Origin of the sequence: Pontibacter ramchanderi, from assembly GCF_002846395.1 — a bacterium.
Classification (GTDB): domain Bacteria; phylum Bacteroidota; class Bacteroidia; order Cytophagales; family Hymenobacteraceae; genus Pontibacter; species Pontibacter ramchanderi.
On sequence record NZ_PJMU01000003.1, the window covers coordinates 288,358 to 346,028 of the forward strand.

54 protein-coding genes, 4 tRNA genes and 1 riboswitch (2 of these 59 only partly in view) are annotated in these 57,671 nt (G+C 51.9%); of the genes, 36 read left to right on the top strand and 22 right to left on the bottom strand.

Annotated features, from left to right (window positions below; all coding sequences use genetic code 11):
• On the bottom strand, positions 1-130 hold the start of the coding sequence (locus BD749_RS13820; RefSeq protein ID WP_101446623.1) for an O-acetylhomoserine aminocarboxypropyltransferase/cysteine synthase family protein. The gene continues 1,205 nt to the left of window position 1, outside the view; the window shows 130 of its 1,335 coding nt (coding positions 1-130); its start codon is at positions 128-130; its stop codon lies off the left edge, out of view.
• A 294-nt stretch (positions 131-424) separates the two neighbouring features.
• A riboswitch (SAM riboswitch) is annotated at positions 425-528 on the bottom strand.
• A gap of 256 nt (positions 529-784) precedes the next feature.
• Here BD749_RS13820 and BD749_RS13825 point away from each other — a divergent pair.
• The 8 genes from BD749_RS13825 (at position 785) to trpS (ending at position 8,766) form a co-directional block, all read left to right on the top strand.
• Positions 785-2,269, top strand: coding sequence for an SDR family oxidoreductase (locus BD749_RS13825; RefSeq protein ID WP_101445282.1), 1,485 nt, complete (start codon positions 785-787; stop codon positions 2,267-2,269).
• Between the two features lie 176 nt (positions 2,270-2,445).
• Positions 2,446-3,393, top strand: a complete 948-nt coding sequence (locus tag BD749_RS13830) for a phosphoribosylaminoimidazolesuccinocarboxamide synthase (RefSeq protein ID WP_101445285.1) — start codon at positions 2,446-2,448, stop codon at positions 3,391-3,393.
• A 55-nt stretch (positions 3,394-3,448) separates the two neighbouring features.
• Complete coding sequence (locus tag BD749_RS13835) at positions 3,449-3,826, top strand: STAS domain-containing protein (RefSeq protein WP_007657896.1); 378 nt, start codon at positions 3,449-3,451, stop codon at positions 3,824-3,826.
• A 13-nt stretch (positions 3,827-3,839) separates the two neighbouring features.
• A complete protein-coding gene (locus BD749_RS13840; protein WP_101445287.1) occupies positions 3,840-4,757 on the top strand; it encodes a ribonuclease Z in 918 nt (305 codons plus the stop codon).
• A 71-nt stretch (positions 4,758-4,828) separates the two neighbouring features.
• Positions 4,829-5,620, top strand: a complete 792-nt coding sequence (locus tag BD749_RS13845; RefSeq protein WP_101445289.1) for a queuosine precursor transporter — start codon at positions 4,829-4,831, stop codon at positions 5,618-5,620.
• 208 nt (positions 5,621-5,828) lie between these two features.
• Positions 5,829-6,740: an EamA family transporter gene (locus tag BD749_RS13850; protein ID WP_101445291.1), complete on the top strand. Its 912-nt coding sequence runs from the start codon at positions 5,829-5,831 to the stop codon at positions 6,738-6,740.
• A gap of 397 nt (positions 6,741-7,137) precedes the next feature.
• The gene (locus BD749_RS13855; RefSeq protein ID WP_101445294.1) at positions 7,138-7,704 is read left to right on the top strand and encodes a copper resistance protein NlpE N-terminal domain-containing protein; all 567 of its coding nucleotides are present in this window, start codon (positions 7,138-7,140) and stop codon (positions 7,702-7,704) included.
• A gap of 87 nt (positions 7,705-7,791) precedes the next feature.
• The gene (gene trpS / locus BD749_RS13860) at positions 7,792-8,766 is read left to right on the top strand and encodes a tryptophan--tRNA ligase (RefSeq protein WP_101445297.1); all 975 of its coding nucleotides are present in this window, start codon (positions 7,792-7,794) and stop codon (positions 8,764-8,766) included.
• A 93-nt stretch (positions 8,767-8,859) separates the two neighbouring features.
• On the opposite strand, the gene BD749_RS13865 is transcribed toward trpS, so the two are convergent.
• Entirely contained in the window at positions 8,860-9,699 is an 840-nt protein-coding gene (locus tag BD749_RS13865; RefSeq protein WP_245869221.1) for a sulfurtransferase, read from the bottom strand.
• Positions 9,700-9,836: 137 nt separating this feature from the next.
• On the opposite strand from BD749_RS13865, the gene BD749_RS13870 reads away from it, so the two are divergent.
• The gene (locus tag BD749_RS13870) at positions 9,837-11,462 is read left to right on the top strand and encodes a T9SS type A sorting domain-containing protein (protein ID WP_101445302.1); all 1,626 of its coding nucleotides are present in this window, start codon (positions 9,837-9,839) and stop codon (positions 11,460-11,462) included.
• 191 nt (positions 11,463-11,653) lie between these two features.
• Here BD749_RS13870 and BD749_RS13875 read toward each other — a convergent pair whose 3' ends face one another.
• The gene (locus BD749_RS13875) at positions 11,654-12,052 is read right to left on the bottom strand and encodes a hypothetical protein (RefSeq protein WP_101445305.1); all 399 of its coding nucleotides are present in this window, start codon (positions 12,050-12,052) and stop codon (positions 11,654-11,656) included.
• A gap of 150 nt (positions 12,053-12,202) precedes the next feature.
• Between BD749_RS13875 and hppD the strand changes: the two genes are divergently transcribed.
• Together hppD and BD749_RS13885 are read left to right on the top strand one after the other, a co-directional pair.
• Entirely contained in the window at positions 12,203-13,297 is a 1,095-nt protein-coding gene (gene hppD / locus BD749_RS13880) for a 4-hydroxyphenylpyruvate dioxygenase (protein WP_101445308.1), read from the top strand.
• Positions 13,298-13,573: 276 nt separating this feature from the next.
• Positions 13,574-15,307, top strand: coding sequence for a phospho-sugar mutase (locus tag BD749_RS13885; protein WP_101445311.1), 1,734 nt, complete (start codon positions 13,574-13,576; stop codon positions 15,305-15,307).
• Between the two features lie 87 nt (positions 15,308-15,394).
• Here BD749_RS13885 and BD749_RS13890 read toward each other — a convergent pair whose 3' ends face one another.
• Positions 15,395-15,748, bottom strand: coding sequence for a CZB domain-containing protein (locus BD749_RS13890; RefSeq protein WP_101445314.1), 354 nt, complete (start codon positions 15,746-15,748; stop codon positions 15,395-15,397).
• Between the two features lie 46 nt (positions 15,749-15,794).
• Complete coding sequence (locus BD749_RS13895) at positions 15,795-17,042, bottom strand: PAS domain-containing protein (RefSeq protein ID WP_101445316.1); 1,248 nt, start codon at positions 17,040-17,042, stop codon at positions 15,795-15,797.
• A 214-nt stretch (positions 17,043-17,256) separates the two neighbouring features.
• Here BD749_RS13895 and BD749_RS13900 point away from each other — a divergent pair, with 214 nt between their 5' ends.
• Positions 17,257-17,841: a nitroreductase family protein gene (locus BD749_RS13900; RefSeq protein WP_101445319.1), complete on the top strand. Its 585-nt coding sequence runs from the start codon at positions 17,257-17,259 to the stop codon at positions 17,839-17,841.
• Between the two features lie 164 nt (positions 17,842-18,005).
• On the opposite strand, the gene dnaB is transcribed toward BD749_RS13900, so the two are convergent.
• A complete protein-coding gene (gene dnaB / locus BD749_RS13905) occupies positions 18,006-19,580 on the bottom strand; it encodes a replicative DNA helicase (RefSeq protein ID WP_101445322.1) in 1,575 nt (524 codons plus the stop codon).
• 133 nt (positions 19,581-19,713) lie between these two features.
• Between dnaB and BD749_RS13910 the strand changes: the two genes are divergently transcribed.
• Together BD749_RS13910 and BD749_RS13915 are read left to right on the top strand one after the other, a co-directional pair.
• Complete coding sequence (locus tag BD749_RS13910; RefSeq protein WP_101445325.1) at positions 19,714-21,093, top strand: UDP-N-acetylmuramate--L-alanine ligase; 1,380 nt, start codon at positions 19,714-19,716, stop codon at positions 21,091-21,093.
• Positions 21,094-21,106: 13 nt separating this feature from the next.
• Positions 21,107-21,919, top strand: a complete 813-nt coding sequence (locus BD749_RS13915) for a 3'-5' exonuclease (RefSeq protein ID WP_101445328.1) — start codon at positions 21,107-21,109, stop codon at positions 21,917-21,919.
• Between the two features lie 93 nt (positions 21,920-22,012).
• Here BD749_RS13915 and BD749_RS13920 read toward each other — a convergent pair whose 3' ends face one another.
• Entirely contained in the window at positions 22,013-22,621 is a 609-nt protein-coding gene (locus BD749_RS13920; protein ID WP_101445331.1) for a hypothetical protein, read from the bottom strand.
• Between the two features lie 20 nt (positions 22,622-22,641).
• Positions 22,642-23,436, bottom strand: a complete 795-nt coding sequence (locus tag BD749_RS13925; protein ID WP_101445333.1) for a M48 family metallopeptidase — start codon at positions 23,434-23,436, stop codon at positions 22,642-22,644.
• 391 nt (positions 23,437-23,827) lie between these two features.
• On the opposite strand from BD749_RS13925, the gene BD749_RS13930 reads away from it, so the two are divergent.
• The 8 genes from BD749_RS13930 to BD749_RS13965 all read left to right on the top strand — a co-directional run bounded on the left by BD749_RS13930 (position 23,828) and on the right by BD749_RS13965 (position 30,402).
• Positions 23,828-24,439 carry a fumarylacetoacetate hydrolase family protein gene (locus BD749_RS13930; RefSeq protein ID WP_101445336.1) on the top strand — a complete coding sequence of 204 codons (612 nt, stop codon included), beginning with the start codon at positions 23,828-23,830 and terminating at the stop codon, positions 24,437-24,439.
• A complete protein-coding gene (locus BD749_RS13935) occupies positions 24,426-26,318 on the top strand; it encodes a M23 family metallopeptidase (RefSeq protein ID WP_101445338.1) in 1,893 nt (630 codons plus the stop codon). The genes BD749_RS13930 and BD749_RS13935 overlap by 14 nt, the downstream gene beginning before the upstream one ends.
• 99 nt (positions 26,319-26,417) lie before the next feature.
• Positions 26,418-26,870: a thioredoxin-dependent thiol peroxidase gene (gene bcp, locus BD749_RS13940; protein WP_101445340.1), complete on the top strand. Its 453-nt coding sequence runs from the start codon at positions 26,418-26,420 to the stop codon at positions 26,868-26,870.
• A gap of 86 nt (positions 26,871-26,956) precedes the next feature.
• A complete protein-coding gene (locus BD749_RS13945) occupies positions 26,957-27,817 on the top strand; it encodes a transketolase (RefSeq protein WP_101445342.1) in 861 nt (286 codons plus the stop codon).
• A gap of 14 nt (positions 27,818-27,831) precedes the next feature.
• Complete coding sequence (locus BD749_RS13950; protein WP_101445345.1) at positions 27,832-28,785, top strand: transketolase family protein; 954 nt, start codon at positions 27,832-27,834, stop codon at positions 28,783-28,785.
• Positions 28,786-28,930: 145 nt separating this feature from the next.
• A complete protein-coding gene (locus BD749_RS13955) occupies positions 28,931-29,470 on the top strand; it encodes an RNA polymerase sigma factor (RefSeq protein WP_101445347.1) in 540 nt (179 codons plus the stop codon).
• Positions 29,471-29,513: 43 nt separating this feature from the next.
• Positions 29,514-29,948: a hypothetical protein gene (locus BD749_RS13960; protein ID WP_101445350.1), complete on the top strand. Its 435-nt coding sequence runs from the start codon at positions 29,514-29,516 to the stop codon at positions 29,946-29,948.
• Positions 29,949-29,955: 7 nt separating this feature from the next.
• A complete protein-coding gene (locus tag BD749_RS13965; RefSeq protein ID WP_245869222.1) occupies positions 29,956-30,402 on the top strand; it encodes a hypothetical protein in 447 nt (148 codons plus the stop codon).
• Between the two features lie 133 nt (positions 30,403-30,535).
• On the opposite strand, the gene pepE is transcribed toward BD749_RS13965, so the two are convergent.
• From pepE to BD749_RS13980, 3 genes are all read right to left on the bottom strand, one after another.
• Positions 30,536-31,270 carry a dipeptidase PepE gene (gene pepE / locus BD749_RS13970; RefSeq protein WP_101445353.1) on the bottom strand — a complete coding sequence of 245 codons (735 nt, stop codon included), beginning with the start codon at positions 31,268-31,270 and terminating at the stop codon, positions 30,536-30,538.
• Positions 31,271-31,421: 151 nt separating this feature from the next.
• A complete protein-coding gene (locus tag BD749_RS13975) occupies positions 31,422-31,670 on the bottom strand; it encodes a hypothetical protein (RefSeq protein WP_101445355.1) in 249 nt (82 codons plus the stop codon).
• Positions 31,671-31,753: 83 nt separating this feature from the next.
• The gene (locus BD749_RS13980) at positions 31,754-31,951 is read right to left on the bottom strand and encodes a hypothetical protein (protein WP_245869226.1); all 198 of its coding nucleotides are present in this window, start codon (positions 31,949-31,951) and stop codon (positions 31,754-31,756) included.
• Between the two features lie 368 nt (positions 31,952-32,319).
• Between BD749_RS13980 and BD749_RS13985 the strand changes: the two genes are divergently transcribed.
• Positions 32,320-33,411, top strand: coding sequence for an MBL fold metallo-hydrolase (locus BD749_RS13985; protein WP_101445359.1), 1,092 nt, complete (start codon positions 32,320-32,322; stop codon positions 33,409-33,411).
• 65 nt (positions 33,412-33,476) lie between these two features.
• On the opposite strand, the gene BD749_RS19455 is transcribed toward BD749_RS13985, so the two are convergent.
• Positions 33,477-33,653 (bottom strand): hypothetical protein, encoded by a 177-nt coding sequence (locus tag BD749_RS19455; RefSeq protein ID WP_180336411.1) that lies wholly within the window; start codon positions 33,651-33,653, stop codon positions 33,477-33,479.
• 175 nt (positions 33,654-33,828) lie between these two features.
• Between BD749_RS19455 and BD749_RS13990 the strand changes: the two genes are divergently transcribed.
• Both BD749_RS13990 and BD749_RS13995 read left to right on the top strand, forming a co-directional pair.
• A complete protein-coding gene (locus BD749_RS13990; RefSeq protein WP_101445362.1) occupies positions 33,829-35,019 on the top strand; it encodes an aspartate aminotransferase family protein in 1,191 nt (396 codons plus the stop codon).
• Between the two features lie 156 nt (positions 35,020-35,175).
• Positions 35,176-36,936, top strand: a complete 1,761-nt coding sequence (locus BD749_RS13995; protein WP_101445364.1) for an SLC13 family permease — start codon at positions 35,176-35,178, stop codon at positions 36,934-36,936.
• 6 nt (positions 36,937-36,942) lie between these two features.
• Here BD749_RS13995 and BD749_RS14000 read toward each other — a convergent pair whose 3' ends face one another.
• Both BD749_RS14000 and BD749_RS14005 read right to left on the bottom strand, forming a co-directional pair.
• The gene (locus tag BD749_RS14000) at positions 36,943-37,278 is read right to left on the bottom strand and encodes a hypothetical protein (protein ID WP_101445366.1); all 336 of its coding nucleotides are present in this window, start codon (positions 37,276-37,278) and stop codon (positions 36,943-36,945) included.
• Positions 37,279-37,287: 9 nt separating this feature from the next.
• Positions 37,288-37,716, bottom strand: a complete 429-nt coding sequence (locus BD749_RS14005; RefSeq protein ID WP_101445369.1) for a tellurite resistance TerB family protein — start codon at positions 37,714-37,716, stop codon at positions 37,288-37,290.
• A 318-nt stretch (positions 37,717-38,034) separates the two neighbouring features.
• Between BD749_RS14005 and pfkA the strand changes: the two genes are divergently transcribed.
• The gene (gene pfkA / locus BD749_RS14010) at positions 38,035-39,006 is read left to right on the top strand and encodes a 6-phosphofructokinase (protein WP_101445371.1); all 972 of its coding nucleotides are present in this window, start codon (positions 38,035-38,037) and stop codon (positions 39,004-39,006) included.
• 72 nt (positions 39,007-39,078) lie between these two features.
• On the opposite strand, the gene miaA is transcribed toward pfkA, so the two are convergent.
• Positions 39,079-40,005 carry a tRNA (adenosine(37)-N6)-dimethylallyltransferase MiaA gene (gene miaA / locus BD749_RS14015; protein WP_101445373.1) on the bottom strand — a complete coding sequence of 309 codons (927 nt, stop codon included), beginning with the start codon at positions 40,003-40,005 and terminating at the stop codon, positions 39,079-39,081.
• A 178-nt stretch (positions 40,006-40,183) separates the two neighbouring features.
• Here miaA and BD749_RS14020 point away from each other — a divergent pair, with 178 nt between their 5' ends.
• The 5 genes from BD749_RS14020 to BD749_RS14040 all read left to right on the top strand — a co-directional run bounded on the left by BD749_RS14020 (position 40,184) and on the right by BD749_RS14040 (position 48,530).
• A complete protein-coding gene (locus BD749_RS14020) occupies positions 40,184-45,349 on the top strand; it encodes a PAS domain S-box protein (protein WP_245869229.1) in 5,166 nt (1,721 codons plus the stop codon).
• Positions 45,350-45,361: 12 nt separating this feature from the next.
• Positions 45,362-45,745 carry a response regulator gene (locus BD749_RS14025; protein WP_101445378.1) on the top strand — a complete coding sequence of 128 codons (384 nt, stop codon included), beginning with the start codon at positions 45,362-45,364 and terminating at the stop codon, positions 45,743-45,745.
• Entirely contained in the window at positions 45,746-46,021 is a 276-nt protein-coding gene (locus BD749_RS14030; RefSeq protein WP_101445380.1) for a hypothetical protein, read from the top strand.
• Complete coding sequence (locus BD749_RS14035) at positions 46,018-46,779, top strand: MBL fold metallo-hydrolase (protein WP_101445382.1); 762 nt, start codon at positions 46,018-46,020, stop codon at positions 46,777-46,779. Before BD749_RS14030 ends, BD749_RS14035 begins: the two co-directional genes overlap by 4 nt.
• A gap of 179 nt (positions 46,780-46,958) precedes the next feature.
• Positions 46,959-48,530 (top strand): NFACT RNA binding domain-containing protein, encoded by a 1,572-nt coding sequence (locus BD749_RS14040; RefSeq protein ID WP_101445385.1) that lies wholly within the window; start codon positions 46,959-46,961, stop codon positions 48,528-48,530.
• A 256-nt stretch (positions 48,531-48,786) separates the two neighbouring features.
• Here BD749_RS14040 and BD749_RS14045 read toward each other — a convergent pair.
• Both BD749_RS14045 and BD749_RS14050 read right to left on the bottom strand, forming a co-directional pair.
• Positions 48,787-48,868 (bottom strand) — tRNA-Leu (locus BD749_RS14045).
• Positions 48,869-49,018: 150 nt separating this feature from the next.
• On the bottom strand, positions 49,019-51,271 hold the full coding sequence (locus BD749_RS14050) for a TonB-dependent receptor (protein ID WP_101445387.1): 2,253 nt from the start codon (positions 51,269-51,271) through the stop codon (positions 49,019-49,021).
• 370 nt (positions 51,272-51,641) lie between these two features.
• On the opposite strand from BD749_RS14050, the gene BD749_RS14055 reads away from it, so the two are divergent.
• Positions 51,642-52,403: an ABC transporter ATP-binding protein gene (locus BD749_RS14055; protein WP_101445389.1), complete on the top strand. Its 762-nt coding sequence runs from the start codon at positions 51,642-51,644 to the stop codon at positions 52,401-52,403.
• Between the two features lie 93 nt (positions 52,404-52,496).
• Positions 52,497-53,855 (top strand): hypothetical protein, encoded by a 1,359-nt coding sequence (locus tag BD749_RS14060; RefSeq protein WP_101445391.1) that lies wholly within the window; start codon positions 52,497-52,499, stop codon positions 53,853-53,855.
• 67 nt (positions 53,856-53,922) lie between these two features.
• Here the strand turns inward: BD749_RS14060 and BD749_RS14065 are convergent.
• From BD749_RS14065 to BD749_RS14080, 4 genes are all read right to left on the bottom strand, one after another.
• A tRNA-Lys gene (locus BD749_RS14065) sits at positions 53,923-53,995 on the bottom strand.
• Between the two features lie 231 nt (positions 53,996-54,226).
• Entirely contained in the window at positions 54,227-54,841 is a 615-nt protein-coding gene (locus tag BD749_RS14070; RefSeq protein ID WP_101445393.1) for a DUF4403 family protein, read from the bottom strand.
• A 115-nt stretch (positions 54,842-54,956) separates the two neighbouring features.
• A tRNA-Lys gene (locus BD749_RS14075) sits at positions 54,957-55,029 on the bottom strand.
• 58 nt (positions 55,030-55,087) lie between these two features.
• A tRNA-Lys gene (locus tag BD749_RS14080) sits at positions 55,088-55,160 on the bottom strand.
• Positions 55,161-55,230: 70 nt separating this feature from the next.
• On the opposite strand from BD749_RS14080, the gene BD749_RS14085 reads away from it, so the two are divergent.
• Positions 55,231-55,968 carry an SH3 domain-containing protein gene (locus tag BD749_RS14085; RefSeq protein WP_101445395.1) on the top strand — a complete coding sequence of 246 codons (738 nt, stop codon included), beginning with the start codon at positions 55,231-55,233 and terminating at the stop codon, positions 55,966-55,968.
• Positions 55,969-56,255: 287 nt separating this feature from the next.
• Here BD749_RS14085 and BD749_RS14090 read toward each other — a convergent pair whose 3' ends face one another.
• Positions 56,256-57,065: an SDR family oxidoreductase gene (locus BD749_RS14090; protein ID WP_101445398.1), complete on the bottom strand. Its 810-nt coding sequence runs from the start codon at positions 57,063-57,065 to the stop codon at positions 56,256-56,258.
• Here BD749_RS14090 and BD749_RS14095 point away from each other — a divergent pair.
• Complete coding sequence (locus tag BD749_RS14095) at positions 57,043-57,249, top strand: hypothetical protein (RefSeq protein WP_101445400.1); 207 nt, start codon at positions 57,043-57,045, stop codon at positions 57,247-57,249. The two genes, BD749_RS14090 and BD749_RS14095, sit on opposite strands and share 23 nt — an antisense overlap.
• A 7-nt stretch (positions 57,250-57,256) precedes the next feature.
• On the top strand, positions 57,257-57,671 hold the 5' portion of the coding sequence (thiL, locus tag BD749_RS14100; protein WP_101445402.1) for a thiamine-phosphate kinase. Its footprint extends 611 nt past the window's final position; the window shows 415 of its 1,026 coding nt (coding positions 1-415); the start codon lies at positions 57,257-57,259; the stop codon falls past the right edge of the window.

Below are 57,671 nucleotides of genomic sequence, written 5' to 3' on the forward strand. Positions count from 1 at the left end.
CACCGTGCTCCGCGTCCTTGAATGCGTAAGAGGAAGTCTGGTAAATGGGCACGGCGCGGGAACGGGTGGTTGGGTCTATTTCCTGGCCGGCGTGTAATTGAAGCGTTTCGAAATGAAGTGTATTAGACATAGTCGTTTCCTTTAAGATTTTGAAAAGTATAAAATAGATTAGCTTGCTCTGAGACAAGAAAAGAAGAGGTGCAGCAATAGCTGTGATTACAGGTATAGCCTGTAAAAAGCGCGCAATGCAGCAGGTATTTAGTGGGAGATTAAATCACTGCTAGCAACAGCAGCTACACATGCACATTCGGCTACAGCAGGTGGTAGCGAAAACAGAGGCATGCAAATAAACCAGGCATTGGGTTGCCGGGGTTGATCGTAAAAAAAGCGGTGTTGGTGTTGTTCCCTTTTCCATAACGTTATCAATTTATATACATCCGGACATCCGGAATCAGGAATTAGCACCATGCACTGCGGCTGGTTGCTAGCGTTTCACAGAGCCTGTCTCTCCACGCTTCTTTATAAATCGATACCCACAAAGGGATATCAGACTTGATGATGCAAAGCTAGAGCAGCATTTCAAAAAATCCAAATTATAATTTCAAATATTTTCAAGTTCATCAAAAAATCAATTTTACAAAACTGCTTTTCAAGCCTTTACACACACTATAATAGCAACACGTTCTGCCTATTGGTTTAGAATCTTCGAATAAGTATAATTGCTTACACATAACAATCACCAGCTATACCTGTTGTGCAGGTATAAACTACACGGCGAACACGCATGAAAATACTCCTGACCGGCGCAAACGGCTACATTGGCAAACGAATTTTACCTGTGCTGGTAGAAGCAAAGCATGAGGTGGTCTGCCTGGTGCGCGACCCGCGCCGCTTTGAGGTGCCGGAGAGCTTGCAGGGCAAAATCCAGGTAGTACAAGGGGATTTACTCAAACCGGAAAGTTTACAAAACCTGCCACGTGACATAGAGGCTGCCTATTACCTCGTGCATTCCATGGGCTCCGGCTCAGCTGACTTTGAGGAGGCCGAGAAAGCATCCGCCGCCAACTTCGTAAATTACCTGAACTCAACCAACGCCCGGCAACTGATTTACCTCAGCGGCATCGCCAACGACGCGCATTTGTCGCGCCACCTGTCTTCGCGGCGGCAGGTAGAGGATGTGCTGGCGCAGGCCAGGGCTTCGCTTACGGTGCTGCGGGCCGCCATCATCATCGGGTCTGGCAGTGCCTCGTTCGAGATCATCCGCGACCTGGTAGAAAAACTGCCTGTGATGGTGACACCGCGTTGGCTCAACTCCCGCTGCCAACCCATCGCCATACGCGACGTTATCTTTTACCTAACTGCCGTGCTCGCCCATGAAGGCTGCTATGGCAAACGCTTCGAAATTGGCGGGCCCGACGTGCTGACCTATAAGCAAATGCTGCTGCAACTGGCCAAAGTCCGGAACCTGAAACGCCGCATCTATACCTTGCCGGTGCTCACGCCAAAGCTCTCATCCTACTGGCTATACTTTGTCACGAGCACCAACTACGCCCTGGCCCGCAGCCTGGTGGAGAGTTTGCGCAACGATGCCGTAGTGAAAGACTGCAGCATACAACAGATAATCCCGCACAAGTGCCTTAGCTACGAGAGCGCTCTGAATCTGGCTTTTACCAAGATGGAGCAGAACATGGTGGTGTCGAGTTGGAAGGATGCACTGGTGAGCGGCAACATGCAAATCGACTTCATGGATTTTGTACAAATTCCAGAGCATGGCGTCCTCACCGACCGGCAGCGCATGCGCTTTGACAGAGCCCCGGAAGAAGTGATGGAGAACATCTTGCGCATCGGGGGTGAGCGTGGCTGGTACAAAACAGACTTTTTGTGGGAGATTCGCGGCCTGCTCGACAAACTGGTGGGCGGTGTCGGGCTGCAGCGCGGCAGAAGGCACCCGATTGATGTCAGAGTTGGTGATTCGATTGATTTCTGGCGTGTACTAGCCGTTGATCGTAAAACAGAGCGCCTGTTGCTCTATGCCGAAATGAAGCTACCGGGTGAGGCCTGGCTCCAGTTCCGGATCTGCCGCGAGCAGGATGGCAATTACCTCGAGCAGTTGGCCGCGTTCCGCCCGGATGGTTTGGCGGGCAGGCTGTACTGGTACGCCATGCTTCCTTTCCATTTTATAATTTTTAAAGGAATGGCGCATAATATCATCCATTACCAGGAGCCATTGGCGGATAAAATTTTGCCACCAACGCAACATTCTCCATAATGTACAAACAATAGATTTCAAAATATAAAACTATCACTATACTTAAGAGTATACAGCAGTGTCAGAACTCAGAGGAAAGTCCTTTCTGCCGTGGCATTTTACATTTATAGCTGTACCTTTTCACTCGCACCGACAAAAATATTTTAACTTTGCCCCTCTCTAACCTAACAGACCTAATGGAGGCCATAAAAGAAACTAACTTCTCCTTCGCCGGACAAACCGGTTTTTATAGAGGCAAGGTACGCGATGTATATTATTTCGAGGACCGTCTGGCGGTTATAGCCACCGACCGCATTTCTGCCTTTGACGTGGTTTTGCCGCGGGCTATACCTTATAAAGGACAGGTATTGAACCAAATAGCCAGCATAAACCTTAAAGCTACTTCGGACTTGGTGCCGAACTGGGTGCTCTTGACGCCGGACCCGAACGTAACCATTGGCTACCGCTGTGAGCCCTACAAAGTGGAAATGGTGATCAGAGGTTACCTGGCTGGGCATGCCTGGCGCGAGTATAAGGCTGGCAAACGCAGCGTGTGCGGTGTGGCGCTTCCGGAAGGGCTGCGCGAAAACGACAAACTGCCGGAGCCGATCATCACCCCGACTACCAAGGCAGACGAAGGGCACGATGAGGATATTTCGCGTGAAGAAATTCTGGCAAAAGGCATTGTATCTGAGCAAGAATATATTAAATTAGAAGCTTATACCCGGGCGCTCTTCGCAAGAGGCACCGAACTGGCCGCACAGCGCGGACTGATACTGGTAGACACCAAGTATGAGTTCGGCAACTACAACGGCGAGGTATACCTGATCGACGAGATCCACACGCCGGACTCTTCACGCTACTTTTACCTGGAAGGGTACCAGGAGCGTCAGCAGAACGGCGAGTCGCAGAAACAGCTGTCAAAAGAGTTTGTGCGCCAGTGGCTGATCGAGAACGGGTTTCAGGGAAAGGAAGGACAGGTTATACCTGAAATGACTGATGAAGTGGTGAACAGTATTTCGGATCGCTACATCGAGTTGTACGAGGTTTTCACGGGACAGCCTTTTCACAAGGAAAGTTACGACAATGTGCTCTCACGCATTGAGAATCACATCGTAGAAAACATTTTTAACGAGAAAAATTAGAATTATTAACGTGGATTTTGGTACATTCGCGTTTAAATCCTTTACTGGTAGATCTATGAAGTACACGATTGATAAGAAAGAAAACTACACGATTATCACGATAGACGAGAAGAAACTGGATACTTCAATCGCTCCGGATTTAAAATCTGAGTTCGTGAAACTGAATGCTGAAGGGATCACCAACCTGATTCTTGACCTCAATAACGTAAAATATACCGACTCTTCAGGCCTGAGCTCTATCCTGATCGCGAACAGACTTTGCAACTCCTCCAACGGCTTGCTGATTCTGACCAGCCTGCAGGACCACGTGATGAAACTGATCACAATCTCTAAACTGGAGTCTGTGCTGAACATCCTTCCTACTGTGGAAGAGGCCATCGACCGTGTGTTTCTGCATGAGATCGAGCAGGACCTGACCAACAAGGAAGACTAGTCAACCCTACTTTGTGGATTTCGAACTCAGGATACTCGGCAGTTCGTCGGCCACACCCTCGGCAAACCGGCACCACACAGCCCAATTGCTGACCATTGACAATCAGCTACACCTGATTGATTGCGGAGAAGGAACCCAAATGCAGCTGATGCTTTACAAAATAAAGCATCAGCGCATTTCTAACATCTACATCAGCCACCTGCACGGCGACCACTACTTCGGGCTGGCAGGCCTTCTCTCCACCATGCATTTGCAGGGCCGCCAACAGCCGCTGCACCTTTTCGGCCCTCCCGGCCTTTCCGAAATTCTCAGCCTTCAGCTCAAGTACTCCGGCACCAACCTGTGCTACAAACTCGTATTTCACGAGCTGGACACGAGCATTTACCGCAAAATCTACGAAGACAAAAAGATTACGGTACACACGCTGCCTATGGAGCACCGCATACCCTGCTGTGGTTTTCTGTTCCGTGAAAAGCCAAAACCACGACCGCTGATCAAAGAGAACCTGCCCGGCTTCCTGACGCCGCCGCAACTCGTGCGTTTGAAATGGGGTGAGGACATCCGTGATGAGCAGGGCCAGGTGTTGGTACGAAACGCCGTCGTAACACTGGAGCCCAAGCGCAGCCGCAGCTACGCCTACTGCGCCGACAGCAGGTATAAGCCCGATCTCCTCCCCTTTTTAAAAGGCGTGGACTTGCTCTACCACGAGGCTACCTTTACCGACGACTTGCGCGAGCGGGCCCATTATACCTTCCATAGCACCGCCCGGCAGGCCGCCGAGATGGCCACTGCCGCTGAGGTGCGCCACCTCCTGCTGGGCCACTTTTCGGTACGCTACAAAGACCTCACGCCCCTGCTCGAGGAAGCAAAAGAAGTATTTGCGAAAACCGACCTGGCTACCGAAGGCAGCATCTTCTGCGTACAGGAATAGGCAACACGCAAGCTATACCTGGATCCGTTTTAATCACAAAATTCTTATCTTGCCGCACCATCTCTATACCTATGGCGGCAACTTCCTCCCTCGAAAAAAAACGTACCAATCTGTTCCTTGTCCTGAGCGGCATCTTCCTGGCCAATGCCCTGCTGGCAGAGCTGATCGGGGTCAAGATCTTTTCGGCGGAAGCACTGTTTGGTTTGCCAGGCGCCCAGATCGGGATCATGGGGGAGAAATTCGACTTCAACCTCACAGCCGGTGTCATCATCTGGCCGGTCGTGTTTGTGACCACCGACATCATCAATGAGTATTTTGGCAAATCGGGTGTCAAGAAGATCAGCATCCTGACGGTGATCCTGATCCTGTATGCTTTCCTGGTGATTACGGTGGTGACGGGCCTGCCGCCTGCTGCTTTCTGGCTGGAACTGAACAACCAGGATGCAGCCGGCAACCCTTTTAACATCGACTACGCTTTCAACTCCATTTACCGGCAGGGGCTGGGCATTATTATCGGTTCGTTGGCGGCTTTCCTGATCTCGCAGTTTCTGGACGCAACGGTATTTCACTGGCTACGCTCCTTTACAGGCAGCAGCAAGATCTGGCTGCGGGCGACGGGCTCCACGCTGGTGTCGCAGCTGATCGACAGCGTGGTGGTGCTCTTTGTGGCCTTCTACATCTTCGGAAACTGGCCGATTTCGCTGGTGCTGTCGGTGGCGGTGATCAATTACATTTACAAGTTTTTCATTGCCATTGCCCTCACGCCTGTCCTATACCTAGCACATTATCTCATAGACGGTTACCTGGGCCATCGTACCGCCGAAGCACTGATAGAGGCCGCTGCCGAGGAGAGCGAAAAATAGCCTGTGTCAGTAAATATTTGCTTTTAACCTCAATAGAGCCGTATCTTTGCGGTCTTGCAAAACGAAATGGCCGCACACTTAGCGCATACACAGATTTTCATCACGGGGTACGTCCTGCACGACCTCTAGAATGACCCACCTTTGCCATTGGGTCTGAGGACCCGCTCGTACACCTAATTTTCTACTGTTTTTTTCAGAAGGGACATCTATGTTCAGAGGCATCCTTTTGGTATTTCTCGGAGCGTGTAGCTTCGGCATACTATCCACATTCGTAAAACTGGCCTACCAGGAAGGCTATACCTTGGGTGACGTCACCGGCACGCAGGTCTTCTTCGGCTTCGTGATACTTTGGAGCATTGTGCTGGTGCGGCACCTGATGGGGCACCGCACACTGGGGGTTACTACCATGGATAAACTTAAACTGGTGGCCATGGGCACCAGTACGGGTCTGGTGAGCATCTTCTATTACAAATGCGTGCAGGCGGTGCCAGCCTCTATTGCCATCCTGCTGCTGATGCAATTCACTTGGATCAGTCTGTTGCTGGAGTCGGTGATCAAGCGCAAAATGCCCGAGCTGTCGCAAGTGGTGATGGTGCTGCTGGTACTGGTGGGAACGGCCATGGCAGGCAGACTTTTCTCCGGCACTATACCTGATTTCGACCTGGCCGGCGTTGGCTTTGGTTTGCTGGCGGCATTCTGTTATTCGGTGTTCCTGATGATCAACGGGGCAGCCGGCAACAACCTGCACCCGACCACCAAAAGCGCGCTTTTACTGACAGGTGCCACCATCCTGGTGCTGAGCATTTTCCCGCCGATGTTCCTGGTCAACGGGGCTTTGGGAGATGGTCTGTTCAAGTGGGGCTTGCTGCTGGGTGTGTTCGGCACGGTTATTCCGCCGCTGTTCTTTGCCTACGGTATACCTAAAACCGGGCTGGCGCTTAGTGCCATTCTCAGTTCGGCGGAGTTGCCAGTGGCGGTGGCCATGTCCTATTTTGTGTTGCAGGAAGAGGTATGGACAGTGCAGTGGCTGGGCGTGGCGCTCATTCTCGTCGCCATTGCGGCAAGTAACCTAAACCGACTGTACCAGCGGCAGAAGAGCAGAAAGCTGACAACAGCCTAAACGATAAAGAATTGATTTTTATACCTAACCCGAGCAAGCCTATGATGTAATTGACTTTGAACTATAAGATTTGATTTTTTTTGAATGGCTGGGTGCCTGCTCCTGAGTGAAGCGCCTGGTCATTTGTTTTTTTGGGGTGAGTGGGAATTGTATGATCACAGAAAAGATACAATTTGCAACTGCTATTTTAGTTTCTCTCAACTGCACTCGCTTCACTTTCGTATCTCACATCCTGACAACAGGCAAGCGGCAAACATCACAGCAGCAACCTCCGCTACAACACACAATAAATTAATTTTTCAGCAGTTAAATTAGAAATAGTCTGGCTGGCAGCGTGCCGCTGAAAAACTGGTATATTTTCTGATAAGATTACCCCGAACGACAAACACAACACGACATGAAAGCAATTATCGCATTTTTCGTCCTATTCTCCCTCACCCTAGGTTTGCAGCAGGTACAGGCGCAGTCAGGCAAAAGTTACAAAGAATGGCTGGAGGAAAACCGTGGCGGGAAGAAAACAGCCGCCAAGGCACCGGCCAAAAGTAAAGCCAAGCCCACCAAAGCAGCAACTACGGCAGCAGCCGAGCCAGAACCGGAGGCCGCTCCTGTGCTGGCACCGCCAAGCGGCACTTTCAGGGGCACACTAGCCTGCAAAGACTGCCAGGGCATCCAGACGGAGCTGACGCTGAGCCCCGGTGCAAAAAGCTCCAGCGGATCCTTCAATATGAAGCAGGTATACGTGGGCAAGCCCGTAGACAAAAGTGTGGTGAACAGCAGCGGCAAGTGGTTCCTGGCCAGAGGCAACAAGCAAAACCCCGACGCTGTGGTGCTGCAGCTCATCCCTACCGCCGGCGACATCGACCCGATGTATTTTCTGCAGGTGAGCGACTCGGAAGTAAAGCAGCTCTCCAAAACGCAGGACGAAATCAGCAATGCCAAAAACGTCTCCCTCAAGAAACTTTAAAGCACAAGGTATAGAATTGTCGTAGTCGGGCTAGGCGTGTTTTCAGCAATTTGCGTTATTTTGCAGTTGTAAACCATTTTCCCGACTATGGCACGATACCTTACGGGCATTCAGAGCACAGGCCGTCCGCATTTGGGCAACCTGCTGGGTGCTATCCTCCCGGCCATCGAACTTTCGAAGGCATCGCAGGAGCAGGCGCTTTATTTTATAGCCGACCTGCACTCCCTTACCACCATCCGCGACCCGCAGGTGCTGCGCCACAATACCTACTCGGTGGCCGCCGCCTGGCTGGCCTGTGGCTTCGACACCGATAAACATATCCTATACCGCCAGTCGGATGTTCCGATGGTGACCGAGCTGAACTGGTACCTCAACTGCTTCGCTCCTTTCCCGATGCTGGCCAACGCCCACTCGTTCAAGGACAAATCAAGCCGCAGAGGCCTGTCTGATGTAAATGCCGGTCTGTTTACCTACCCAGTGCTGATGGCTGCCGACATCCTGATGTACGATGCTAATATTGTACCTGTAGGCAAAGACCAGGTGCAGCACCTCGAGATCACGCGTGACATTGCCAGTTCGTTTAACCATATTTACGGCGAGACTTTTGTGCTGCCCGAGGCGAAGACGGACGAAACCGTGATGACCGTGCCCGGCATTAACGGCGAGAAAATGAGCAAGTCTTACGGCAACATCATCGACATATTTGAGGCCGACAAGCCATTGCGCAAAACGATCATGAGCATCGTGACAGACAGCACGCCGCTTGAGGACCCGAAAGATCCGGACGAGGATACGACATTTAAGCTGTATAGCCTGCTGGCCACTCCGGAGGAGATTCTGCAGATGCGCAACAACTACCTGAATGGCGGCTACGGTTACGGCCATGCCAAGCAGGCGCTGTACGAGCTGATCATACGCAAGTTTGCCAAAGAGCGTGAACTGTTCACCTACTACATGAACAACCTGCCTGAAATAGACAAGAAACTGCTGGAAGGCGCTGAAAAAGCAAAAGCGATTGCCGCCCCGGTGTTGGAGCGCGTACGCCAGAAACTGGGTTACTAGGCGCTATACCTGCCAAATCAAGAAGCGGCTGCTGAAACCTATTCAGCAGCCGCTTCTTGTTTATGCTAATACTTCAGGGTTTATACCTATACCTTAAGCTCCGGTTCCGATCGGGCGGTCATTGCGCGACCATTCGCTCCAGGAACCTACATAGAGCGTTGGTATACCCAGGCCCGCCTGGTCCATGGCTAAGGCGGTGTGGCAGGCGGTTACCCCGGAGCCGCAGTGCACCACCACATGTCCCATGTCACGGCCGCTTACTGCTTTCTCGTATTTTTCCCGCAGGGCTGCAGGTGATAAAAAGGTGCCATCCGCAGCCAGGTTTTGCTGAAACGGGATGTTGACAGCCCCCGGTATGTGCCCGGCCACCAAGTCAATCGGTTCGGTTTCTCCCTGGTATCGGGCGGCATCACGCACATCCACTACCAGATAGTCCGGATCTTTGACGACCCTTGCAACCCCCTCCATGGAGATGGTCGGCAGCTCCCATGCTTTAAAAGGATATGGCTCAGTTGACTTTGCCTGCTCCACCCCACTGACGACAGGTATACCAGCTGCCAGGGCAGCCTGGTAACCACCGTCGAGCACCTGCACCTGGGCATGCCCGGCAGCACGCAGCATCCACCAGAATCTGGAGGCGGCATTCGCCCCGTTCATGTCATCATACACCACCACGTGGCTGTCAGGTGTTATACCTAAACGGCCCAGCAGCTCGGCAAATTTCTCCGGCTCAGGCAAGGGATGTCGGCCACCCTCTGCAGCATTGGCTTTTATCTCTGCCAAGTCTTTGTCCAGGTCCACGTGCAGTGCGCCGGCCAGGTGCTCATGTTCGTATTTGGCGCGGCCATTGGGGCCGGAGCGGGCGTCGATGAGGATAAAATTTCCTTTATTTATGCAATCGTGAAGTTCTGCTGTAGCGATGAGTGGGGACATGGTGGAAATCATTAATTAAGAGAATATCATTATATTTACTTTATAGCCTGTAGGCAGGCTAAGTCAGAGGCCTAGCCTGGTGTGCTTTGGCATCTTAATTTTAAACTATTTTTTGCTTTAAGCAAGCAGGGACACCCATGAAAAAAACTTTACGCATCACGTTTCTCCTCTTCTCCTCGTTACTCTCCTCTTCCCTGTGCCAACTGCAAGCCCAATCACTACCATCCAAAGCTTGGGACAAGTCCTTTGGTGGTGTTAGCGAAGATTACCTCGAAGGCATGGTGCAAGCCCAAGATGGAGGGTTCTTGCTGGCTGGCTACTCTGCCTCTAACGTTAGTTCGACTAAAATGAGCTATCCGCTTGGCAGCACTGATTTCTGGGTGGTGAAATTGAATACCGATGGTAGCAAAGCTTGGGATAAAGTTTATGGAGGAACACGAGAAGACGTTCTGAAGACCATGACTGCTACACCAGATGGGGGCTTTCTGCTGGGTGGCTATTCTGACTCAGACGCTGGTAGCTCCAAAACGGAGGACTGCCGAGGGTTCTATGACTATTGGGTAATCAAGGTGAACAAGGATGGCGAGAAGGAGTGGGACAAGACTTTTGGCACTTCGCAGTTAGATTACCTGGAGTCAGTAACGGTCACCCGTGACGGTGGCTATATCCTGGCTGGCCACTCTGGAGCCGGTGTAAATACTGACAAAACAGGTGAGTCCAGAGGGTCATTTGACTTTTGGATCTTGAAAATAACAGCGGATGGCAGCAAAGTATGGGACAAAACGTTCGGTAGTGGCAGTGACGATGTGTTACGCTCTGTCATACCTGTGTCTACGGGCGGTTACCTGTTGGGTGGCGGCAGCTTTCAAGGCAGCGGATTCGACAAATCGGAAAACCCAAAGGGATCTGCCGATTATTGGATTATTAGGATAGACGAAAACGGAGAGAAGCTTTGGGACAAGGCATTTGGAGGTAACGGCTTTAATGTGTTCACGACCATGCTCGAAACCCCAGACGGTTTTCTGCTTGCAGGCCACACCGATGCAGGTATAGGCCACGACAAAACACAGGCATCGAACGGAGAGTACGATTACTGGGTAGTTAAAACGGACCGAAGCGGCTATAAGATATGGGAAAAATCGTATGGCGGCAGTTTAAATGAGCATGTTGGCACATTGGTTGGTACTCAAGATGGTACCTTTGTCATCGGCGGGCATTCTTACTCGGGCAAAAGCGGTGATAAATCGGAAAGTAATAGAGGTACTGCCGACTTCTGGATGGTAAAATTCGATCAAGAAGGGCGTAAAGTCTGGGACAAAGCCTTGGGAGGAGCCGACGGCGATTTCCTGACGTCCATCATACCTTTAGCCAACGACAATTACCTGCTCGGTGGTATGTCGCTTTCTGGGGCAAAGGCCGACAAATCGACGCCAAATCTAGGCGCTGCAGACTATTGGGTTGTGAAACTCGGTCAGGCTGAAAATGCTGAAGCATCTGCCCCATTTTGTTTGCCCACTTCTTTTAACATTCACCCTAACCCAACGACAGGGAGTGTACGGTTTATTACAAGCGACGAGTGCCAGAAGTTGCCTCTGTTCAGTCTCACAGTTACGAACCCCGTCGGGCAGATACTGTTAAGAAAAGATGCAGTGAGCAGCACCGACCTGATAGATCTGTCGGGCTTGGCAAGTGGGCTATACCTGTTTGTGCTTACTTTTGAGGACAAGCAGCGGATCGTTAAAAAAATTGTTAAAGTGACTTAACGCTATTTTTAAACGATACTATACTTCTAAAATGATGATTACTGTCATCATGGGGATCACTCCGCTGGGTCTTGACTTTTGTATTGATGTTCTTAAAATTAGAGAAAGCCTTAGAATAGCCAAACTAAAAACCGCACTTACCCTTATTTTTTAAGAGCAAGTGCGGCTTCATAAATCCTTAATGTAAGGGCCTACTCAGCTTTCCAAAGCTCGCGCTCCTGGTCGCCGATCAGCACCACGAAACGGGCAGGGTTGGCTGTCAGCACCAGGCGCATCTCCACCCCAGGAAATTCATCCGACTCGATCCAAACACCTTCTTTCTCGCCGTCGGCATTTACGTGCGCACCGTTGAGTGAGCTCGGCAAATAAGCAGTTGGAAGCAAAATATCAGCATCCGAACGCAGCTTGCCGTGCACGTCCTCCAGCACGTCCTCCAGGTAGTCGCCGTACTCCTCGTTAAAGTCGTCTTCGAGGTCGTGCAGTTCTTCTTCCATATCGTCGTAGCGCTCGTCGTTATAGTCCAGCGCGTTCAGTTCTTCCTTCTTGCTAATGATAGCCACCAGCGAATTATTCAGTGCATTTGCGTTCATAGCGTTGTTCTGTTTTTTACAAAGTTGAAAACATGCTCCAGTAATTGCAAGAATTAACCATGATAATTTACCACGGCCTTACCGGGGTTTTGATAAACGTTTAAAAAACGTATTTTTACAAAATCTATGATTTAAACCATACCTATCCCTATGGCTACAGATATTCTGCCTCTTAATGGTACCGACCATATTGAGTTTTATGTGGGAAACGCCAAGCAGGCTGCTCACTTTTACCAGACGGCTTTCGGCTTTAAACTAGTGGCGTATGCAGGCCCCGAAACAGGTGTGCGCGACCGCGCTTCTTATGTGCTTCAGCAAGAGAAGATCCGCCTTGTGCTTACCACCTCCCTCGACCCGAACTCTGCCATTGCCCAGCATGTGCACCTGCACGGCGACGGCGTGAAAGTACTGGCCCTGTGGGTAGACGATGCCGAGGCATCGTTCCGTGGTACGGTGGAGCGTGGTGCTAAACCCGCCATGGAGCCCAAGACGCTCACCGACGAGCACGGCGAAGTGAAAATAGCCTCTATCCATACCTATGGCGATACCATCCATACCTTTGTGGAGCGTAAGAACTACAGCGGTGTGTTTATGCCAGGCTACGTGCCGCGCCAGAGCCAGCTCGACATAGAGCCGGTAGGCCTGAAGTATGTTGACCACTGCGTAGGCAACGTAGAACTGGGCCACATGAACGAGTGGGTGAAGTTCTACGAAGATGTGATGGGCTTCAAGCTATTGCTTACTTTCGACGACAAAGACATCAGCACCGAGTATACTGCGCTTATGTCGAAAGTAGTATCGAACGGCAACGGCTACATCAAGTTCCCGATAAACGAACCAGCCGAGGGCAAGAAGAAGTCGCAGATTGACGAGTACCTGGAGTTCTACAAAGGTGCGGGTGTACAGCACATTGCCGTGGCCACCAACGACATTCTGCATACAGTAAGCGAACTGCGTCGCCGTGGCGTAGAGTTCCTGTACGTGCCAGAGACCTATTACGAAGACCTGATCGAGCGCATCGGCCACATTGACGAAGACATGGCAGACCTGCGCAAACTCAACATCCTGGTAGACCGTGACGACGAGGGATACCTGCTGCAAATTTTCACGAAACCGGTAGAAGACAGGCCAACGGTTTTCTACGAAATCATCCAGCGCAAAGGTGCCAAATCGTTTGGCAAAGGTAACTTCAAAGCCCTCTTCGAAGCCATCGAGCGCGAGCAGGCGCTACGTGGCAACCTTTAAGCAGCAAGCCCAGTATAGCACGGTGTAACCCGTGTTAAATACATCAATTTTGCTATATTCCTATCACACCAGTTCTCAGAACCGTTAAGCGGGAAACGAAGAACTGGTGTGATTTTTTGTGGAGTTGGAGGTATGGAAAGAGACGGAAGGGTAAACTATATAGCGTGAGTGTCCTCGCTCGCGCCATAGCAAAAGGCGACCCCGAATTGAGTTCAGAATCTGCGACTCGCGCTATGAAAAAACCGACATAAACATCAATACATACATAACAAGACTATGATTGAACCAACGATACAACAAAAAATAAACGCCTGGCTAGACGGTAACTATGATAAGGCTACCAAATCAGAAATAAATGGACTCCTTGACCGCAACGAGCACGAAGCCCTGGCCGACGCCTTTTACAAAGACCTCGAATTCGGAACAGGCGGCCTGCGTGGCATCATGGGTGCCGGCAGCAACCGCATGAACCGCTATACCTTGGGCATGGCGACCCAAGGCCTCTGCAACTACCTGAAGCAGAACTTCCCTGGCGAGCGCGTTAAAGTGGCTATTGCGCACGACTGCCGCAACAACTCCGATGTGTTCGCCCGCATCGCCGCCGACATTTTCTCGGCCAACGACATCGAGGTATACCTGTTCCAGGCCCTGCGCCCCACCCCGCAGTTGTCCTTCGCCATTCGCCACTTGGGTTGTCACAGCGGCGTGGTGGTAACGGCTTCGCACAACCCCAAAGAGTACAACGGCTACAAGGTATACTGGAACGACGGTGCCCAGGTAACCGCCCCGCACGACAAAAACATCATCGGTGAAGTAAACAAGATTACCTCTATCGACGAAGTGAGGTGGGAAGCCAAGCCAGGCAACATTCACCTGCTTGGGCAGGAGATGGACGAGGCCTATATCGCCAAGGTACAGAGCCTTTCTATTTCACAGGAAGCCATCAAAAACCAGCACGACCTCAAGATTGTGTTCTCCTCCATCCACGGCACAGGCATTACGCTGGTACCCGAGGTGCTCAAGCGCTTTGGCTTTACCAACGTGCACGTGGTAGAAGAGCAGGCCACGCCAGACGGCAACTTCCCGACGGTAATCTACCCGAACCCTGAAGAAAAAGAGGCCATGACACTGGCCCTGAACAAAGCCAGGGAGATTGATGCCGACCTCGTGATGGCCACCGACCCGGATTCGGACCGCGTAGGTATAGCCGTTAAAAATCTCAAAGGCGAGTTCGAACTCCTGAACGGAAACCAGACGGGCGCTTTGCTGATGAACTACCTCCTGCTGGCCTGGCAAAAAGCGGGCAAACTAACTGGCAAAGAGTTCATTGTGAAGACTATCGTGACTACAGACCTTATCAAGGACATTGCCGAGAGCTACAACGTGACCATGTACGAAACGCTTACAGGCTTTAAATACATCGCCGAGAAAATCCGTGAGCTGGAGGGCAATGAGCTTTACATTGGTGGTGGCGAAGAAAGCTATGGCTACATGATCGGGGACTTCGTGCGCGACAAAGACGCCATCTCAGCCTGTGCCCTGATCGCTGAAATGGCTGCCGTTGCCAAAGACCGTGGACAAAGTCTGTTCGAGATGCTGGTGGAGATCTATACCCAGCATGGCTTCTACAAAGAGGAACTCGTTTCGTTCACCAAAAAAGGACAGCGCGGTGCCGAAGAAATTCAGCAGATGATGGCCGACATGCGCGCCAATCCGCCGCAGACCATTGCCGGCTCCAAGGTGGTAGAGGTTAGCGACTTCAAGCACAGCACCCGCAAAAATTTGGTGACCGGCGAGGAGTCAAAGCTGGACCTGGAAAGCTCAAACGTGCTGCAATACCTGACCGAAGATGGCAGCAAAATATCGGCTCGTCCGTCCGGCACTGAGCCGAAAATCAAGTTTTACATCAGTGTAAACGAACCTCTGGCCTCGAAAGAAGATTTTGATAGCGTAGACCAGCAGCTTAGCCGAAAAGTTGAGCAGATTCTGGTGGATCTGAAGCTGAAATAAGTTTTAAGGTTACATTGTTGAATGGCTGAATTGTTGGTGGGTATACCTGCCAGCGGTTTAGCCATTTTTTTGCGACTTGGGTATAAGCTATACCTTGCTGAGGCGCTTATCGAGTTCTGATAAAGTGGCAATAAACAAATCTGAGGTATAGTTAACCTCTTTCAGTCCATCGTGTGCCTGCTCAATCTGCCCGCTACTGTAAAGCTTGTGCAGATCCAGCGCAATGTTATTGAGCTTTTGATGCAAACGTTCGAGTTGCTGTAGCTCAGGCTCGTGCCCGTACCGCGCCTTCCCTACTGTCGTAAACCATGTATCTACGGGGCCTGCGGCAGAGAAGAAAGCGGTGTCGAAGGTGCCGCCGTACAAAAACGAGCGCACCTTCGACTTGTACAGGATGTGCTTGATCCTGAGTTGCTGTAAATCTAACTGGACTATCTCCATCTATCCGTCATCCCCTCTTTGCGGCTATCCCTTGTTTCATAGCACATCATACCGTGTCTGGGTTCTCCAGCATTCGCTTATACCTGATCTCGTTGCTGATGTCGTAGCCAAAAGCCAGTATACCCACCACCTGTTCGGCCTCGAAGATGGGCTGGTAAGAGAAATTGAAAAACCGTTCCTCTGGCTCGCCTGTGCCCGCCTTGGGGAGCACAATGGGGACTCCCTGCGCCACAAAGGTCTTACCCGTGCGGTATACCTCGTCGAGCAGCTCGACAAAGCCCTGGGCCTTTATCTCTGGCAGCGCTTCGCCCAGAGGCAGGCCTATCAGGTTGCGGTCTGGGTAAATCTGCTGGTATTGGTCGTTGAGCAGCTCAAACCTGTGCTCAGGTCCTTTTAGGATCACGAACATGGCTGGCGCCTCCATGATGAGCCGCTGCAAGGTCTTGCGCTCCGATTCGGCAATGTCGTAGGCATGCTGCACCTGGTCTGCCAAAAGCGCCATCTCCTCGTTGGAGGTGAGCAGTTCCTGCACCAGTTGCCGCGTGTCGTGTATGTCCGTAGAACTGCCTACCCACATGGTCGTTTTGCCCTCGGCGTCTTTCATGGGTATAGAGCGGCTCAGGTGCCAGCGGTATACCCCTTTTTTGTCGCGCAAGCGCAGCTCTACCTGCATCTCCTGCCCCGTCTCAATGGCAGTCTTCCACTTATCCAGGGCGGTTGGCAGATCCTCAGGGTGTACAACCAGCTCCCAACTGGGCTGCAGGAGTTTTTCCATGGGCACGCCCGTGTAGGTTTCCCACCGTTTGTTGAAGTACGTGGGCTTGCCATTGGGATCCAGGGTATAGATAAGCTGCGGCATGACCTCCGCCATAAACGTAAACTTCTCCTCGCTCTGCGACAAAGCCTCCTGGGTTATTTCGCGCTCTGTCACATCCAGGGGTTGCTGCAGAATGTATTCCACATTTCCAGCGTCATCCAGAACAGGCGTTTGGTTGATTTCCCAATAGCGCATTTCGTAGTTCTCCGCTGACAACTTAATGTCATAGCGTGTCACGCTTAGTCGCACAGGCTGCTTGGTGGCCATCACCCGGTCCAGGCCTTTTTTAACAGGATTGTCTTCGTAGGCATGTTCTTTATCGGGAAATACCTCCAACAGAAAGTGCTTCCCGATCACTTGCTCTCTTGTGCGTAGGCTGGTTTTTAGAAAACTATCGGTGGCCGCCACCACTTTATAGGCTGGCGAGAGCACCACAATAGGTTCAGGTATTTTATCGAAGAGTTTGTTGAAATCCATAGAGCTACTCTAAAGCGTAAGAAGCGAAAATGAAAGGTAGGAAATCTCAGGCAAAATGTGACTGTATCCATTCCCTGCATGAAGCTTAGGGCTGCAAAATCCCACCTTATACGGATGCTGTACCCGATGATTATACAGGATTATGCCCATGATACTGGCGATATGCACCTCAGGTTCGTATTTTGCAAGAAATACACGCTCACTAGTAGATTGCATGAATACATCATTCTCAGAAATAAGCCAAACCATAAAGCTGCGCAGAACCACCAAACCCGGCAAGATGAACGGGCAGCGCATACCTGACGCCCATATCCGCGAGTTGCTAGCCCTGGCCGATTGGGCGCCCACGCACGGCCACACAGAGCCGTGGCGCTTCCAGGTATACGCTGGTGACAAGGTGGCTACTTTTTGTGAGGCACACGCCGAACTCTATCGCCAACACACAAGCCCAGACAAGTACCTGCAGGAGAAATACGAAAAGCTTTACCACATGGGCGATAAGGCCTCGCATGTGCTGGTGGCGTATATGCAACGGGGTAACCTACCAAAGATTCCTGTACTGGAAGAAATCGCGGCGACCTCCTGCGCCATCCAAAACATACTGCTTGGTGCCACGGCCTTAGGTATAGCCAGTTACTGGGGTTCGGGTGGCATGGCCTATCACCCCGCCATGAAAGAGCTGCTCCACCTGCGCGAAGAGGACATTGTACTCGGCATCCTATACCTGGGCTATAGCGACGAATCGTTTACAGGAGGCAAGCGCGTGGTACCGCTCGAAGAAAAAATGAAGTGGATGTAAAAAAGAAAAGCCGCTGGCTCTCGGGCGCAGCGGCTCATCATCCTTTGGCTTAGGCTCTTTGTTTACTAGGGTCTTATCGGGAATTCATGCTACGTTGCAGCTAACCAGCAATTTGTTGAAATGCTTTCCCTTTATCCTTTGTCAAAAACTTCTTTTATCAAAAATTAAAACGGTGGCTCCTCGTCAAACCCCGATGCCGGGAAACCTCCCCCACCGCCATTGCTTCCGTCGTTCATGCGGCTACCCAAGCGTATAGCGCCTGGCGTCTCGGTATCGAAGCTGCTGTTGGGCAGGGCATTGAAACCACCGTCGCCCCCAAAGTCGGAGTCGAGATTGGTGAACTTGGTGTACTTGCCGATGAATTTGAGCTGCACGTTTTCCAGGGAACCGTTACGGTGCTTGGCAATGATCACTTCGCCCACACCCGCAGTCGGGTTGCCCATTTCGTCTTCGGTGATACCATAGTATTCCGGACGGTACAGGAAAAGCACCATGTCGGCGTCCTGTTCGATGGAACCGGATTCACGCAAGTCCGACAGCTGCGGACGCTTATCACCACCGCGGGTTTCCACGGCACGGCTCAGCTGCGAAAGCGCAATCACAGGTACGTTCAGTTCTTTTGCCAGCATTTTCATGGCCCGCGAAATGGAGGCGATCTCCTGTTCACGGTTGCCACCCCCTTTGCCTTCGGCGTTACCGCTCATCAGCTGCAGGTAGTCGATGATGATCATCTGGATGTCGTACTGCGCCTTGAGTCGGCGGCATTTGGTACGCAGTTCGCGGATTGACAGACCTGGCGTATCGTCAATGAAGATTGGCGCCTCAGTCAGTTTCGAGATCTTGTGGTTGAGCTGTGCCCATTCGTAATCCTCGAGACTGCCCTTCTTAATTTTCTCGGAATCGAGTTCGGCCTCCGAGGAGATCAAACGATTGACGAGCTGCAGCGAGGACATCTCCAGGGAGAAGATCGCCACGCCCTTCTTGAAATCTACGGCCGCATTTCGCAGGCAGGATAGTACGAAGGCGGTCTTACCCATCGCGGGACGAGCGGCAAGAATAATCAAATCCGATTTTTGCCAGCCCGATGTCACGCGGTCCAGCGCAGTCATGCCGCTTGGCACACCCGTCAGGCCGTCGGTTTGCTTGCGTTTTTCTTCGAGTTCCTTAATGGCCTGGTGCATGAGCGAGCGCATGTCGTCGAAGTTCTTGCGAATGTTCGATTCCGACACCTCGTAAAGCTTGGCTTCGGTCTTGTCAAGGAGCTCGAAAACGTCGGTGGTGTCTTCAAAGGCGCTCGACAGCACTTCGGAGGAGATCGAGATCAGGTCGCGCTTGATCGAGTTCTCTGTGATGATACGGGCGTGGTACTCGATGTTGGCCGCCGAGTTCACGCGGGTGGTCAGCTGGGTTACGTAATAAGCCCCGCCTGCCAGCTCCAGTTCGCCGCTCTCGCGCAGTTCGTGCGTCACGGTCAGAATATCGATCGGCTCCGACTTGTCGAATAAGGCCAGGATCGCTTTAAAAATGCGTTGGTGCGCCTCTTTGTAAAAAGAAGTCGGACGCAAAATGTCGATTACTGTAGTAAGCGCATCTTTTTCCAACATCAGAGCGCCTAGCACGGCCTCCTCCAAATCTAGTGCCTGCGGCGGTTTTTTACCCAACTCTGCCACGGCAGGGGCTTTTTTGGCCCAGTTGCCGCGGTTACCCGTTGGCCGCACGTTCATTTTCATCTCCTCCATACCACAAATTTAAAAAGTAAGCCGCCTAAGTAATCCACAAAATACGGAAGATATCCACATATTAGCGTATAGCTATTTACATTTACAAGAGGAATTCTAATTTTGTCGGTTCGCTAAACGGATAGCACGGATTATGGAGAGAACGGATTTTAAACACATACACCTGATCGCCACGGGCGGCAGCATCATGCATAACCTGGCCCTGGCCCTGCACGATAAAGGGATACAGGTAACAGGTTCGGACGACGAAATTTACGAGCCAGCCAAAAGCCGCCTGGCCGCCGCAGGCATTCTGCCCGCCCAGGAAGGCTGGTTCCCCGAAAAACTTGATAGTAAACCAGATGCTGTGATTCTGGGCATGCACGCGCGCGCTGATAACCCCGAGTTGCTACGTGCCCAGGAACTCGGTATACCTGTCTACTCCTTCCCCGATTTCATTTACGAGCTGAGCAAAAACAAACAGCGCATCGTGATTGGTGGTAGCCACGGCAAGACGTCCATTACCTCCATCATCATGCACGTGCTGCAGCACTGCGGCCGCCTGTTCGACTATGCCGTAGGCGCGCAACTGCAGGGCTTCGACCGCATGGTGAAGCTCACAGAGGAGGCCCCGATCATCATCATCGAAGGCGACGAGTACCTCTCCGACCCGATCAAGCGTGTTCCGAAGTTTCACCTGTACCATCACCACATCGGCGTGATCAGCGGCATCAGCTGGGACCATATCAATGTGTTCCCGACGCAGGAAAACTACCGCGACCAGTTCCGCATTTTCGCGGAGATGACCCCGAAGGCGGGCACCCTTATTTACAACCAGGACGATGAGCAGGTACAGCTGGTGGCCGTGCCACGCAACCCCGCCGACATTGCCTACATTGGCTATACCGTGCATCCGCACAGCATCGTCAACGGCAAAACCATTCTGCATACCAAAAAAGAAGGGGATGTGGAGATCCCGCTCTTCGGGGAGCACAACTTGCGCAACATCAGTGCCGCCAAAGAAGTTTGCAAGAAAATCGGTATCAAGGCCCACGATTTCTACGAGGCGCTCAAAACTTTTAAAGGAGCCGCTAAGCGATTGGAAAAGCTCGGTGAGAATAGCAGCACGGTGATCTTCCGAGACTTTGCCCATGCGCCCTCCAAGGTGAAAGCCACTACCGAGGCCATGAAAACGCAGTACCCACAGCGCAAGCTCGTAGCCTGTGTGGAGCTCCATACCTTCAGCAGTCTGAACAAAAATTTCCTCCCGCAGTATGCCGGCGCGCTCAATAAAGCCGACACGCCCATTGTGTTCTTCAGCCCGAAAACGGTGGAGCACAAGCGCATGGAAATGCTTTCGGAGGACGATTTACGTAGCGCTTTTGGTAACCCGAACCTACAGATTTTCACCGACTCAACCGCACTGCTCGAGCATCTGAAAGGGATGGACTGGCAAAACGCCAACCTGCTACTGATGAGCTCAGGCACTTATCAAAACCTTGACCTGGAGGCGCTCAAGAAAGCGGTTCTGTAACCCCTATACCTTTATGCAACTGAACCTGAAGCGCCCCATCGTATTTTTCGACCTCGAAACCACCGGCACCGACATCTGCAAAGACCGCATTGTGGAGATCAGCGCCCTGAAGGTGATGCCCAACGGCGAGGAGATTCTCAAGACCCGTCGCATCAACCCGACCGTGCCGATCCCGCTGGAATCGAGTTTGATCCACAAGATTTACGATGAGGACGTGAAGGACTGCCCTACCTTTCAGCAAGTGGCCCGTAACCTGCACCAGTTCCTGGAGGGCTGCGACCTGGGTGGCTATAACCTCGTGCGTTTCGATATCCCTTTGCTGGCCGAGGAGTTTCTGCGTGCAGGTATAGACTTCGACATTGACAACCGCCACGTGGTGGACGCCTGCCGAATCTTCCACATGATGGAGAAACGCACGCTGTCGGCCGCCTACAAATACTACTGCAACAAAACGCTCGAGAACGCCCACAGCGCCGAAGCTGACACCGTAGCTACCTACCATATCCTGAAAGCCCAGCTGGAGCGCTACGAAAACACCGTGGTGGAAGTGGCCGAGGGGATCGAAGAAACGCCTATCCAAAACGACATGGCCCTACTGCACAAGTTCACGTTCGAGAAGTCAGCCGACCTGGCAGGCCGCATCGTGTATAACAACGCGGGCCAGGAGGTGTTTAACTTCGGAAAGCACAAGAACGTTCCTGTGGAGGACGTGCTCAGCAAAGAACCCAGCTACTACGACTGGATGATGAAAGGTGACTTCCCGCTATACACCAAGAAGATATTAACTCGTATTAGATTGAGGAATATGCAGAGTAGTGTATCCTAAATTTCTGAAGAGAGAATTTCAGGTATAGCATAGCAAAAAAGAGAGCGGGCTGCCAGATAACTGGCAGCCCGCTCTCTTTTTGTATACCTTAGACTAATTCTGTCCCGAGTTTTTAAATCTAACACCCTGCAGCAGGCTATTACCTTCCTGCACTTTGTGGCGGCAGTCGTAACCGGCAGCCCGGATCGAGCACTGGCAACCCGTGATGCGGTTGTCCTCAAAAGTGAAGTAACAGAAGTCGCAGCCGGCTGTGGCTTCACAAATGTGCTTCACCGACTTGCTGCTCAGGTATAGGCTATTGTCGGATGCTATATCCAGTTCCAGGGCCATGGAGCGGAAAGAACCGTTGTATATGCCTAAGCCAACCAGGTAATAAGTGGCCGGCAGGTTTTTGTTGTCCTGCACCTTGTGGATCGTTACTTTGTTCACCACGGTACCATTACCGAATTCCTTTATAAAAGGCTGCACCAATTCCTGCTGCTGCACCACAAAATTCACCTCGTCCAGCACCACCTGCGCCAATAATTGCCCGTCGTACTTGGGTCCGGCCTCTGCGTCCAGTGGTTCTTCTTCACTTTCCTCCGGGAAAGCTTCGCGGCGTGTACAGCCAGCGGCTACGAGTAGAATCAGCGTCAGGGCCAGCGACCAGCGCAGGCAGGTCAGCAGCAAAGGCCGACCATGGGCTAAGGGTGATGCAGTCATGTAGGTGAACGGGTTAGTGATTATTTCTTGTAGTATTTCATCGCTTCCGGCATGTAGCTCTGCAGGTTAGCACGACGTGTACCAGCGCTTGGGTGCGTGCTCAGGAACTCCGGTGGCGCCTGACCTCCCGACTTAGCTTCCATACGCTCCCAGAAAGGAATCGCCTCCTGCGGATTGTAACCGGCCAGAGCCATAAAGATCAGCCCCAGACGATCAGCTTCACTCTCCTGATTACGACCGTACTTCAGAAGACCCAAAGTAGAGCCGGCACCGTAGGCTGTCATGATCAATTGCTGCGCTACACCCGGCTGTGAACCTGCAAGGGCAGAAAGCGTCTGGCCGCCGAACTGCTGGGCCAGCTGCTGGCTCATGCGCTCATTGCTGTGCTTGGCTATAGCGTGTGCAATTTCGTGCCCCATTACCACGGCAAGGCCCGTCTCGTTCTGGGCGATCGGCAGTATACCTGTATAGGTCACGGTTTTACCACCGGCCATCGCCCAGGCGTTCACTTGGTCATCCTCGATCAGGTTGTGCTCCCACTGAAAGCCCTGCAACTGGTCTGACATGTTGTTGGCAGCCATGTACTGCTCCACAGCACGCTGAATGCGCTGCCCGGTGCGCTTCACCATGGCCGTGGCCTGCGCGTCGCGCGACAGCTTATTCTCTTTCAGAAACTGGTCGTAGGCATCGTAACTCATTTGCATCATCTGCGCGTCTGACACGAGACTCAGCTGTCTGCGGCCAGTTATGGGCACTGTCGTACAGGCTACCATCATTACTGCCGCTATCGAAAAGGCGATTAACTTCTTGTACATAGTTTTAAAATTTTAAATGACTCTTTAAAAAAGGCTTTTCAAATTTTGAACCAATTTTAAGGAGCCAGGATAGAGTGGATCGTTTAATATGATAAAATTACTATACTTTAACCGATAAAACAAAGTGCAACCTGACACAAATCGGCATGCTGCCACATTGACCGGCTTTGTTGAGGTATACGAACGCTGTATTATAAAATGTTGTACCGCCCAGGCACACAATAAAGCGTGGCTTCTCTTGTTAAAGTATAAAAAAGGCTCAAATCCATTGAGGCTGGGCACTGGCAGAAAAAATTGTCCTGAAACTGATTCTTTTTGCGTAACCATGCTGCACCAAAACCGGATATAGCCTATTTTTGAGAATCGATAAAGAAAACTCCCTGAACATTTTATGAAGATACTCGCCATCGGCCGCAATTATGCTGATCATATAGCCGAACTGAAGAACGAGGTGCCGGACGAGCCGGTGATATTTTTTAAGCCCGACACGGCCATTCTTAAAAACAATGAGCCTTTTTACTATCCCGAGTACAGCCAGGACATTCACCACGAGGTAGAACTGATTCTGCGGGTGAGCCGCGAAGGCAAGAACATAGATAAAAAATTTGCCCACAAGTACTACGACGCCATTGGTTTAGGTATAGACTTCACGGCCCGCGACCTGCAAGCCAAAGCCAAGGCCAAGGGACTGCCCTGGACACTGGCCAAAGGTTTCAACGGCTCTGCCCCTATCTCGGAGTTTCTACCGCTCGAGCAGTTTGAGGATTTGCAGGACATCAATTTTAAGCTTGATGTAAACGGCGAGACCCGTCAGCAAGGCAACTCAAAGATGATGCTCAACAATTTTGACGATATAATCGCGTATATCTCCCGCTTCATTACCCTGAAAAAAGGTGATATCATCTTTACAGGCACGCCTGAGGGAGTAGGCCCGGTTAAGATCGGCGACAGATTGGAAGGCTATGTTGAAGATAAAAAACTACTTGACTTTGAAATTAAATAAGCGCCTGGCGCTCCTTTTCGCTTACATCTTTACTACCCTCGCCGCGGCCGCCCAACCAGCGCCGGAACAGGGTTACTTTATGTTCCCCATCAAGCCGGGCGTGCGCAACTTCCTGTCCGGCTCCATGGGCGAGATACGTGCCACCCACTTCCACGGCGGCCTCGACATCAAAACCGACCAACGGGAAGGCCTGTCGGTATACGCGGCGGCAGATGGGTACATCTCGCGGGTAAAAATGTCGACCTACGGGTATGGCAACATCATTTACGTGACGCACCCGAATGGCCTGACGACTACCTACTCGCACCTGCTGGCGTTCTACGACCCGCTGGCAGACTACGTACTGCAGAAGCAATACGAGAAGGAGACTTTTGAGCTGGAGCTGTTTCCGGAGAAAAACCTGTTCCCCGTGAAGAAAGGGCAGATCATCGCTTTGTCGGGCAACACGGGCGGCTCCGGTGGCCCACACCTGCACTTTGAGATCCGCGATGCGGAAGACCGCCTGTACAATCCGCTCCGCTGGGGCTTTAAGGAGATCATCGACACCACGCCACCAGACCTGCTGGGCTTTGGCATACAGCCGCTCAATATCCATGCGCGCATTAACGGCGAGTTTGAGCGGAAGGAATTTACGCCTAAGAAAACCAATGGTGTACATACTTTGCCAGACACAGTGTTTGCGCACGGCTTGATCGGGTTTGAGCTACAGACCATCGACCGCTACGACGACACCCAGAACCGTAACGGCACCCAGGATGTGACCGTTTTTGTGAATAACAAACAGGTATACAACCACCACATCGACCGGGTGCCCTTTGAACTCTCGAAGCAGGTATCGCAACACGTGAACTACAACGTGTACCGACGCACTGGGCGCACTTTCCAGAAAGCCTATGTGGACTATGGCAACGACCTGCCCCTCTATACTGCACCGCAAAATCGTGGCCGGCTGAACATTCAGGCCGACTCCATCTACCATGTGCGCCTGGTGGCCAAGGATACGTACAACAACGCCTCTACCCTGACCTTTGTAGTAAAGGGACAGAAACTGGTTTTCACGCAGAAACTGAACGGCAAAGTAACCAAACCACAGTTGAGCTACGAGATCATCGGTAATATTCTCAAAGTGAACGCCTCTGACACTTCGGCCACCCCGCGCAACGTGGAGATGGTGGTGAACAACCAACGCCTGATGCTGGTGCCAAGCTATACCAAAGGTGCTGCCTCGGTGAGTCTTTATGACCTGCGCGGTGGTTTGCCTGAGTCGCTTGAGTATTGCGGCACTTCCACCCCACTCAATTTGCAGGCCGCTATACCTTCGGGTCAGGAGTACAGCTTCACGAACCGCGACATGACTATCCGTTTCGAAAAAGAGAGCCTGTACGATACGCTATACCTGCACGCCAAAAAAGAAGGCGACGTGTATACCATCGGCGACTTCTACACGCCATTGCACAAACCAGTCAAAGTGACCATCACGCCGGGCACACCAGTAACCGATAAGAGTAAAGCGGCAGTCTATTACCTGGGTCAGGGCAAAGGCCGGGGTATGCTGGGCGGCGTTTGGAATGGCAACAGCATTACCTTCTCAGCTCGCGCAATGGGCAAGTTCAAAGTACTCGAGGACGTGAAAGCACCTACCATCAAGTTGCTCAGCAAAAGCCCTACTCAGATCAGGTTCAGGATTGGAGACGACTTGTCGGGCGTCAACTCATTCCGCTGCGAAGTGAACGGCAAGTGGCTGCTGATGAAATACGAGCATAAAACTGCCACCATATACTCCGAAAAATTAGATAAAAGCATACCTTTGTCGGGCAAAGTGGTTTTGAAGGTAAAAGACAACGCCGGAAACGAAGCGGAGTTTGTTACGACGATTTAATTTTGGACAAAAGACTTTGTGACAAAAGATAAAAGAGATTATGAATACAATTGAGTCTTTTGACCTATGTCAAGTAGTCCTTTGTCAAAATAAAAAAGTATGGAACTGAAAATTGGAGATAAGGCGCCTGAGTTTGAGGCAAAGGACCAGAATGGCAACACGGTAAAGCTGAGTGATTACCGCGGCAAGAAGGTGATTCTGTATTTCTACCCGAAAGACGACACGTCGGGCTGCACCGCCCAGAGCTGCAACCTGCGCGACAACTACAGCGAGCTGCAGCAAGCCGGCTACGAGGTGATTGGCGTGAGCATCGACGGCGAGAAATCGCACCAGAAGTTTATCAGCAAATACGAGCTACCCTTCACGCTGCTGGCCGACACCGAGAAACAGCTGGTAGAACAGTACGGCGTGTGGCAGGAGAAATCGATGTATGGCCGCAAGTATATGGGCACGATGCGCTATACCTTCGTCATCGACGAGGAGGGCACCATCCAGGACATCATCACGAAAGTGAAAACAGCCGACCACGCTGCCCAAATCCTGAATAACTAAACAAGAACGCAGCTGCCCGAAAGGGTGGCTGCGTTTTTCGTATATTTGAATCTTAATTATTAATTCATAATTCTTAATTCCATATCGTGAACCCACACAACAAAAGCATCGACGAGCTGAAGCAAATCGCATCGCAGGTACGTCGTGACATCGTGCGCATGGTGCATGCGGTAAACTCAGGCCACCCAGGCGGATCGCTTGGCTGCACCGACTACTTCGTGTCGCTTTATTTCCGCGTGATGAACTACAAGCCATCACCATTCAACATGGACGGCGAGGGCGAAGACCTGTTTTTCCTTTCCAACGGGCACATCTCGCCGGTATGGTACAGTGTGTTGGCTCGCGCTGGCTTCTTTGAGGTATCCGAGCTGGCTACGTTCCGCAAAATCAACTCACGTTTGCAAGGCCACCCAGCTACTGAAGAAGGTTTGCCAGGTATACGCGTGGCGTCTGGCTCACTGGGTCAGGGCTTATCGGTTGCGGTGGGCGCTGCCCAAACCAAGAAGCTGAACAATGACAACAACCTGGTGTACGTGCTGATGGGCGACGGCGAACTGGGCGAAGGACAGGTATGGGAGGCGGCCATGTATGCTGCCCACAACAAAGTGGACAACCTGATAGCCACCGTAGACCGCAACTACCAGCAGATCGATGGTGGCACCGAAGAGGTGTTGGCGCTGGGCGACCTGCGCGCCAAGTTCGAGGCCTTTGGCTGGCATGTGCTGGAGGCTGACGGTAACAACTTCGAGACCTTGCTGCCTGCTTTGGAAGATGCCAAGAGAGCCACAGGAAACGGTAAGCCGGTTATCATTTTGATGAACACCGAGATGGGCTTTGGCGTGGACTTCATGATGGGTTCGCACAAGTGGCACGGCGTGGCGCCAAACGACGAGCAGCTGGAGATAGCGCTGCAGCAGCTGGCCGTAGAAAAAGCTTCTGATTACTAAGGATTAACACAGAGATGAAAGAATATACATTTTCAGAGAAAAAAGATACCCGTTCTGGTTTTGGCGCTGGCTTGCTGGAGCTGGGTCGCACCAACGAGAACGTAGTAGCCCTGTGCGCCGACCTGATTGGCTCACTTAAAATGGACGCGTTCAAAAAGGAGTTTCCGGAGCGTTTCTTCCAGGTAGGTATAGCCGAGGCCAACATGATGGGCCTGGCAGCAGGTATGACGATTGGTGGCAAGATTCCGTTTACAGGTACATTTGCCAACTTCTCGACTGGCCGCGTGTACGACCAGATTCGTCAGTCTATCGCCTACTCGGGCAAGAACGTGAAGATTTGCGCTTCGCACGCAGGTCTGACGCTGGGTGAGGACGGTGCCACGCACCAGATTCTGGAAGATGTGGGTATGATGAAAATGCTGCCGCACATGACTGTTATCAACCCTTGCGACTTCAACCAAACCAAGGCCGCTACGATTGCAATTGCCGAGCACGAGGGCCCGGTATACCTGCGTTTCGGTCGCCCTGCGGTGCCTAACTTCACTCCTGCCGACCAGAAGTTCGAAATTGGTAAGGCTGTGATGCTGAACGAGGGTACCGATGTAACCATCATTGCCACAGGTCACCTGGTATGGAAAGCGATTGAGGCGGGTCACAAGCTGGCTGAGAAAGGCATCAACGCTGAAGTAATCAACATCCACACCATCAAGCCGCTGGACGACGAGGCTATCCTGAAGTCGGTTGGCAAGACCAAGTGCGTGGTAACAGCCGAGGAGCACCAGATGAACGGTGGTTTGGGTGATTCGGTGGCGCAGCTGCTGGGCCGCCAACTGCCTGCTCCACTGGAGATGGTGGCCGTAAACGACTCTTTCGGCGAGTCAGGTACGCCAGACCAGCTGATGGAGAAATACGGTTTGAGCACCGAGAACATCGTGGCTGCCGCTGAGCGTGTGATGAGCCGTAAATAATCTGCCGCTTATACCTAATAATAGAAAGGCTATACCTTAGCTTTTTTTCAAAAACCCAAAGGGCTGTACTGTTAAAGTGCAGCCCTTTCTGTTTTTATGCATTATATTGCATATTCAGAAGGCCCGAGCGCCTTATAACTGACCTGTGGAAGACAAAGAGATCCTCGAGAAATTCGCCAACCCCGACAGTCGCAACCTGGCCTTTAACCAGCTTATCCGGAAGTACCAGCAGAAAATCTACTGGCACATCCGTAAGATGGTGATCGACCACGACGACGCCGACGACCTGACACAGGAGGTCTTCATCAAGGTATGGAAGAATCTGGAGAATTTCCGGCAGGATGCGCAGCTTTATACCTGGCTTTACCGTATCGCCACCAACGAGTGCCTTACCTTTCTGTCGAGCAAGCGCAAAAAGTTTTTTCTGCCCATCAACGACGTGGCCGCCGAGCTCACCGAAAAGATTGATTCATCACCAGATATTGACGGAGACGAGATACAGCTCAAGCTGCAAAAAGCACTGCTAAAGCTGCCAGACAAGCAACGACTGGTGTTCAACATGAAGTACTACGACGAGCTCAAATACGAGGAAATGTCTGAAATTCTGGGCACGTCGGTGGGTGCTTTGAAGGCCTCGTACCATCATGCCGTAAAAAAAATTGAAGAATTTATAAAACAAGATTAAACTATAGCGCTCTATCGCTATCTAACTGATAAGTACACAGTATATGAAAAACGATTTTAAACTAAGCGACATCCCTAAGCGCAACATCTACGAAGTGCCTGACAAGTACTTCGACAGACTGCCTGCGCAGATCATGGAGCGCGCTGCCGGTGCCGGGTATAGCAGCCCCGCCCCTTGGTACGCCGCCTGGAAGCCGTTCAAGTTGGCCATGGCACCGCTTGTATTGCTGCTGGTGGCAGGCATCGTGTACTTCTCGCAGCTGCGTCTGGAAAAAGAAGAACCAGCCGTCATACTGGCCACTGTGGCCGACGAGGCGATCATGGATTACCTGAGCACTTACGCGGTGCTTGAAAGTTCTGATTTCTCAGATATATCCTCGCTTTCGAAACCAGAAACGACCGCTGAGTTTTTGAACGTAAGCTCAAAGGCTGCTGAGGAAGAACTCGAATATTACCAACTCGATACGATTGACTACTAATTTACACATGAAAAGATTGCCCTTTATTTTAGTTCTTTTTTGCGCACTCGCATTTGGCAGCACCACGGCCATGGCGCAGTCTGGCCGTTCGCAGGACAAAAATGTGGAGGCGGCAAAAGTGGCCTTTTTCACTGATAAAATGGGTCTGACCACAGAGCAGTCGCAGAAGTTCTGGCCACTCTACAACGAGTACGAAACCAAGCGCCGCGAGCTGGTTCGCTCTTACCGTAGCGGCTACCGTGAAGACGTGGACCAATTAAGCGAGCAGGAAGCCAAGGCCCGCCTCGACGGCATGTTCAGCACCCGCGAGAAAGAACTGGAACTGGAGAAGGAGTATGTAGCCCGCTATCAGCGTGTCATCTCCTCGAACCAGATCATCAAGCTGTACCGCAGCGAACGTGAGTTTACAAAGCTTCTGCTCAAAAAGCTGGAAGCCAACAACAAAGCACAGTAGTTTTTTTTGAATAGATAATTATAGTGAGAACAGCAAAAGGACCTGGCATTTTGCCTTGTTTTTTTCAACAAAAAAACCCCTGCTTAAGGTATAGCAGGGGTTTTTTAATTTCTAATCATTTCGCTTTAAGCTTTTAATAGGCTTCGAGCAGAAAATTGATATCGTCCTCGGGCTTAAACTCCATGGGCTTTTGCCCCTGCAAAAAGATACGGGCAGGCAGCGGTCCCAGCAGGCTAATCTTCTCCCCGTTTATGCGTAGCATACTGCCCTCGCGCAGGCCTACCACAGGCTGGCGGTTATGCACATGAAACTCGGCAATGCGTGTCTCGCGGGTCTCACCCATGTGTGTCGAATCTGGCAAGGGGTCTAGGTAGTGCGGGTTGATGTTGAAAGGCACCAGTTGCAACGCGTCGAAGGATTTAGGGAACACGATGGGCATGTCGTTGGTGGTCCCGATGGTTTTGCCTGCCACGTTGGTGCCCGCGCTGGTGCCTATGTAGGGCATGCCCTGCTGCACACGTTGCTGCAGCGGCTCAATCAGCTTATTGGCATACAGCTGGCGCAGCAGCAAAAAGGTATTGCCGCCGCCAATGAACACGGCCTCTGCCTGCCGCACAGCTTCTACTGGGTTCTCCGCTTCGTGTATGCCTTGCACCTGCACACCCAGCGGGGTAAAGCCTTCCTGGGCCTTGGCCGTGTACTCGGTGTGTGAGATGCCACCCGGGCGGGCGTAAGGTATAAACAGGATGTGCTTGCGGTCGCCAAGCAATTCTTTTATTTCGTTCCGGCAATGCTCCAGGTAGCCTGTGCCGTGTGTAGTGGAGGTGCTAACCAAAAGGATATCTTTCTTTAGAAGGGCTTTTTTCATTTATCTCGATTGTAGATGATACCGGTCTTGTATACCTGCAAAAGTATCAAATTCCGGCGAACACTCCCTAAATCCTTGCACACTGCCGCTATACTTTGCACCGCAGTTGAACGGCGCGAGCCAGATCCGCTTCCACAGCCTGACTATACCTTCAGGTCTTCACTCGGAGCTTGATCGTTTCCAGATAGGGGTCCAGGGAGGCTTTGTTGGTGAGGGTACGAACCAGGCCAATGGTTTTCAGATCGTATAGGAACCAGATCTCCACATAGTAGTTGTGAAACCAGTACAAATCAATTTTGCACCATCCCCGAATAATGTGGTGCAAGTAACGTCCTTTCTCCAACACGATGGCGGCCTGCTCCCGTGTCGAAAGCGAATTAAACTCAGCAATGCTCATCATAAAAATCTACTCCATACTCTTAGGCAAAGAAAAAGGCTGCCGGGGCAGCCTTTTGGTTAACGAAAATATCAGCGGTTTTGATATTAATTCAGATGAAGGGTGTACAACTCAAATCGGGTGGAGGCAAAACTCCAGTGCGAAGAAGATGGATGGATCTCAACGCCGTCCTCATCCATGATCGTCACGGCAAAGCCGTCACCCTGGTTGAGGGGCTCAGTAAAGTGCTTCACAGGATACACTCTCCCTTCCTCGATCCACTCTTCCGGTTCGAAAGCCGGCATCGACGCATCCACGCATTTTGCATAGACGGCCATATAGCTTGGGGGAACAAATAAATTTACCATGTGTATGTAACGTTTTCAGAAAGATAAATAATTCCTGTCAATCAGGAAACATTGTCCACATTATTTTAGTGGATGCCTGCATAGTCATAACACAAAAAGTATGCCTTTGTTGTCAGGCATCCACTCAGCCGCTCCCACTCTCCCAATGCTTACATTTTGGCAGCAAAACCAAGGCATTGCCGGATAATATATGACAAACAGCCCAATGGGAAGTGAATCTGCCAGTTAACTGCAGCCAATTGTCACCACAGCCGTAGTATATATTCCGCCCATTAACATTGGAAAATAAAACATAGTGAATGCCTATGGAAACTTCTTACCGTACCGCTCCCCACGCCAGCAAGGAAGCGTTTGCCGTTGCGCCCGGAGTATGGGGACTCAAGACTGTATTTGTCAACCTTTATTTTGTGGCAAGCCCCGATGGGTCGTGGGTGCTCGTTGACGCCGGTGTGTATGGCGCCGCCCCGAAGATCAGAAAAGTGGTAGACGAGCTGTTTGGCGGCAAGCGCCCCAAAGCCATTCTGCTCACACACGGCCATTTCGATCACATCGGCGCCCTGAAAGAACTGGCCCGTGAGTGGGAAGTGCCGGTTTATGCCCACCCGCTGGAGATGCCCTACCTGAACGGGAAATCGTCTTATCCGCCACCGGACCCAAGCGTAGGCGGCGGAGGTATGGCGTACATGTCTTTCCTATACCCTAAAAAACCCATCGATGTGAGTGAATACCTGGAGCTGCTGCCAACCGACGGATCGGTTCCTGGTCTGCCAGACTGGCGCTGGGTGCACACCCCGGGCCATACGGCGGGGCACGTTTCCTTTTTCCGCGAAAGCGACCGGCTACTGCTGGCAGGCGATGCTTTCATAACGCGGGATGGGGAGTCGATGCTGGCCGTGATGACGCAAAAACGCGAAGTACACGGACCACCGAAGTACTATACCTCCGACTGGGGGTCGGCTCACCGCTCTGTAGAAAAGTTGATGGAGCTCAACCCAGGTATAGCCGCCACTGGCCACGGCCTCCCGATGGAGGGAGGATTGCTCATGCGTCAGTTAGAGGAACTGGTGAAGGATTTCTGGTCGGTGGCAGTGCCGGGTCAGGGCCGCTATGTGCATGAGCCCGCCATTGCCGACGAGCAGGGCGTGCTTTCCGTACCGCCGGCCACAGACAACACTATCCCGAAAGTGATTGCCGCGACCGGTATTGTTGCACTGGCTGGTGTTGCCCTGGTTGCCTATGCCCGCCGAAGTGGCCAGGACAACCGTCGAAAGCAACAGGAGCGCGCCATGCGGGTGCGACCTTTCTCCCACAACAGACCACTGCAAGGTATACCGCCAACGGTAGCCGCCACTTTGGATGAAGACGATCCGCAGGCGCACACCAACAATTACCCATAGACGGGAAAGGCCGGAAGTGAACACTTCCGGCCTTTCTTTTATAACGCGATTATAGTAGCTATACCTTATTTGCCTCTTCCGGAGCCGCTCTTCTTGCCGCCTCCGTCATGCTTGTTCACAGTTGCCCAGGCGCGTTTCTCCGCTTCTTTGTGGCTTACACCCTTCTTTTCATAGCTTTCTTCGATGTGCTCTGCCTGGCGCTTTTGCTTATCGGTGTAAGATGATTTATCCCCTTGTGGCATTTTATCCTCCTTTTCTAAAGTTCAACATCAGACCGGCCAAACGGCCGATCAACCCTATTGTACGTACGGCAGGTAATCAAGAACAGGTTATCGTTAATAAATTCACCATAGGCATCACCTCGGGTCGATAGCAACGCGATGCTGCAATAGCTTCTAAAATTGCCTAAATTGCGGCATGGTATCATTGAGACAGCTGTTTTTGCAGCACCAGGCACAGACTAGTGACTTTCCGCTTATGATTGAAGTCGAGAAGGCAGAGGGAATTTACATGTACGGCAGCGACGGGCACCGCTACATCGACCTGATTTCAGGTATAGGCGTGAGCAATGTCGGGCACCGCCATCCGAAAGTACTGCGCGCCATCCACGACCAACTCGACCGCTACATGCACCTGATGGTGTACGGCGAGTTTGTGCAGGGCCCGCAGGCGCAGCTGGCGCAGGCTTTGTGCAGCACGCTTCCGCCAAGGCTCAACAATGTATACCTCCTCAACTCGGGCACCGAGGCCGTAGAGGGCGCCATGAAACTGGCCAAGCGCTACACCGGACGCACCGGGTTTGTCACCTGCCGCAACGCCTACCATGGCTCCACTCAAGGGGCCCTTTCAGTGAATGGCAGCGAGGGTTTCAAAAACGCTTTCCGCCCCCTCCTGCCCGATGTGCGTGTCATTAACCACGGCGCTATACCTGACCTGCAACAGATCACGGAGCACACGGCCGCCATCATTATTGAGGCGGTGCAGGGCGAAGCAGGTTTACGCGTACCGGAGGCCAGCTACATGCAGGCCCTGCGGGACCGCTGCACCGAAGTGGGCGCGCTGCTCATTCTCGACGAAATACAGACCGGCTTCGGACGTACCGGTACGTTCTGGGCTTTCGAGCAGTTCGGTATCGAGCCCGACATCCTGCTTTGCGCCAAAGGGATGGGCGGCGGCATGCCGATCGGGGCGTTCATAGCGCCGCAGGAAATTATGGCGGTGTTCAAAAACGATCCGATCCTGGGCCACCTGACCACTTTCGGCGGGCATCCGGTTTCCTGCGCTGCCTCACTGGCTACGCTGCAAACCATACAGGAAGAAAACCTGCTGGCCGGTGTGGAGGAAAAAGCCAATCTGTTCAGAGAGCTGCTTGTTCACCCGCGCATAAAGGGCATTCGCAACAAAGGCCTGATGATGGCAGCTGAGTTTGAATCGTTTGAAGTGTTGAAGGCGGTGATCGACCAGGCGATCGTGAACGGCGTACTGACTGACTGGTTCCTGTTCTGCGACAACTCCATGCGCATCGCCCCTCCGCTGATCATTACCGAAGAGCAAATCCACGAAGCCTGCCAGATCATCCTGCGGTCCATTGACGAGGCGCTCGCCTGATGGCTGTACCTGACAGTGGCTACACAGAATAGACCAGAACAGGTATAACGGACCCGAGTTAAAAATATTTTCCCTACAGAGACCATCTGGAGCAGCTTTGTCACGTAAAAGCCGTTGCTACACCTTTTAGTCGGTGTACCTTCCCAAACGTCCTCTATGGAAATAGCCATTGTCCTGACCTTGCTGGTGATAGCGGTTGTGCTGTTCGCCACCGAAAAGCTATCGGTGGAGCTGGTAACCCTGCTCATCCTGATTATACTGGCGGGTCTGCGCATTATCAGTCCGGAGGAGGCTTTTGCCGGTTTCAGCAGCGACTTCATCATCATCATCGCCTCTATCTTTATACTCAGCGCGGCCCTCGAAGAGACCGGCATTCTCGACTTTGCCGTGGTACGGCTGGTGCGATTGGCTAAGCAGAGCAACAACCTCATGCTGCTCACGATCATGCTGATTACAGGTGTTGTGTCGGCTTTTATGAACAATACCACCGTAACGGCCATGTTCATTACGCCACTAGTCGGCCTTTCCAAACGCATCAACCTGAGTGCGTCCAAGCTACTGATGCCACTGGCCTATGCGGCCATCTTGGGAGGCACCTGCACCCTGATCGGCACGTCCACCAACGTGGCAGTGAGCGGCTACATTGCCAAGGCCGGCCTGGAGCCGATCGGTCTGTTCGAAATCTCAGGTATAGGCTTTATCATTTTCGTGGTCGGTATGATCTACATGATGACGATCGGGCAGCGGATGTTGCCCAGCCACGCCGACCAGGAGCTGGCCGAAGAGTATAAGCTGCAGAAATACGTAACGGAAGTGGTGGTATTGCCAGACTCACCGCTCGTCGGGCAATTGGTTTTTGCCTCCGATCTGACCACCCTCAACCTGCGCATGCTCAATGTCATCCGCTCTAAAGAAAACTTCCTGCCCGACTTCCGTACCCGCATCCGGGCCAACGACATTTTGCTGGTGGAAGGCGATGTGGACACCCTGATGAAGGTAAAAGAGACCAAAGGTATACAGATTATGGCTGATGCGCTGATCTCGGAGGACCTGGAGACGGAAAACATCCGGCTGGCGGAGATTATGATCACCCGGCAGTCGAACCTGATCAACCGTACCATCAAAGAAGTTGAATTTTTGCGGCGCTTTGGCTTGGTAGTGCTGGCCGTGTCGCGCCATGGCGAAACGCTGCGCAGCAAGATTGGGAGCATTACCCTGCACATGGGCGACGTGCTGTTGGTGCAGGGTGCCCCTGAGCGCTTCGAGCAGGTCCGCAACTCTAACCACATTGCCGTGCTCGATGAGTTTGAGCCGGTGCTCTTCAAAAAGAAAAAGGGCCTGATCGTGATCATCAGTTTTGCGCTGGCCATTCTGGCGGGCACCCTGCAACTGCTCCCCTTATCAATTGCCTTTTTGTCGGCGGCCGTCGTGAGCATTTTGTTGCGGGCCATCAGCACAGAAAAAGCCTACAACGCTATTGACTGGCGCTTGCTTATCCTGATCGGGGGTATGACGGCCTTTGGTTCGGCCATGGAAAACTCGGGTGCCGCCGACTTTCTGGCACAAGGTATAGTGGATGTGATGGAGCCGATTGGCGGTAGGACAGGTATATTGGCGGGCTTCGTGATCCTGACTGTTCTGCTCACCCAACCCATGTCCAATGCGGCGGCCGCCCTGGTAGTTATACCTGTGGCATTGCGTGCCGCCATGGAGTTGGGCGCCGACCCGCGTTCCTTCGCCATTGCTATTATGCTGGGAGCCTCCGTGTCGCTGGTCACGCCATTCGAGCCGGCCTGCATCCTGGTTTACAGCCCCGGTAAGTACCGTTTTCTGGATTTTATAAAGATTGGCTCCCCGCTTACCTTACTGCTGGTGGTCGTCATCCTGGTGATGGTGCCCATGATCTGGCCAATGTAAAGGCATTTACTGCAGCCCGCCCAGTGCAACCAGCACCACGGCAAAAAAAGCAGCAGATATACCCACAGCCAAAGTCAGTTTGCCAGCCTGCATGGCCACTATTTTCTCAGACCGTGGGAGCCAGAAGTAATTCAGGCTGAGGTTGAGCAGGTATACCATGATCGTCAGCAAAAAGCTGATGAACCAGAAGGCAAAGAAGCGCAGGATAAAATCATCGGAGAGGAAGGTGGCCTCGTAGGAGACCAGTTGTAGCTCGTGTGCAAAAAAGAAGTACGCCATCAGCAACAGCGCCACCGCGTAAACTCCCAGGATGGCCCCGTTCCACAAACGCTGGTTTTTCATGCTGTGATATTAGTAATTGAGAAAGGATTGCGCATCCTCCCGGATCTGTTCGCGGGAGAGCCCGTCCTTCACGCCAATAGAGATTCTGCGCACCAGCACCCCAACGATCGACTTTTTAAAACCGAGCCGCACCGCCATGTTGATGCAGAACTCCATTTCGTTTTCATCCACAATGCCATCGGCCAGCATCATCTCCACCAGGTCGTAGATCTGGTCGAATCGCTCGGCATCGTTGGTGGGCAGTTGCGGTTTTACGGATTGCACATTGGAGAGGAGGTTACGCACTTCGCTGGGTTTAAGGCCGTGCCGTTTGCCGATCGAAATAATAAACTCCATCTCGGTGGGATCCATGTGGCCATCTGCCTTGGCGAGGGCACCCAGGTTGGTGATGTGGCTCTTTAATTTCTTTTCTGCCTCGCTTTCAAAAAAACTAAACATACAGCTCCCTTTTGACTAGTACAATTTCATAATAATAAAATAACGGCTGCACAAAATACGGCTATACCCAGGCAGCTAATTTTGCAGCAGCTACAGTAGAAACGTATTTTCCCAGTTTTAAGTCTGCAGCCAACGGTGCATTTACATACGGTTTTTGCTATCTTATGAGTTATTATTTTGTATTCTTTTTTTATTTCCACTTAAATTAACAAATGTATACCTTGCGAATTCATTAAAACCGCCGCGGTTATTGCGGCGATCTATCGTACGAGGCTGACCAACAGCTACTACAGGGAACACATTAAACAGCAACTCTTTATGAAGAGGATAGGAGTATTTACATCAGGAGGCGATGCGCCGGGCATGAACGCCTGCATACGCGCAATCGTTCGAACGGCCGTGTACAACGGTTTGGAAGTGTACGGTATCAGAAGAGGATACAACGGCATGATCAAAGGCGACATCTTTAAGATGGAGTCATTGACAGTGAGCAACATCATACAGAAAGGCGGCACGATCCTCAAATCGGCCCGCAGCAAAGAATTTACTACCAAAGAAGGGCGGCAGGCAGCCTACGAGCAACTGAAAGCGCACGGAATCGAAGGGCTGGTGGCTATTGGCGGCGACGGTACCTTTACCGGAGCTAATATTTTTTACGAGGAGTTCGGCATCCCAACCATCGGCGCACCGGGCACCATCGACAACGACCTCTACGGCACCGACTATACCATTGGCTACGATACGGCCGTTAACACCGCCCTCGATGCCATCGATAAGATCCGCGACACGGCCGACAGCCATGAGCGTGTGTTTTTTGTGGAGGTGATGGGCCGCGACTCTGGCTACATTGCTATACCTTGCGCCATTGGCGGCGGTGCTGAGATCGTGATGATCCCGGAAACTGACACCTCCATAGACTATGTGATCGACCAGTTGCGGGCGGGCTGGAGACGCTCTAAAACCTCTTTCATTGTAATTGTGGCCGAGGGCGACGAAGAGGGAAGCGCGACCGAGATTGCAGCCAAGGTATCGCAGCAGATACCGGACATGGATGCGCGCGTAACCATACTGGGTCACGTACAGCGTGGTGGGGCTCCTTCCGCTGCCGACCGTATGCTGGCCAGCCAACTGGGCATTGCCTGTGTGGAGGGACTGCTGGAGGGCCGCACCAACGAAATGGCCGGCATCATCAACAGGGAGCTCGTGTACACCCCATTCATCGAGACCATTACCAAACAAAAGCTCATCAACCCGAACTTCACCAAAATGGTGGACATTCTGTCGGTTTAAAACAGCTATACCTGAAAGCAGCGAAGCCGGTCACTGTTTGTGCCGGCTTCGCTGCTTTTACACCTATACCTGTTAAGTCACCTGCATCATCTGTTCTCTGATGAACGTCAGTATTTCCTCCCACTGCTGTGGATGAAACCAGGTATAGTCGGCGTGTTTATGGAACCAGGTGAGCTGGCGCTTGGCGTAGCGCCGGCTGTTGCGCTTGAGAAGGCGCACGGCTTCCTCCCAATCGTAATGCCCATCCAGATAATCAAATATTTCTTTGTAACCGACTGTTTGCAGCGCGTTGTGGTCGCGGTATGGGTATAGTGCCCTGGCTTCTTCCAGCAGCCCCTGCTCCAGCATCAGGTCCATGCGGCGGTCTATGCGCTCGTATAGCTCCTGTCGGTCGCGGCTCAACCCAATCTTAATGATGTGAAAAGGGCGCTCATGGGCTTCTGATCTCCGGAAATCAGAGTATGACTGCCCACTTGAAAGGCACACCTCCAGCGCACGGATCACACGCTGCGGGTTGGCCTTGTCCACACGCTCGTAATAGGCCGGATCGAGTTGCTGCAACTGCTCTAACAGGGGCTGTAGTCCCTCCTGCTTGTAACGTGAGGTTAGGCTTTCGCGCACGGCGGGGTCTGTTTCCGGCATCACGTCCATCCCATCTGTTACGGCGCGTACGTACAGTCCCGACCCACCCGTCAGAATCACCGCCTGGTGCTGCTCAAACAACCGCTCCAACAAAGCCAGTACATCCTGCTCATAGGCACCTGCGTTGTATACTTCCGTGATCGGGTGCGAGTCCACAAAATGGTGCCGTATACCTTGCTGCTCCTCGGGAGTTGGTTTGGCCGTTCCAATCGACATTTCCTTGTAAAACTGGCGAGAGTCGGCCGACACGATCTCGGTGCCGAAATGTTGGGCCAGGCGCACGCACAGGTCGGTTTTGCCCACGGCCGTAGGACCTACAACTACGATCAGAAAACGGGGGGCTTGTACTGCAGGCATGGGCGGGTAAGACGATTTACTTGAAGAATATGCCACAAATTAACTTCCTTTCTTGTTATTCAGGAAGCAAAAATGCTATTGCTTGTGTTTTTTTACTAATTTATGGGTTTAAACGACAACTGATCTACACCGGATGCCACTGATACCTAGCCGACAAACTACTGAAAACCTGACAACTATGGCAGAGAACCTGCTACAGGTGCTTAGCCAGCTCTACCCTGCTGACCATGCCTTGCTTGTTGCTTCTGCCACCGGGGAGCTGCTGGCGGCTAACCCCAAAGCCGAAACCATTTTACCTGTAGCGCAAGGCGCCTCGTTACGTCCGCTGATGGGGCTGGAAAGCGAAACCGATTTTGCGGCTTTTAAAGTATCGTTGGCTCAGCAAGATAAAGTGACCGGCGAAGTGAGGGACCGCCGGAATGACCTGTGCACCTTCCATTGCCAGCAACTGCAGTTTCAGGGGCTGCCTTTTCTATACCTTGACATCCCGGAGAGCAACATTACAGAAGCCACCGACTCCAGTTACCATAACCTGTTCGACGATAGTGCAGAACCGCTTTTCGTTCTGGACCGCAACGGCATTTTTATCGATATCAACCTAAGCGCCTCCGATTTGGTAGGCCTGAAAAAGGAAGAGATCATTGGTAAGTCACTTTTCAAGCAGTTCGAGCTGAATCTGTTTGAGCGGGTTGCCCTGCGCAACCAACTGCAGAACACACTGAAAGGCGAGCCGCAGCGCTTTGAGTGGTGGCTGCGCGAAACCGACCAGGAGCTGATGCCTGTGGAGATCTCCCTTAAAAAAGGCAGCTTCAATGGGCAGACGGTGATCTTTGGTTCTGCCAAAAACCTGTACGAAGTGGTTGGTGCTGAGCGTAACGTGCGCTTCCGCAATCACCAACTCGAGTTCGTTAACCACCTTATCACCAACCTGTCTGGCTCCGAAAGCCGCGAGGATGTGCTACGCTCCACGTTGAACGAACTGCTTGACAAGACCGATATCGTAGGCGGGGCGGTCTATACCTACGACGCGGCAGCAGGCAAGGTGCTGCTTTCTTTCAGCACCGGCGAAACACTGTCGGGTAGCCTGCCAACCTCGATCCCGATGCCGCAAGCCCAGGCCGAACTGCTTGCGCAACCCGACCGCCGCAAAGCCCTGCACGACACTATACAGCAGACCGAAAAGTTGTTGGGGCAGCACCTGACGGTGCTACCGGTTAGCTCGGAGGCTGGCCTGACGGCCCTGCTGCTGGTATGGCCCGGCCATGATGCCAAGATCACCGAATCGTTTATGTCGCTGCTCGATTTTATCGGGGGCGCCATTGGTAACTACATTGCCAAACACGACCTGCAGCTGAAGCTCTCTTACACCGAGGACAAGTATAAAATCATGTTCGAGTCTACATACGATGCCATCCTGCTTTTCCGGGACGGTATTGTAGTGGACTGCAACGAAAAGGCGCTGGAGTATTTTCGCTGCACCCGCGACGAGTTGGTGGGCAAGTCGCCGTCGGATTACTCGCCGGAGTACCAGCCGGACGGCATGCGATCGACTGAGAAGACCGCCATGCTGATCGATCAGTTGATGGCAACCGGAAAGCCGATCACCGTCGACTGGAAAAACATCCGGAAAGACGGCACCACCATGGACACTGAGCTCAACCTGAACCGGGTGATGATCGATGGAGTCTACCATATCCTGGTGTTCAAGCGCGATATCACCCAGCGCAAACAGGTACAGAACTCGAAGCGCCGCGAAGAGATTGCCCGCGAATCGATGGCCCATTTCCGCAGCTTCCTCGAGAAGGTTAACCTGATCTACTATAGCCTCGACACAGAAGGAAACATCGCTTACGCTAACGACTATTTCCTGACTTATGTGGAGTATAGCCGCGAAGAGCTGATCGGGCAGAACTTCTATGAGCTGCTGGTGCCAGAGGCTGATCGCGAGGCCCGCTACGCCGACTTCAGGCGCTCGATCGAAACCAGGCAACTGAACTCGTACTACGAACGGGACCTGGTGACGAAGACGGGCCAGGTGAAGACCGTGCGATGGAACTGCATGTTTGAGTATGGTCCGGAGGGCGACCTGATCGGCCTCACCAGCGTGGGCAAGGACATGACAGACAAGCGCATCGCCATGGAGGCCCTGAAAGACAACAAGATTCGCCTGCAAGACCTTTTTGACAATGCGCACGACCTGATCCAGAATATCTCCGTCGACAACAAGTTCATTTTTGTAAACAAAGCCTGGAAAGACCGCCTGGGCTATACCGATTACGACATTGAGTCGCTCACGCTCAACGATATTGTGCATCCCTACTACAAGGCCAAGCTGATCTACCAGCTGCGCAACCTGTACAAAGGCGAGAACGTGAACAAGATGGAGACCGTGTTCCTGACCAAGGCGGGCAAGCCGGTGCACCTGATCGGCTCCATCACCTGCAGCTGGCAGGACGGCCGCCCGGTGGCTACACGCGCCATTCTGCACGACATCACCGACCGCATCAAGGCCGAGCGCCTGCAGAAGGTATACTACAGCATCGCCAACCTGGCTATCAGCAGCAAGGACCTCAACTCGCTCTACTCGGCCATTCACCGCGAGCTGAGCAAGATCATCGAGACGCGCAATATCTATATTGCCCTTTGCGACGACAGTCACCGCCACCTGCACTTCGCCTACCTTGTCGATCAGTTTGTAGACAAGTCGTCTAAGACGCAAATGCGGAGGCAATTCTCGCATGGCCTGTCTGAGTACATAATCGAGACGGGCAAGCCACTTTACATGCAGAAATCGGAGTTGCTCGATCTGGCCAAAGAGCAGAACATCACCATACATGGCGCTATTCCGGAGGTGATCCTCTGCTCCCCGCTGGCCATCGGCGACCGCATCATCGGGGTGATCACGCTGCAGGACTATCAGGACCCGAACGCCTATGTGCACACCGACATCGAGATCCTGCACTTTATTTCGAACCAGGTGGCGCTCGCCATTGAACGAAAGCGCAACGAAGAGCAGATCAACAACCAAAACGCACGGCTTAACGCTATTTTTGAGTCTGGTTCGCACCACATGTGGTCGCTTAACCGTGATTTCGAGCTGACCTCTTTTAACCAGAACTTCGCGACAGCCTTCTTTAACCGCAGCGGGCGGGAACTGGAACTCTATACCAGGCTGAACGATGATAATGTAGTGAGCTTCCATGAGAACACATTTGAGTTCTGGAAAGAAAGGTATATGCAGGCCTTCCAGGGGCAGCCGCAGCACTTTGAGGTGCACCTGCACAATCCGGAAAGCTGGCGGGAGGTATACCTGAACCCGATTTACCTGGAGGACGGCAGCTTTGAGGAGATTTCAGGTATAGCCCTGGACATCACAGACAAGAAACGCTCGCAGCTGGCACTGGCCCAGAGCGAGGTGAAGTTCCGAAGCATATTCGAGTCGTTCCAGGACGTGTACTACCGTACCACCATGAACGGTGCCTTCGAACTGGTGAGCCCGTCAGTCTACAACCTGTTGGGCTACAACGAAAAAGAAGTGCAACACATGTCGTCAGAGCAGTTGTATGCCAACGCGGCTGACCGGGCGCTGGTGAAGGAGCGGGTACTGGAACAGCAGAGCATCCGAGATTTTGAGATAGAGATGATCTGCAAAGGCGGCACCACGAAAACCGTACTGCTGGATGCCCGCCTCACCTACGACCAGGAGGGCAACCCGGCAGGTATGGAGGGTGTGCTCCGTGACGTGTCGGAACTGAAGCGCACACAGGTAGCTCTGCTCAAAGCCAAGGAAGAAGCAGAGAACCTGCTCAAGGTAAAGACCCAGTTCCTGGCCAACATGAGCCATGAGCTGCGCACGCCGATGAACGGTATTATTGGTATGATCGATCTCCTGAGCCAGATTGTGGTGGACGAGGAACAGAAAGAGTACATCGACACGCTGCGCAAGTCTTCGGATGCCCTGCTGGCCATCCTAAACGATATTCTGGACCTTTCGAAAATGCAGGCCGGTAAGCTGGTGCTGCATGAGAGCGGCATGGACGTGCACGACACGCTCAACAAGATCCACTCGCTCTTCGCGAACCGCGCCCAGCAGAAAGACCTGCACTTCACCTATACCGTTACGCCGGAGACACCGCGCTACGTGCTCACCGACGAAACACGCTTCCTGCAGGTGCTCTCGAACCTCACCTCCAACGCCATTAAGTTTACCAACGAAGGCGAGGTGAGCATACACGTAGATGCCGAGCCACTGAAAAAGGGCCAGGAGTACATGCTGAAAGTGCGCGTGAAAGACTCAGGTATAGGTATAAGCGAAGATGACCAGCGACTGCTCTTCACTGACTTCACGCAGCTCGACAACTCATCTACCAAAACCTTTGGCGGCACGGGCCTTGGCCTGGCCATCTCGAAGCAGCTCACGCACCTGCTTGGCGGTAGCATTGGGGTGGAATCCAAACCAAACGATGGCAGTACCTTCTGGTTCACGATAAAAGTAAAAAAAGCCAACAGCGAAGAAGTAGAGGCACAACTACAGCGCATGCAGCTGCAGAACGCCGAAGCCGAGGTACTGGATTTTGAACCGTACGTGCTGCTGGTAGACGATAACCAAATTAACCAGAAAGTGGCCTTCAAACTGCTGGAGCGCCTGGGTTGCCGCACCGACGTGGCCTCGAACGGCTACGAGGCCATTGACCGTGCCCTTAACAACGGCTACGACATGGTGTTCATGGACATCCAGATGCCTGAGATGGACGGCATAACGGCTACCACCATCATCAAGGAAAAACTGGGCAATGCGTGTCCGCCGGTAGTGGCCATGACCGCCTACTCCATGCGCGAAGATGCCGAGAAGTTCATGAGCCAGGGAATGGACGACTACATCTCCAAGCCAGTGAAAAGCTCAGACCTGTATAAGGTGATCATGCGCTGGCACGAGCAAAACTGGAAGCGCGAGAATGCCGGCGGCCTGACCAACGCGACGGAAAACGATGCGGAGGCGGAAGCCGTGCCGGTGATCGACCTGTCCATAACAGAGCAGCTCAAAGAGATTGGCGGGGCTGATTTTGCCCGCCAATTGTATGTGGAATTTGAGCAGGAAGCCGGCGAATTGCTCGAGGAGGCCAAAAAAGAGATGGAGGCACAACAATACAAAAGTATTTTAAGTACATTGCATCAGCTAAAGGGAACCGGCTTTACACTTGGTATAAACCAGGTCGCAGAACTGGCCAAAATCCTGGAGCACGATATTAAACACGACCAGTACGATAGCGTAGGAGATAATTTTGCGAAATTGCTGGCTCAATACGAAAACTACCGCAAAACTTATAAAGAGATCATTTTATAGTTTATTAGACCCATGGCAGACAACAAAACCATCCTGATTGCAGAAGACAGCTCTGTGATCCTGAACCTGACAAAGAAAATTCTGGAGCTTCAGAACTACAAGATCCTGACGGCCAAAAACGGAAGCGAAGTGATCAAGCAGGTAGAAAACAATAAGATTGATGCGATCCTGATGGACCTGAACATTCCGATCAAAAACGGTATGGAGTGCTCCAAGGAAATCCGCGCGCACAAAGACGAGCAGATCTCTAAAATTCCAATCATTGCGGTAACAGGCAACGCCAACAACTATACCATGGACGACTTCAAGGAAGTGGGCATCAACGAGTACCTGCCGAAGCCACTTGATTTTGACATGCTGGTGCAAACGGTAAAAAAACACACTGGAGAGTTGTAGATGGAGCTGAAGTACACGCGGCCATTTTTAAATAAGCTGGAGGATATTTTTGCGGAGTCGGATTTTGTGCTGCGCTACGAGAAGGGGAATTTTAAAGCGGGCTACTGTGTGCTCAAAGACATGAAGGTAGCTGTCGTGAACAAGTACTTCAGTTTGGAGGGAAAGATCAACTGCCTTTACGACATTCTGAGAACCATTAACGTGGATGAAAGCCTGCTGACTGAGAAAAACCGCCAGCTTTACCAGGACATCCGCGACCAGAAAAGAACCAATTGAAAGTAACGCTTCTAGGCACGGGCACTTCGCAGGGCGTACCGGTTATCGGCTGCTCCTGTGAAGTGTGCCGTTCTGTTGACTACCGGGACAAGCGCCTGCGCGTGTCGGTGCACCTGCAGGTGGCCGGCAAGAGCATCATCATCGACTCCGGCCCCGACTTCCGGCAGCAGGTGCTGCGCGAGCGCATCCGCACGCTCGACGCGCTGGTGTTCACACACGAGCACAAAGACCACACCGCCGGCCTCGACGACATCCGCGCCTATAACTTTTCGCAGCACAAAGACATGCCGCTCTACGGTGAGGAACGGGTGCTGGAGCAGCTCAAGCGGGAGTTTGCCTACATTTTTTCAGGTATACAGTACCCCGGCATACCGCGCGTGGAGTTAAACCCGATTACAGAGGAGCCTTTTGATATAGATGGGGTTCTGTTTATACCTATCCGGGTGAAACATTACAAGCTGCCGGTGCTTGGCTACCGTGTCGGCGACTTCACTTACATTACCGACGCCAATTATATCTCCGAGGCTGAAAAGGAAAAAGTGCGTGGCTCTAAAGTGATCGTGCTCAACGCCCTGCGTCAGGAGCCGCACATATCGCACTTCTCGCTGCAGGAGGCGGTTGAGATGCTCGAGGACCTGCAACCCGAACGCGCCTACCTCACGCACATCAGCCACCTGCTGGGCCTGCACCGCGAGGTAGAGCTCACCCTCCCCGACTTTATCCGACTAGGTTACGACGGCCTGCAGATCGAGGTATAGCTTTTTCTTTTGACAAAAGACAAAGGACATTTAGACAAAGGACTCTTGTAAAAGTGTTTTGATGTAGATGTAAACGCACACAGACCTCATCTGGAAAGTCACTCTTTTATTTATCGAAAAGTTTCTTCATCTATTTACCAGGCTGTCGTTTGTCACATCGTCGTCTGTCAATTTAACCCATGCACCAGAACTACTACTTTTTAAGGCAACTCTCCGGGCAGCTACAAAGCGAGCTCGTAGGTATGGAGGTGCTTACCTGCTTCAGCCAAAATAAGGATGAGTTGGTGATCGGGTTTTCCGATGGGGAACGGGAACTGTACGTCCGGGCCTCGCTTACCGCCCATTTCTCCACGCTATCATTCCCCACCGAATTTAAACGGGCCAGGGCCAATACCATTAACCTGTTTGGTGAACTGTTGGGGCAAACTGTGCAGCAGGTGGTGCAGCACCTGAACGAACGCAGCTTTTACCTGAAGCTGAGCCAGGGCTATACCTTGTTGTTCAAGCTTTTCGGGAACCGCTCCAACATCGTGCTCTTTCAGGATGAAGAACCGCTGAAGCTTTTCCACAAGAAGTTCGGTGCCGACCTGGAGTTGGACCCGCTACAGATGGATCGTCCCATTCGTCAGAATTTCGAAGCCTTCGCCGCTGCAGATGGCAATTTACGCCAGGTATACCCAACCTTCGGGGATCTACCTGCCCTATACCTGGCGCAACAAGGGTACAACACCGCCTCCCTAGAGGAGAAATGGGAACTGGTACAGGCCATGCTCGAGCAGCTCGACGCGCCGGCAGCCTATTACCTAATCAGACTAAATGGCAAATTGCGGCTCTCGCTGCTCCAACTCGGCGAAGTGCTGCAGGTATACGGCAGTCCGATGGAGGCGCTGAACGGCTTTACGCGCAGTTACCTGAGCGAGACTGGCTTTGAACGGCTCTTTGAACAGACCCAGCAGCAACTCCTGAAGAAGCAGCGTGCCACGCAGGCCATACTGGAGCAAACGGAAGCCCGCTTGCACGAGCTGCGCCACGGCCGCTCCTACTCTCAGATCGCCGACATCATCATGGCCAACCTCACGAACATCCCGCCACGCGCCAGCGAAGTTGACCTTTACGACTTCTACACCGACCGACTGCGCAAGTTCAAGCTCAAAGCCAGTGAAACGCCCCAGAAACAAGCCGAGCGCCTGTACCGGAAAGCCAAAAAGCAGCACGTAGAAATTACACAGTTGGAGGAGCGACAGGAGCGCAAATTTGAAGAAGCCATCGTGCTGGAAGACGCACTGCAGGCGCTGGAAGAAGTGAAAACTTATAAAGCGCTCAAGCTATACCTGAAAGAGTACGCCCATCTGCTCACCACCAAGCAGCAAGCTCAGCAGGAAGCGCCTTTCCGTTTATTTGAAACCGAGGGCTTTAAGATACTGGTTGGCAAGAGCGCTCAGAACAACGACTTGCTCACCCAGCGTCATACCTACAAAGAAGACATCTGGCTGCATGCCAAGGATGTTTCGGGCTCGCATGTGGTGATCAAATACCAGGCAGGTAAAGCTATACCTGCTACCGTGCTCGAGAAGGCCGCCCAACTGGCCGCCTACTACAGCAAGCGCAAAAGCGACTCACTATGTCCCGTGCTTTACACGCCCAAAAAATGGGTACGCAAACCGAAGGGTGCCCCCGCAGGTGCCGTGGTGGTGGAGCGTGAGCAAGTTATGCTGGTAAAGCCCGAAAATCCGTTTGAGCGGAAGGTATAGGAATGGAACCGCTGGATTAGAAAAGTCACTACCGGGCCTTTACTAATCTTGATTCATGGCACCTCTGAAAAACACTCCTATGGAATACATATCGTCACTAGAACAAATGGATCAATCATTTAAGATTAATCCAGTGACCGAAAAGACCTCTACATTTTAGGTCACCGAATAGGTCATCAAAAGATAGGAATAGGAAAGCTAAAAAAGGCCCTTAAAACAAAAAAGCCCCATTCAATTAAGAACAGAGCTTTTGATGTGCGCGCGGGGAGATTCGAACTCCCACACCCGAAGGCACCACCCCCTCAAGATGGCGTGTCTACCAGTTTCACCACGTGCGCAGCTGATTAGGTTTGCAAAAGTAAATTGCAGAATTGAGAATTGCAACTGCCTTTTGTGTGCCAAAACAATTTTCTGCAGCTATTCTCCTGCAAATCTTTCATCCAGAACGCCAATTCAACCAATAGCATTCACAAGGTCAAACACTTAGCTTACTGCGGCAAGGTATAGCGAATGCCCAGAAAAAACCGTCGTCCCTGCATGGGGGCGTAGTTATACTCTGTGTCGAAGCTGTACCCGTAAGGGTTATCCACTCCCACCTGGCGGTCAAACGGATCGAAAGGCCGCATGAGCGGGTGCATGGGCATAAAGTTGAAAAGGTTCTTGACGCCACTGTATACCTCCAACCCTGTTCCCATGCGCTTGGTAACTTGCAGGTTCTGTAGACTGAACAGAGGCGATTTCTCTGGCCGGAAGTCGTTTTCCTGTACCGGCAAGTGCATCGGGCCTTTTACGCTACCGGTATAATCCAGCGTCAGACCGAGTTGCCGGAACTGGTATGAGGCCGTGAAAGTGCCTGAAAAGCGTGGTGCATGCAGCTGCGGAACCCGCTCCTTACCCGCCTCCTGCGAGCGCTGCACCTGGTATACATCCATTAGTGTAACGCCCGCGTGCAGCCGCAGCGGGAACGTAAAAGCCAGCTCCGTGTTTAGCGCTAGACCTTTGGAGATTGCATGTCCGCTCAGGTTGTCATAAATGATCTGTGTGTTGTTGGTCAGGAAGTCAGCGACGATCTTGTTGGTGAAATAAGTATAGAAGGCGGATCCCTCCAGGTTGATAAAACCACTCCCGAGCGGTATGTAGCGCTGGTAATTCAGGTTTGCATTGTAGGACTGCTCTGGTTTCAACTCGCTGCGGATCACCACTTCGCGGGCACCGGTAAGGGCAGCGTGATCTTCGGTGAACAGGTTGACCACCCGGTAACCATTGCCCAGGCTCAGCCGGAAAATATTGTCCGGGTCGGGAGCCCAGCGCATGCTCAGCCTTGGCGAAAAGATACCGCCGTGTGCCGAATGCAGGTCGTAGCGCAAGCCGGAGAGCAGCGTATATTTTTCCGATGCCTTTAACTCGTGCTGCACGAAGGCACCCGGAAGCGAGGTCTGGTCCGGCTGGTTCTCGTTATCCTCTCCCTGCCCGGTGGCAGGCGTGTTATCGTCGTACCAGGTATAGCGGTAGGTGGCGCCCAACAACAGTTGCTGCTTCTCGCCCAGTTCACGGTCCCATACCAGTTGCCCGAAGCCAACACGCTGGTGCCCTTTGTAAACAGTCTCGCCGTAAGCGGCATTTTGTTGATGATCGTTGTAAGAAAAGCTCAGCTGCAGGTTTTCAGGTATAGGCAACTGGTAATTCCCGAGCACTTCGTAGCGACTGGTGTAGACTGACTCGCCGTATACCTGGTCGCCTCCCCGGTGAGCAGGCTGCCATTGCATTTCCCCCCCAAATCGGTCTTCGTAATAATAGCGGGCCGCCAGGCTAGCTGCCCTGCCCTGCGGACGGTCGAGACTCCACTTGTTGAAAATCGAAAGACGGTGCTGCAGCGGGATGTCCGTAAAATTATCCTGGTTCACATCGCGCCTGTCGTCGAACCGGAAATAGTTGGTGCTGAGCAAAGTCGAAGCCCGGTTCCAGCGCTTGCTATACCCTACATCGGCGTTCAGTTCACGGTGCGAGCTATAAAAGAGGTCTGCTGAGAGCCGCGGAGCCGTAGCTGGACTTTTGGTGATGATGTTGATGAGCCCTGCCACCGCCTCGGAGCCATACAAGGTCGAGGCCGGTCCCTTCACCACTTCCACCCGCTCAATCAGGCTGTTCGGAATTCCACTCAGGCCATAGACCGTGGAAAGGGCACTTACAATCGGCATCCCGTCGATCAGCACCATGGTATAGGCGCCTTCCATGCCGTTGATATGAATGTCGCCGGTGCCGCACACGTTGCAGTTGATCTGGGGTTGCACCCCATTCACGATCTCGAGCGCTTCGAATATAGCCGGTGTCGGGTTTTTCTGAAAATACCTGGGAGTATAGATCTCTACTGGAACCGGCGACTCCATCAGGTAAGTCTCGCGCATGGTACCACTCACCACCACCTCTCGCAGACGAGCATCCTGTGGTTGTAAACGTACCTGCAGCATGCTCACCTGCCCTGGCTGCACTGTTAGCGGCAGTTCCTGCACCCTAAACCCTATGGCCGACACACGGACCATTTGCTTGCCTGCCGGTACTTGGTCGAGTTCAAAATGCCCACGCTCATCGGCCGTCGTACCCGTGTTGCTCCCAACCAAACCTACACTGGCAAAAGCTGCCGGGGACTCTCCCGCCATCACCCGCCCTTTTACTTTACCCGTTTGGGCATTGATCATGTAGGGAATGATCAACAACACACACATTAGATACCATTGCCTCATATTCTTTTAAGCTAACTATTACACAATACGAGGCAAACTTAAATAAAAGTTTAGATATGGGGTATATATATTTTAGATAAGCCTAAAAACTTCCCACCAACTTAGTTGTTTAGATGACGAATAAATTATAAAGCACTAATAGTGAAAATATTGCGGAACAGATCCACAGAAAACAGGAAACATTTAGGAGATACCGAAACCTTCTGCATAGCTAACACTGTTGCTTAAATGCAAAGCGCATAAAGTTTTGGGGAGACTATCAGCTGTAGGCTTAATTTTAGCGCTTAAAGCTTGGACTATTTCGGGGGTATAGCTAAATTTATACCTCCATTAAGAATAGTTATATTACAATATTTAGCCAGGAAAGTGTATGAGCATCGAGATAAAAGGACTATCCAAAGCGTATGGCAACAAGCATGTGTTACAGGCGCTAGACATTACCATAGAGCAAGGCCAATGCTACTGCCTGCTCGGCAAAAACGGCGTCGGTAAAAGCACTTTCCTTAACAGCATTCTCGATCTCATAAAACCTGACAGCGGCACCATTTCGCTGTATGGCAAAGACTACCAGAATAACCCACTGGAAGTAAAGCAGGACTTGGGCGCCCTTTGCGAAGACAATCCCCTCATCGAAGAATTTACGGGGCTGGAGTATCTCAACTTTGTGGCAAAGCTTTACAAGCTACCCCAAGAAGAAGCACAGCAGCGCATCACCAGCCTGACCAACTACTTTTTCTCGGAGCGCGAGTCGCTGCACAAGAACATTGCGGGGTACTCCACAGGTATGAAAAAGAAGGTAGGCATTGTGGCTGCCATCCTGCACAAACCACGTGTCCTTATTCTCGATGAGCCCTTCACTGGTCTCGACCCCATAGCGGCCCAGCTGCTCGTGAAGCTGATCCGAAACTACAGCACACCAAACCGCGTGGTGCTCATCTCATCGCATGACCTCAACTATGTGGAGCGTGTTGCCACGCACATTGGGGTGCTCAACGATGGACAGCTGATGTACAACGGATCTGTGCAGGAGTTTACCATGAATGGCGAGGCCCTTATCGATCAGGCCCTGTTCCAGCTGCTACAGCCGCACCACACCACTACCGAGGCCGACATCGACTGGATGTTGAATTAAGTTAGAAAATTAAAAAGTGGGGAAGTTAGAAAGTCATTTTTCTGACTCTTCGACTTTCTACCTTTCTAACTTCTGAACTTTTCAACTTAGAAAATGGATCTGATTTTATATTCCTGCAAAGCAAGACTAAACAGCTATTTCCGGCATAAGAAAGTGCAGCGGGTACTCCTGCTTGCACTGGGCATTGTGCTCTCGGCTTTTTACGCCTGGCTGTTTACCTACCTGCTGCAGCAGTCGCGCGAGGGTGGCCTGAACATGGATGTGAACCAGATGCTGGGCTATACCAACCTGCTGCTACTGGCTTTTACCATCCTGCGTGGCTTCTTTCCGGCTTACATCCCGAAGGCAGATTTCATTAACCGCATTTACCCAGTTAAACCACTCAAACGCTTTTGGACGGAGCTAGTCGTGGAGCTGGTATCGCCGTTCTATTTTGTGCTGCTCAATTTCCTGCTGCTGCTCTTCATGATGTCGTCTGACTACACGGTGCTGCACCTTGCCCAGAGTTTCCTGGTGTTTCTGACGGCGCACATCACCAGGCGTTCGTTGCAGGTGTTCATTGAGCGCCGCATCAACTGGCGCAGCAGTGCTTTCTGGGGAGCAGTGGTGATGGCAGGTGCTTTTGTTGCCGTAGAGGCGCGCGCTCCTATGTTCGAGCCGGTATATTCCGGGATGATGCTTGTGGTGCACCTGCTGTCGTTGACGGCATTTTTAATTGCGAACTACCTGCTGGAGCAAGCTGCCTATGAGCCGAAGCGCCGCACTGTCAGCTACAGCAACGATGCCCGGCGTAGCCTGGGCTGGCGTCTTTTCAAGAACCACAAAATGGCTAAGCAGTTGCTCTTGTTCGGCCTGGGCTTTAAAGTGCTCATGCTCGGCATCGACGCTACGGTATACACGGCCAAGGGCATCCACATGCTGGATAAGAACGTCACGCTTTGGCTGTTCGTGGGTCCGCTCGTGATCTATACCTATGTGTTCAACAATGTGTGGGGATTTTACAAGAACCTGTGGTTGACGACCGAGCGCGCCACCGGTAGTTACAAAGAGTTTCTGAAAGCCAGCCTGCTGCCGCTGCGCATGCCGATTCTGATAGACGCTACCATAGTCGTGCTGTATGTCGCTTTCTTCAACCACGAGCAGGCCACCTTCATTCTGCTGATGTATGCCGCTGCCGTCATGGTGCTTACCCCGATTGGCATTATTGCTTCGTTCACAAGCCCTAAAATGGTGAAGGGCGGCATTCTGAGCTTCAGTGCCAAAACCTCATACCTGTACAGCTTCATTTCTATTTTGCTGCTGGGTCTGCTGTTTTTGCCCTTGCTGCACCCTATGCTTTATATGGTATACCCTGTTGTGATCGCCCTCACCCTTTTTGCCATGGTGGCCGTGTTGCAGGAGTACAAGCAGTACAAGTACAAGCTCTTCGAAACGCTCTATAAAACCGAATAGGCTATACCATGTGCTATAAAAAATAAAAAGGCTGCTTACTTGCGTAAGCAGCCTTTTCGACTTAAAGTGATCCCGCTGGGATTCGAACCCAGGACCCATACATTAAAAGTGTATTGCTCTACCAGCTGAGCTACAGAATCAGTACTATATTTTTCCCGTGAAGGGAGTGCAAAAGTAGGGCTTTTTACTTAATTCGCAAACCCTGCCGCTTATATTCGCTCTTCACAAGGTATCTGTATAAAACGCTAGCGCTCTGTTTTGGTTTAATCTTCCTTAGCATCAAGCTGTTAGTGAGCCCCTATTTTTTCTCCCTCCGGAAAATAAAGTGCAGCAACCGACTAAAAACTTACCAGACAAACCGACTATACTGGCTAAGCAGGGAGCAGCTCGCTCAGGTCAACGACATCTACTTCTACTTTGGCCTGCACTTCCAGGTTCAGGAACATCCGGTTGGGTTTTGGGGTGATATCCTGCACGCGCACCTCCTCTACTTCTCCCGTCAGTTTCAGCCCTTTCACCTCCACACCTGTTGCCAGCATACCGTTCGCCTTGATCAGCTCAGCACCGATAATGTCTGTCAGGTTAACCCTTGCCTTCTGGATGATTTGGTTATAGGCCACTTTGTTAATCAACACCTCGAGCGAGGAATTGTAGAACCGACTACTCGTCTGGGCCTGCATGTTGAACCGGCGGATGTATACCTGCTGGGTTGTGTTGTCGTAGCCGGGCATTGCCTGCACATACAAGTCCACATTATCGCGCTTGAGGAGGGTTCGCAAAATCCGGATCCTGACCCGGAGGATGATTTCGCCTGTCCCGGCACTGCTGCCCGCCAGCCCGACATCCAGTATCTGGGCGTATGCCGTTGCCTCAGTGTCGTCGGATGGCTTGGGAATGTACTCACCTACCAGTTGTTTTTTGAGCACACTTTCCAGAGCGGGGTAAGAGATCGTAACCGGTACCTGTAGCTTGACAAAGTTTTCCATAGTTAGACATTAAGTACGCTAAGGCATTTAAACTCAAAATTGCCCAAAGGGTTTGCGTTTGAGATTGGCAGAAATAAAAAAAAGCCCCAAACACAGGTTTGAGGCTTTTTAGAAGTGATCCCGCTGGGATTCGAACCCAGGACCCATACATTAAAAGTGTATTGCTCTACCAGCTGAGCTACAGAATCGGCACTATGTGTTAGTTGATTGAAAAGTACTTTATCGGAAAAAAAGCACTCGTATTTGTGATCCCGCTGGGATTCGAACCCAGGACCCATACATTAAAAGTGTATTGCTCTACCAGCTGAGCTACAGAATCTTTTTACTAACTTGCATTCCCAAGGGCGTTTCCCTTAATTGCGTTGCAAAAGTAATAGCTATCTGTTTAAATGCAAAATCTTTGGTTCAAATTCTCTGGTTTTTTGCTCCTTTTTTTGGCGCTCAACACCGAACCAGTTTATAGTCAGACAGATAATAAAGCGCTCTCTCAAGCTGATTCTCTCTTTAATAACCTGCAGTATACCGAGGCATTTACGATCTACGACTCGCTGCTGCAGCACCAACAGGTATACACGCCGCAGATGCTCCTCAAGATGGCTTACATCAAGGAAAGCGCCCGCGACTATACCGGAGCCATGTATTACCTGCATCTCTTCTACAAGAAACAGCCCAGCCGCTCGGTCTTAAAAAAGATGGAGGAACTCGGCCAGACGCACCGCCTGAGTGGCTACGAATACAACGACCTGCAGTTCTTCAAAACCCAGTTCAGCAAACACTACATGCGCATTCTGGAGTTTATGCTACTGGTGGCTGTCGTAACTGTAACGGTCATGTTTGTAAGCTGGCGCAAAGGGCACCGGTTCAGCCGTACCTTTAAGGTAGGCTTTACGCTATACCTGCTCTTTATCCTCTACTACATCAACTTCCTCAACCTGGGCGACGCGGGCATTATCCGCAACGACCAGGTGGCAATCATGTCGGCCCCATCGGCTGGTGCTACCTGGTTGGCTACCGTGTCGCAGGGCCATAAAGTGCCCATCATAGGTGAGCAGGACATCTGGTACGAGATACGCTGGAAAGGCGAGAAAGCTTATGTGCGGAAGCACAACCTGCTAGAACTACCGTAGGTGGAGACAAAAGACAAAGGAAAATTTGACAAAAGACTTTCGTTCAAAGGTATAATACTGCAGCAAACGACCGCTCTTTCGGATTTAAAGTCCGAAAGTTCATAACGAGCGGATTTGTAATCCGTCTGGCAAAGGTTATTGCTACTGGTAAGCAAGCAGTTTATAAATCCGCCAAACAGATGGATCAGGATTGCAAATCTGAAACAGCAATAAAAGTCTTTTGTCCTTTGTCAAATAATCCTTTGTCAGATTCTCGCTGAAGAAGTCGTGCTACCTGATACGAAAAATCACTTCTTAAGCGGTGAATCTTTCTCCTTCGCCATCACATTGTACACCAGTTTATCAGCCAGGCTTGGGAAGAGTTTGTTCACCCAAACGGCCATTTTGCCCTGGGTGGTCATCACAAGGTCGCGCTTACGTTTGATGGTGGCCTGCAAGATGCGATCGGCTACCTCTTCGGCACTCATCATTTTCTGCTCGTCGCGGGGGGTTTCACCTTGCTGCTGGCCATCGGCGGCCAGGGCCGTGTTGCGGATGTTGGAGGCCGTGAAACCCGGGCAGGCGATGAGCACATGCACGCCGGAATGCAGCAACTCCGTACGGAGCGTTTCCAGGAAGCCGTGCATGGCAAACTTCGAAGCTGAGTAACCGGTGCGTGCAGGCAGGCCGCGGTAACCGGCTATGGAAGAGATGCCAATGATTGAGCCTTTGGCCGCCTGAATGTAGGGCAAGGCAAACTTGGTACTGTATACCGTTCCCCAGAAGTTGATGTCCATTACTTTACGAAGCACATCCAGGTCCAGGTCTTGAAAAAGCGCCCGCATGGAAATACCCGCATTGTTGATCAGAACATCCAGCTGGCCATACCTGCTCACGGTTTCGGTCACCATGCGCTCACAGTCTGCCTCCACGCTCACATCGGCGTTGATGGCCAGGTTGTCTATAGCTGCCGCCGTCAGTTCCTGCGCGGTCTGGTCAAGGTTCTGCTGTTTACGGCCCGAGTACGCCACTTTTGCCCCTGCCTTGCCGAAGGCAAATGCAAGTGCCTTGCCTATACCTGATGTACCGCCCGTTATGAGCACCACTTTATTTTTCATTTTCATCGAATCAGCTTATACCTTGCCCGAGCACCGCTGCAGGCATTTCTTCTATACCTTCCTGCTCAGGGCAGGAGCCAATTGCAAAACTACTATTTCTGAGCTAAATATCGTGCAGGAATTCCGCAAGGGATGGATTACTCCTATACCTTATAAATTGCGTACCTTTGCAGGTATAAAGTAGAAATAAAATGAGCAACTATACCCCACTTAGTGAATTAGGCGAGTTTGGCCTGATCAAGCGATTGAAGGAAAAGATCGAACTGCAGCAGCCTTCCACTATCAAAGGCATTGGCGACGATGCGGCCATTCTGGAGCCGGGCGAAAAACAGATTGTGGTGACCAGCGATATGCTGTTGGAGGGTGTGCACTTTGACCTCACTTTTTGCCCACTGAAACACCTGGGCTACAAGGCCGTGGCGGTGAATGTTTCGGATATTGCGGCTATGTATGCCAAGCCAACCCAAATCACCGTGAACATTGCACTAGGGGCAAAATATACCGTTGAGGCGGTGGAGGAGCTGTATGAAGGCATGCGCCTGGCCTGCGAAAACTACAACGTGGACCTGGTAGGCGGCGACACCACTTCTTCCCGCACCGGCCTGG

Coding starts and splice junctions, on each gene's coding strand:
- BD749_RS13825 (WP_101445282.1), top strand. CDS start 785: ATGAAAATACTCCTGACCGGCGCAAACGGCTACATTGGCAAACGAATT.
- BD749_RS13830 (WP_101445285.1), top strand. CDS start 2,446: ATGGAGGCCATAAAAGAAACTAACTTCTCCTTCGCCGGACAAACCGGT.
- BD749_RS13835 (WP_007657896.1), top strand. CDS start 3,449: ATGAAGTACACGATTGATAAGAAAGAAAACTACACGATTATCACGATA.
- BD749_RS13845 (WP_101445289.1), top strand. CDS start 4,829: ATGGCGGCAACTTCCTCCCTCGAAAAAAAACGTACCAATCTGTTCCTT.
- BD749_RS13850 (WP_101445291.1), top strand. CDS start 5,829: ATGTTCAGAGGCATCCTTTTGGTATTTCTCGGAGCGTGTAGCTTCGGC.
- BD749_RS13855 (WP_101445294.1), top strand. CDS start 7,138: ATGAAAGCAATTATCGCATTTTTCGTCCTATTCTCCCTCACCCTAGGT.
- trpS (WP_101445297.1), top strand. CDS start 7,792: ATGGCACGATACCTTACGGGCATTCAGAGCACAGGCCGTCCGCATTTG.
- BD749_RS13865 (WP_245869221.1), bottom strand. CDS start 9,699: ATGTCCCCACTCATCGCTACAGCAGAACTTCACGATTGCATAAATAAA.
- BD749_RS13870 (WP_101445302.1), top strand. CDS start 9,837: ATGAAAAAAACTTTACGCATCACGTTTCTCCTCTTCTCCTCGTTACTC.
- BD749_RS13875 (WP_101445305.1), bottom strand. CDS start 12,052: ATGAACGCAAATGCACTGAATAATTCGCTGGTGGCTATCATTAGCAAG.
- hppD (WP_101445308.1), top strand. CDS start 12,203: ATGGCTACAGATATTCTGCCTCTTAATGGTACCGACCATATTGAGTTT.
- BD749_RS13885 (WP_101445311.1), top strand. CDS start 13,574: ATGATTGAACCAACGATACAACAAAAAATAAACGCCTGGCTAGACGGT.
- BD749_RS13890 (WP_101445314.1), bottom strand. CDS start 15,748: ATGGAGATAGTCCAGTTAGATTTACAGCAACTCAGGATCAAGCACATC.
- BD749_RS13895 (WP_101445316.1), bottom strand. CDS start 17,042: ATGGATTTCAACAAACTCTTCGATAAAATACCTGAACCTATTGTGGTG.
- BD749_RS13900 (WP_101445319.1), top strand. CDS start 17,257: ATGAATACATCATTCTCAGAAATAAGCCAAACCATAAAGCTGCGCAGA.
- dnaB (WP_101445322.1), bottom strand. CDS start 19,580: ATGGAGGAGATGAAAATGAACGTGCGGCCAACGGGTAACCGCGGCAAC.
- BD749_RS13910 (WP_101445325.1), top strand. CDS start 19,714: ATGGAGAGAACGGATTTTAAACACATACACCTGATCGCCACGGGCGGC.
- BD749_RS13915 (WP_101445328.1), top strand. CDS start 21,107: ATGCAACTGAACCTGAAGCGCCCCATCGTATTTTTCGACCTCGAAACC.
- BD749_RS13920 (WP_101445331.1), bottom strand. CDS start 22,621: ATGACTGCATCACCCTTAGCCCATGGTCGGCCTTTGCTGCTGACCTGC.
- BD749_RS13925 (WP_101445333.1), bottom strand. CDS start 23,436: ATGTACAAGAAGTTAATCGCCTTTTCGATAGCGGCAGTAATGATGGTA.
- BD749_RS13930 (WP_101445336.1), top strand. CDS start 23,828: ATGAAGATACTCGCCATCGGCCGCAATTATGCTGATCATATAGCCGAA.
- bcp (WP_101445340.1), top strand. CDS start 26,418: ATGGAACTGAAAATTGGAGATAAGGCGCCTGAGTTTGAGGCAAAGGAC.
- BD749_RS13950 (WP_101445345.1), top strand. CDS start 27,832: ATGAAAGAATATACATTTTCAGAGAAAAAAGATACCCGTTCTGGTTTT.
- BD749_RS13960 (WP_101445350.1), top strand. CDS start 29,514: ATGAAAAACGATTTTAAACTAAGCGACATCCCTAAGCGCAACATCTAC.
- BD749_RS13965 (WP_245869222.1), top strand. CDS start 29,956: ATGAAAAGATTGCCCTTTATTTTAGTTCTTTTTTGCGCACTCGCATTT.
- pepE (WP_101445353.1), bottom strand. CDS start 31,270: ATGAAAAAAGCCCTTCTAAAGAAAGATATCCTTTTGGTTAGCACCTCC.
- BD749_RS13975 (WP_101445355.1), bottom strand. CDS start 31,670: ATGATGAGCATTGCTGAGTTTAATTCGCTTTCGACACGGGAGCAGGCC.
- BD749_RS13980 (WP_245869226.1), bottom strand. CDS start 31,951: ATGCCGGCTTTCGAACCGGAAGAGTGGATCGAGGAAGGGAGAGTGTAT.
- BD749_RS13985 (WP_101445359.1), top strand. CDS start 32,320: ATGGAAACTTCTTACCGTACCGCTCCCCACGCCAGCAAGGAAGCGTTT.
- BD749_RS19455 (WP_180336411.1), bottom strand. CDS start 33,653: ATGCCACAAGGGGATAAATCATCTTACACCGATAAGCAAAAGCGCCAG.
- BD749_RS13990 (WP_101445362.1), top strand. CDS start 33,829: ATGGTATCATTGAGACAGCTGTTTTTGCAGCACCAGGCACAGACTAGT.
- BD749_RS13995 (WP_101445364.1), top strand. CDS start 35,176: ATGGAAATAGCCATTGTCCTGACCTTGCTGGTGATAGCGGTTGTGCTG.
- BD749_RS14000 (WP_101445366.1), bottom strand. CDS start 37,278: ATGAAAAACCAGCGTTTGTGGAACGGGGCCATCCTGGGAGTTTACGCG.
- BD749_RS14005 (WP_101445369.1), bottom strand. CDS start 37,716: ATGTTTAGTTTTTTTGAAAGCGAGGCAGAAAAGAAATTAAAGAGCCAC.
- pfkA (WP_101445371.1), top strand. CDS start 38,035: ATGAAGAGGATAGGAGTATTTACATCAGGAGGCGATGCGCCGGGCATG.
- miaA (WP_101445373.1), bottom strand. CDS start 40,005: ATGCCTGCAGTACAAGCCCCCCGTTTTCTGATCGTAGTTGTAGGTCCT.
- BD749_RS14020 (WP_245869229.1), top strand. CDS start 40,184: ATGGCAGAGAACCTGCTACAGGTGCTTAGCCAGCTCTACCCTGCTGAC.
- BD749_RS14025 (WP_101445378.1), top strand. CDS start 45,362: ATGGCAGACAACAAAACCATCCTGATTGCAGAAGACAGCTCTGTGATC.
- BD749_RS14030 (WP_101445380.1), top strand. CDS start 45,746: ATGGAGCTGAAGTACACGCGGCCATTTTTAAATAAGCTGGAGGATATT.
- BD749_RS14040 (WP_101445385.1), top strand. CDS start 46,959: ATGCACCAGAACTACTACTTTTTAAGGCAACTCTCCGGGCAGCTACAA.
- BD749_RS14050 (WP_101445387.1), bottom strand. CDS start 51,271: ATGAGGCAATGGTATCTAATGTGTGTGTTGTTGATCATTCCCTACATG.
- BD749_RS14055 (WP_101445389.1), top strand. CDS start 51,642: ATGAGCATCGAGATAAAAGGACTATCCAAAGCGTATGGCAACAAGCAT.
- BD749_RS14060 (WP_101445391.1), top strand. CDS start 52,497: ATGGATCTGATTTTATATTCCTGCAAAGCAAGACTAAACAGCTATTTC.
- BD749_RS14070 (WP_101445393.1), bottom strand. CDS start 54,841: ATGGAAAACTTTGTCAAGCTACAGGTACCGGTTACGATCTCTTACCCC.
- BD749_RS14085 (WP_101445395.1), top strand. CDS start 55,231: ATGCAAAATCTTTGGTTCAAATTCTCTGGTTTTTTGCTCCTTTTTTTG.
- BD749_RS14095 (WP_101445400.1), top strand. CDS start 57,043: ATGAGCACCACTTTATTTTTCATTTTCATCGAATCAGCTTATACCTTG.
- BD749_RS14090 (WP_101445398.1), bottom strand. CDS start 57,065: ATGAAAAATAAAGTGGTGCTCATAACGGGCGGTACATCAGGTATAGGC.